This is a genomic window from Gordonia sp. (in: high G+C Gram-positive bacteria), assembly GCF_020438995.1.
Taxonomy (GTDB): Bacteria; Actinomycetota; Actinomycetes; order Mycobacteriales; family Mycobacteriaceae; genus Gordonia.
Genome location: NZ_JAGQTN010000283.1, coordinates 1 through 40,754, shown reverse-complemented (window position 1 = coordinate 40,754; position 40,754 = coordinate 1). Strand labels below are relative to the sequence as shown.

At 65.8% G+C, this 40,754-nt stretch carries 37 protein-coding genes; 17 read left to right on the top strand and 20 right to left on the bottom strand.

Annotated elements, in window-relative coordinates:
- Positions 1-214: 214 nt before the first annotated feature.
- Positions 215-1,138: an SMP-30/gluconolactonase/LRE family protein gene (locus KDB67_RS20330; RefSeq protein WP_291019911.1), complete on the top strand. Its 924-nt coding sequence runs from the start codon at positions 215-217 to the stop codon at positions 1,136-1,138.
- Between the two features lie 102 nt (positions 1,139-1,240).
- Here KDB67_RS20330 and KDB67_RS20325 read toward each other — a convergent pair whose 3' ends face one another.
- From KDB67_RS20325 to KDB67_RS20260, 14 genes are all read right to left on the bottom strand, one after another.
- A complete protein-coding gene (locus KDB67_RS20325; protein ID WP_291019909.1) occupies positions 1,241-2,422 on the bottom strand; it encodes an amidohydrolase family protein in 1,182 nt (393 codons plus the stop codon).
- A 35-nt stretch (positions 2,423-2,457) separates the two neighbouring features.
- Positions 2,458-3,996: an AMP-binding protein gene (locus KDB67_RS20320; protein WP_291019924.1), complete on the bottom strand. Its 1,539-nt coding sequence runs from the start codon at positions 3,994-3,996 to the stop codon at positions 2,458-2,460.
- A gap of 106 nt (positions 3,997-4,102) precedes the next feature.
- Positions 4,103-4,702 (bottom strand): TetR/AcrR family transcriptional regulator, encoded by a 600-nt coding sequence (locus tag KDB67_RS20315; RefSeq protein ID WP_291019906.1) that lies wholly within the window; start codon positions 4,700-4,702, stop codon positions 4,103-4,105.
- A 70-nt stretch (positions 4,703-4,772) separates the two neighbouring features.
- The gene (locus tag KDB67_RS20310) at positions 4,773-5,477 is read right to left on the bottom strand and encodes a hypothetical protein (protein ID WP_291019903.1); all 705 of its coding nucleotides are present in this window, start codon (positions 5,475-5,477) and stop codon (positions 4,773-4,775) included.
- A gap of 25 nt (positions 5,478-5,502) precedes the next feature.
- On the bottom strand, positions 5,503-6,840 hold the full coding sequence (locus KDB67_RS20305) for an MlaD family protein (RefSeq protein ID WP_291019900.1): 1,338 nt from the start codon (positions 6,838-6,840) through the stop codon (positions 5,503-5,505).
- Complete coding sequence (locus tag KDB67_RS20300) at positions 6,837-8,054, bottom strand: MlaD family protein (protein ID WP_291019898.1); 1,218 nt, start codon at positions 8,052-8,054, stop codon at positions 6,837-6,839. Before KDB67_RS20300 ends, KDB67_RS20305 begins: the two co-directional genes overlap by 4 nt.
- Positions 8,051-9,136: an MCE family protein gene (locus tag KDB67_RS20295; RefSeq protein ID WP_291019896.1), complete on the bottom strand. Its 1,086-nt coding sequence runs from the start codon at positions 9,134-9,136 to the stop codon at positions 8,051-8,053. Before KDB67_RS20295 ends, KDB67_RS20300 begins: the two co-directional genes overlap by 4 nt.
- Complete coding sequence (locus KDB67_RS20290; protein WP_291019893.1) at positions 9,133-10,173, bottom strand: MCE family protein; 1,041 nt, start codon at positions 10,171-10,173, stop codon at positions 9,133-9,135. The genes KDB67_RS20295 and KDB67_RS20290 overlap by 4 nt, the downstream gene beginning before the upstream one ends.
- Positions 10,174-10,177: 4 nt before the next feature.
- Positions 10,178-11,209: an MlaD family protein gene (locus tag KDB67_RS20285; RefSeq protein ID WP_291019891.1), complete on the bottom strand. Its 1,032-nt coding sequence runs from the start codon at positions 11,207-11,209 to the stop codon at positions 10,178-10,180.
- A complete protein-coding gene (locus KDB67_RS20280; RefSeq protein WP_291019889.1) occupies positions 11,206-12,564 on the bottom strand; it encodes an MCE family protein in 1,359 nt (452 codons plus the stop codon). Before KDB67_RS20280 ends, KDB67_RS20285 begins: the two co-directional genes overlap by 4 nt.
- A gap of 3 nt (positions 12,565-12,567) precedes the next feature.
- On the bottom strand, positions 12,568-13,428 hold the full coding sequence (locus KDB67_RS20275; RefSeq protein WP_291019886.1) for an ABC transporter permease: 861 nt from the start codon (positions 13,426-13,428) through the stop codon (positions 12,568-12,570).
- A gap of 19 nt (positions 13,429-13,447) precedes the next feature.
- On the bottom strand, positions 13,448-14,314 hold the full coding sequence (locus tag KDB67_RS20270; RefSeq protein WP_291019883.1) for an ABC transporter permease: 867 nt from the start codon (positions 14,312-14,314) through the stop codon (positions 13,448-13,450).
- A gap of 21 nt (positions 14,315-14,335) precedes the next feature.
- Entirely contained in the window at positions 14,336-15,091 is a 756-nt protein-coding gene (locus KDB67_RS20265) for an SDR family NAD(P)-dependent oxidoreductase (protein WP_291019880.1), read from the bottom strand.
- On the bottom strand, positions 15,088-16,398 hold the full coding sequence (locus KDB67_RS20260) for a cytochrome P450 (RefSeq protein ID WP_291019877.1): 1,311 nt from the start codon (positions 16,396-16,398) through the stop codon (positions 15,088-15,090). Before KDB67_RS20260 ends, KDB67_RS20265 begins: the two co-directional genes overlap by 4 nt.
- 242 nt (positions 16,399-16,640) lie before the next feature.
- On the opposite strand from KDB67_RS20260, the gene KDB67_RS20255 reads away from it, so the two are divergent.
- The 5 genes from KDB67_RS20255 to KDB67_RS20235 all read left to right on the top strand — a co-directional run bounded on the left by KDB67_RS20255 (position 16,641) and on the right by KDB67_RS20235 (position 20,068).
- The gene (locus KDB67_RS20255; protein ID WP_291019874.1) at positions 16,641-17,279 is read left to right on the top strand and encodes a TetR/AcrR family transcriptional regulator; all 639 of its coding nucleotides are present in this window, start codon (positions 16,641-16,643) and stop codon (positions 17,277-17,279) included.
- 125 nt (positions 17,280-17,404) lie between these two features.
- Positions 17,405-17,824: an OB-fold domain-containing protein gene (locus KDB67_RS20250; RefSeq protein WP_291019871.1), complete on the top strand. Its 420-nt coding sequence runs from the start codon at positions 17,405-17,407 to the stop codon at positions 17,822-17,824.
- On the top strand, positions 17,821-18,996 hold the full coding sequence (locus tag KDB67_RS20245; protein ID WP_291019868.1) for a thiolase family protein: 1,176 nt from the start codon (positions 17,821-17,823) through the stop codon (positions 18,994-18,996). Before KDB67_RS20250 ends, KDB67_RS20245 begins: the two co-directional genes overlap by 4 nt.
- A 50-nt stretch (positions 18,997-19,046) precedes the next feature.
- Complete coding sequence (locus KDB67_RS20240) at positions 19,047-19,901, top strand: LLM class F420-dependent oxidoreductase (RefSeq protein WP_291019865.1); 855 nt, start codon at positions 19,047-19,049, stop codon at positions 19,899-19,901.
- Positions 19,902-19,921: 20 nt separating this feature from the next.
- Positions 19,922-20,068: a hypothetical protein gene (locus KDB67_RS20235; protein WP_291019862.1), complete on the top strand. Its 147-nt coding sequence runs from the start codon at positions 19,922-19,924 to the stop codon at positions 20,066-20,068.
- Between the two features lie 50 nt (positions 20,069-20,118).
- Here KDB67_RS20235 and KDB67_RS20230 read toward each other — a convergent pair whose 3' ends face one another.
- From KDB67_RS20230 to KDB67_RS20215, 4 genes are all read right to left on the bottom strand, one after another.
- Positions 20,119-21,243 (bottom strand): DUF3089 domain-containing protein, encoded by a 1,125-nt coding sequence (locus KDB67_RS20230; RefSeq protein WP_291019914.1) that lies wholly within the window; start codon positions 21,241-21,243, stop codon positions 20,119-20,121.
- Between the two features lie 349 nt (positions 21,244-21,592).
- A complete protein-coding gene (locus tag KDB67_RS20225) occupies positions 21,593-21,850 on the bottom strand; it encodes a hypothetical protein (RefSeq protein ID WP_291019859.1) in 258 nt (85 codons plus the stop codon).
- A 326-nt stretch (positions 21,851-22,176) separates the two neighbouring features.
- Positions 22,177-22,425: a hypothetical protein gene (locus KDB67_RS20220; RefSeq protein ID WP_291019857.1), complete on the bottom strand. Its 249-nt coding sequence runs from the start codon at positions 22,423-22,425 to the stop codon at positions 22,177-22,179.
- Positions 22,426-22,783: 358 nt separating this feature from the next.
- On the bottom strand, positions 22,784-24,292 hold the full coding sequence (locus KDB67_RS20215; protein ID WP_291019855.1) for a glutamate--cysteine ligase: 1,509 nt from the start codon (positions 24,290-24,292) through the stop codon (positions 22,784-22,786).
- Between the two features lie 74 nt (positions 24,293-24,366).
- Here KDB67_RS20215 and KDB67_RS20210 point away from each other — a divergent pair, with 74 nt between their 5' ends.
- From KDB67_RS20210 to purM, 3 genes are all read left to right on the top strand, one after another.
- Entirely contained in the window at positions 24,367-24,753 is a 387-nt protein-coding gene (locus KDB67_RS20210) for a sterol carrier family protein (protein ID WP_291019853.1), read from the top strand.
- A gap of 321 nt (positions 24,754-25,074) precedes the next feature.
- On the top strand, positions 25,075-26,640 hold the full coding sequence (gene purF, locus KDB67_RS20205) for an amidophosphoribosyltransferase (protein ID WP_291019851.1): 1,566 nt from the start codon (positions 25,075-25,077) through the stop codon (positions 26,638-26,640).
- Between the two features lie 141 nt (positions 26,641-26,781).
- The gene (gene purM, locus KDB67_RS20200; protein ID WP_291019849.1) at positions 26,782-27,936 is read left to right on the top strand and encodes a phosphoribosylformylglycinamidine cyclo-ligase; all 1,155 of its coding nucleotides are present in this window, start codon (positions 26,782-26,784) and stop codon (positions 27,934-27,936) included.
- Positions 27,937-28,040: 104 nt separating this feature from the next.
- On the opposite strand, the gene KDB67_RS20195 is transcribed toward purM, so the two are convergent.
- Together KDB67_RS20195 and KDB67_RS20190 are read right to left on the bottom strand one after the other, a co-directional pair.
- Positions 28,041-28,217 carry a DUF3073 domain-containing protein gene (locus KDB67_RS20195; RefSeq protein ID WP_291019847.1) on the bottom strand — a complete coding sequence of 59 codons (177 nt, stop codon included), beginning with the start codon at positions 28,215-28,217 and terminating at the stop codon, positions 28,041-28,043.
- A 165-nt stretch (positions 28,218-28,382) separates the two neighbouring features.
- The gene (locus KDB67_RS20190; protein WP_291019844.1) at positions 28,383-29,558 is read right to left on the bottom strand and encodes a folate-binding protein; all 1,176 of its coding nucleotides are present in this window, start codon (positions 29,556-29,558) and stop codon (positions 28,383-28,385) included.
- Between the two features lie 110 nt (positions 29,559-29,668).
- Between KDB67_RS20190 and KDB67_RS20185 the strand changes: the two genes are divergently transcribed.
- The 8 genes from KDB67_RS20185 to KDB67_RS20150 all read left to right on the top strand — a co-directional run bounded on the left by KDB67_RS20185 (position 29,669) and on the right by KDB67_RS20150 (position 40,570).
- On the top strand, positions 29,669-30,529 hold the full coding sequence (locus KDB67_RS20185; RefSeq protein ID WP_291019842.1) for an aminodeoxychorismate lyase: 861 nt from the start codon (positions 29,669-29,671) through the stop codon (positions 30,527-30,529).
- A gap of 187 nt (positions 30,530-30,716) precedes the next feature.
- Positions 30,717-32,264: a cytochrome ubiquinol oxidase subunit I gene (locus tag KDB67_RS20180; RefSeq protein ID WP_291019839.1), complete on the top strand. Its 1,548-nt coding sequence runs from the start codon at positions 30,717-30,719 to the stop codon at positions 32,262-32,264.
- A 12-nt stretch (positions 32,265-32,276) separates the two neighbouring features.
- Positions 32,277-33,374 carry a cytochrome d ubiquinol oxidase subunit II gene (cydB, locus tag KDB67_RS20175; RefSeq protein ID WP_291019837.1) on the top strand — a complete coding sequence of 366 codons (1,098 nt, stop codon included), beginning with the start codon at positions 32,277-32,279 and terminating at the stop codon, positions 33,372-33,374.
- Positions 33,371-35,101 carry a thiol reductant ABC exporter subunit CydD gene (gene cydD, locus KDB67_RS20170; RefSeq protein WP_291019834.1) on the top strand — a complete coding sequence of 577 codons (1,731 nt, stop codon included), beginning with the start codon at positions 33,371-33,373 and terminating at the stop codon, positions 35,099-35,101. The genes cydB and cydD overlap by 4 nt, the downstream gene beginning before the upstream one ends.
- A complete protein-coding gene (gene cydC, locus KDB67_RS20165; protein ID WP_291019832.1) occupies positions 35,091-36,788 on the top strand; it encodes a thiol reductant ABC exporter subunit CydC in 1,698 nt (565 codons plus the stop codon). Before cydD ends, cydC begins: the two co-directional genes overlap by 11 nt.
- A 176-nt stretch (positions 36,789-36,964) precedes the next feature.
- Complete coding sequence (locus KDB67_RS20160; protein ID WP_291019829.1) at positions 36,965-37,936, top strand: extracellular solute-binding protein; 972 nt, start codon at positions 36,965-36,967, stop codon at positions 37,934-37,936.
- Between the two features lie 49 nt (positions 37,937-37,985).
- Positions 37,986-39,452 carry an iron ABC transporter permease gene (locus KDB67_RS20155; RefSeq protein ID WP_291019826.1) on the top strand — a complete coding sequence of 489 codons (1,467 nt, stop codon included), beginning with the start codon at positions 37,986-37,988 and terminating at the stop codon, positions 39,450-39,452.
- On the top strand, positions 39,452-40,570 hold the full coding sequence (locus KDB67_RS20150; protein ID WP_291019823.1) for an ABC transporter ATP-binding protein: 1,119 nt from the start codon (positions 39,452-39,454) through the stop codon (positions 40,568-40,570). The genes KDB67_RS20155 and KDB67_RS20150 overlap by 1 nt, the downstream gene beginning before the upstream one ends.
- Positions 40,571-40,754: the final 184 nt, after the last annotated feature.

The following is a 40,754-nucleotide window of genomic DNA, read 5'->3' as shown; positions in this document are numbered from 1 at the left end:
TTCAGCCTCAGGGATCAAGATGTTTGGTCGCTCCTTCGTTGCTTCGGGCTCGGGGATCATGATGTTTGGTCGCTCCTTCGTTGCTTCGGGCTCAGGGATCAAGAGGTGGATGCGAAAAGCAGGGGTGGCGTCACGATCTCGGCCACTACGTGGGTAGTGTTCGCGGAGTTGTTCGATGTGGCGTAGGTCGCATCGTGCGGGAGGGGAGTTCGGTATGAGGCTGGGATCGCGCTGCCGGTCGACGGTGGGCATTGCCGCGATGGTGGCGACCGCCGCTCTGACGGCCGGGGAAGCGGGGGCGGCACCGGCACCGTGTGCGCAGTGGACCGCCGAGACCGTCGCCTCGGGGTACGGGGTGCTGGAGAATCTTGCGTTCGACGGGCGCGGTAACGTGCTGCTGTCCGAATCCAGCCTCACCGGTGCGTCGGGCGCCATCAAGCGGCTCGGTGCGGGCGGCCACAGGTCGGTGGCCGTGGCCAACGTGTCAAGCCCCGGTGGCATCGTCGTCGACGGTGGCACAGCGTATTTCAACGTCGGCAACGCCATGGCGTCGGGCCTGGGGAGCCGGACCGACGGCACCATCGAGGCGCTGAACCTGACCACCGGCGCACGGCGGACCGTGGCACGCGGACTGACCATGCCCAACGGCCTGGCCCGGCTGCCCGGCGGTGACTTCGTGGTCAGCCGCGACATCGGCTCTGCCGCCGTCACCACCCTGACACGGGTGTCGGCGACGGGGCGCACCACCGGCGTGACGTCGTCGCTCACCTCCACCAACGGCCTCGCCTACGACACCACGCGGCAGCGCCTGGTGGTGTCCACCACGTTCAACCCGGCGACGGTGATCGCGGCCGTCGATGCGCGGGGACGGGTCACCCGTCGGGTCACCGTGCCCGGATACGGCCCGCTGAACTCGGCCGACGACCTGACCGTCGGACCGGACGGCGTGGCCTACGTGACACTCAACGCCGCCGGCAGGATCGTGCGGGTGGACCTGGACTCGGGCCGGTCCTGCACCATCGCTTCGGGGCTGATCACGCCGTCGTCGGTACGTTTCGGTGCCGGGCCGGGCTGGGACAGCCGATCGCTGTACGTGACGAGCTTCCTGGGTACGCTCACCCGGCTGACACCACGATAAAATGATGCCACGCTGAAATGACAGCAGGCTGAAATGACAGCAGGCTGAAATGACAATGTCCGCAACCACTTTCATGGTTGCGGACATTGTTATCAGATGCGGTCAGACGCCGAGCAGTCGGGCGAGGTTGCCGCCCATGATCTTTGCCTGATCCTCCTCGGGCAGGTGTCCGAGCATATCGGCGAAGTGGGTGGGCTGGGCCAGACCCTCGGGGTGCGGATAGTCCGAGCCGAACAGCACGCGGTCGACGCCGATCAGGTCGATGAGGTCGGTGACGCCCTCCTCGTAGAACGGGCTCACCGAGATGCAGCGGCGGATCGCTTCGAGCGGATCGTTCATGCCGAAACCCTCGGGGGCCTTCTTGTAGGTGTCGGCGAGCATATCCATCAGCGGCTTGAGCCAGCTCGCACCGCTCTCGATGACGGCGATCTTGAGATCAGGGTGCCGGAAGAGCGCGCCGTGGCACACCCACGAGGACACGGTGTCCTGCACCGGACGCCACTCGTTGACCATGCGGAAGGCGTTGGTCTGGAACGGCAGCATCTCACCGTCCGAACCCTCCCACTCCGAATCGAAGCGGGCGTAGCCGCTGTCGGAGGAGTGCTGGGAGACGAGGATGTCGAGTTCGGTGACCCGCTTCCAGAACGGATCGAACTCCGGCAGCGCGAACGACCGTGGCCCGCGGAAACCGGGCACCGGCGCCGGGCGCACCAGGATCGACTTGGCGCCGCGCTCCACACACCATTCGAGCTCCTCGAGGGCCTTGTCCAGAATCGGCAGGCTGATCACCGGGACGGTGAAGATGCGGTCCTCGTAGTTGAATCCCCAAGTCTCGTAAAGCCACTCGTTGAGGGCGTGGATGACGACATGGATCGTCTCCGGATCGTCACGCATGCGCTCCTCGACGAGGCTCGCCAGCGTGGGGAACATCAGCGACCGGTCGACGCCGAGCTCGTCCATCAGTTCCAGGCGCGCCTTCGGTTCGCGGAATGCCGGGATGGACTTCATCGACTCGCCGAAGATCTCGCGCTTGGACTTGCCTTCGGGGTTGCCGTTCTTGAAGTAGTCCTCCATCGATCCGGGCCGGGCGACGACGTCGAAGGTGGGGTTGGGGATGTAGTCGCTGATCTGGCCGCGGACGGCGATCTTGGTCCGGCCGTTGACCTGGACGTACTGGATCGCCTTCTTGTACCGGTCGGGGAGGAACTTGGTCAGCGCCTCCGGTGTCTCGTACAGGTGGTTGTCCGCATCGAACAGCGGATACGGCAGCTCCTTGACGGGCATGAAACTCTCCTTTGCTCTCTATGAGAATCATATTCTCACAAATGGGATGCCGCAATATCCTTACGGACGATGAACTTCTGAACCTTGCCGCTCGCGGTACGCGGCAACTCATCGACCCGGCGCAGTTCCTCGGGCCACTTCTGCTTGGCCAGCCCGGCTGCGGCGAAGTGCGCCTGCACCTCGTCGATGGTGGGCATGTCGCAGCCCGGGCGCAGGCGCAGCACCGCGGCGACGTGCTCGCCCAGGCGTGCGTCGGGGGCGGACACCGCCACTGCCTCGGCCACAGAAGGCATGGTCAGCAGGGTCTCCTCCACCTCCAGGGCGCTGATGTTCTCGCCGCCGCGGATGATGATGTCGGATTTGCGGTCGGTGATGGTGAGGTAGCCGTCGTCGTCGAGAATCCCGATGTCGCCGGTGTGGTACCAGCCGTCGGCGTCGAAGGCGCGTGCGGTGAGTTCGGGGTCGGTGTAGCCGGCGCACAGATCCGGTCCGCGGCTGAGGATCTCACCGTCCTCGCCGAACCTGATCTCCACGCCGGCGAGTGGGCGGCCGTCGGTGTAGGCGCGTTTGTCGAGTTGTTCGCTGGGGTGGCAACCGGTGATCGACGGATGCTCGGTGCTGCCGTACGACCGGAACACGGTGATGCCCAGGTCGGTGAGCCTGCGAGTGATGGCCGCGGGCACCGACGATCCGCCCAGGCCCGCGTACTTCATGTGCGGCAGGTGCTCGGGGGTGAAGTCGGGGTGATCGAGCAGGCTGGTGACATAGTAGGTGGCGCCGCCGCCGATGGTCAGATCGTCGCTGAACATCAGCGCCAGGGCCTGACCGGGATCCCAGGTGTCGGCGAGATTGATCGCAGTGGCGTCCATGACCGGGATCAGGAACGCGTTGATCATCCCGATGAAATGCCCCACCGGCGCCGCGGTCAGTTGCAGACCGCGGTCCTCCGGATACATCGCCGCCAGCTGCCGGGTTTCGTGACCGAGTGAATAGTGGCTGTGCAGAACACCTTTGGGATTGCTGGTGGTCCCGGAGGTGAAGGCGATGAGCGTGACCGAGGCGGGGTCGACCTCGGCGACGCCGGGCAGCGGATCGTCGTCGAGAAGGTCGGTGAAAGTGCGGTCGATGATGCCGGTGATGGGGACGTCCGCGGCGATCGCCGGATCGTAGGTGAGGCTGCCGAACGAGGACGGGAAGATGAACACCTTCGGCTCGACCTCGCCGAGGATGAACGAGACCTCCTTGAGTCCGTAGAAGTGGACGATGGGGACCACGGTGGCGCCCAGGAACGCCGACGCCCAGAACGTGGCTGCGGCCTCCATCCAGTTGGGCAGTTGGAAGGCGATCACGTCGCCGGGGCGCACACCGCGCTTTGCCAGGCCGGACGCGAGTTGCCGGGCCATGCTCTCCACGTCGGCGAACGTGCCGCGCCACGGCCGCAGGCGCGAGTGGACGTTGAACTCGGTGTCGGGGGCGGCCGTCAGGCCTGTGTTCAGGAGGTCGCCGATGGATTGGTCGGTCCACCACCCGTCGGCCAGGTACTTCTCGGTGAGGTCTGCGGGAATCGGTCGCATCGTGGACATCTCCTCAGGGCTGCTGAGTCCGTAGTTAGAGGCGTTCTCATGTATGAGAATGCCAATCTCTCAGGCAGAGAGCAACCACCCGGGGGAACAGAGTGTCTCAGCGTGGGGGTTGGAGGCTGCGCAGGGTGCGGGAGACGTAGTCGTCGAGCATGGCATTGCGGCTCGGTCCCTCACCGATGGTGAGGAGCAGCGCGTACAGCCCTATCAGGAAGAAGTAGGCGGAGTTCATCGAGTCGAGAGCCGCGTCGGCGGCACCGTCGCGGATGGCACCGTCGAACAGTGCCACCAGCGTGAGGAACACCGGATGTTCGAGTCCCTCCTCGGAGATGGGCCGGGTTGTGGAGAAGTGCGCGGCCAGGAAGTCCCGGAACAGGGGTCGTCCCAGCGTGGTCTCGAGTTCGGCCAGCAGATCGACGGCCTTGTGCAGGGCCGCACCCAGGTCGGGTGACGTGGCGAGGAAGTCGTCGAGCCGGTCGGCCATGAGCCGTTCCTCGCGGGCCTCGAGTTCGAGCAGCACGTGTTCCTTGGTGGGGAAGTGGAAGAAGAACGTGGAATGCGCGACACCGGCCTCGGCGACGATCGTCGCGATATCGGCGGCGGCCATCCCGGCGCGCCCGAATTCGGCGGTCGCCGCAGCCAGCAGCCGTTCGCGTGTCTGCTGTCGCTTGGCCTCCCTCGTCAGCCGCGCCTGCGCCACAACCCACCTCTGCTCGCCGGGTACCCCATATCCGATCATTCAATCCCAGGGACCGGTCTGTGCGCAGACGTTAGGGGAGTTCGACCTTCTCCGCCAGCCAGCGGCCGTCGTGTTTGGTCATCGTGACGCGGATGCGGCTGCGGTCGATGCGGGGTGCGGTGTTGGAGACGTTCTGGACGGTCTGGTCGACGAACATCAGCACCACCACCTTGTCGGTGGACGCCGACACCACGCCGGAGGCCAGGACTGTGCCCTTGGCCTGGGCCTTGTTGTCGACGAGGAGTTGCCGGAGCTGGTCGCTGGACTTGGCGTACATCTGGCGGAACTCGCCTGTCGAGCCGTCGAGCACCGCCGCGAAGTCCTGGTCGAGGGAATCGGCGCTGACGCTGGTGAGCGTGGTGGTGAACTCGCGGGCCGCCGACGTCGCGGCGTCGGCGGCCTTGGCGGTGTTGTCGGCCGAACGCCACTGAGAGCCGAACCACGCGGTTCCCGCGATACCGGCGAGGGCGAGTAGTGCCAGGATGATCACACCGCCGCGGCGTGAGCGGGGGCTGCCGAGCGCGGTACGCAGACCGGCCAGGCGCGCGGCCTTGTCGTCGGGCTTCTTGCCTGTGGCCGCTGTCTCGCCGGTGGTCTCCGTCTCGCCGGTGGTCTCCGTCTTGTCGGTGGTCTCCGTCTTGTCGGTGATGGTTTCCGCGGTGTCGGTGGCGGTGGCAGTCTCATCGACCTGGTTTTCGGACTTCTCGTCCGTGAGGTCGGACAGCGTGCTTGTCATGGTCTTCTCCTGTGTCCGGCTCGGGCTAGCGCGGTTGGTCAATGGTGGGCTGGGGTTTGGGCAGCGGCCAGGGCTGGTTGGGCAGCTCCGGGCCCGCGTAGGGGAGCGGGATGCTCAGCGGCCCGGTGGGAGTGGGCGTGGCGCGGGCACGCGGATCGGCGCCGTCGGGCATGGCGTTGGTGTCGTCGCCCGGTGGTCGGGGCGCATTGCGGGCGCCACGGATCAAGACCGTCGGATCATTGTTGGGGCAGAACGTGTACAGGTACGGCTCGGGATGGCTGGGCTCCGACGAGGCGAACCGAGGCAGTTGCAGATAGTCGCACGCCGCCCGCGGATACACGTTGAGCGCACCCCAGATTCCGCCGTCGTGCATCGTGTACGTGAGCGCCTTGAGGACCGATCCGCGGCCGCTGGCCGGGAAGAAGAAGTCGTTGAGTGCGGGCAACCGCTGATAGACGAGCTGTGTGACGGTGGCGAGATTCCCCAGCAACTGCACCATCGTCGGCGAGTTGTCGGCGATGATCGAGTCGATCGCCGACAGTAGTGGCGGCGTCTGTTTCAGCAATGTCTTGTAGCCGTCTGCCTTCCGGGACACGCCGGTGAACAGGGTGTCGAGGTCGCGGGAGGTCTCCCGGATCGCCGGACCGCCCTCGCCGAGGGTGGTGAGTACCACCCTGCTGGTCTTGATCAGCGAGGTGGTCTGCGGCAGCACCGAATCCAGTGTCGAGATCAGGAAGGTGCCGCCATCGATGATGTCGCGCAGCTTTTCCGGTCCGGCCGTGCTGACGCCGAGCTCGTCGCGGATGGTCTTGAGCTGGTCGGTGTCGATCTGGGCGAGCATGCCGTCGAGATCCTCGAGCAGAGTCGCCAGCGGGGTGGGTGTGCTGTCCGGCTCAAGTGTGCTGATCTCGGAACCGTCGGTCAGATATGGGCCGTTCGAACTCGTCGGCCGGAAATCGACGTATTGTTCGCCGGCGAACGACAATCCGGCAACCCGAACGGGGGAGTCGCGGGGAATGCGGGCGTCGGCGTCGAGTGAGAGCACTGCCACCACCCCGTCGCCGGTGAGATCGACAGACGAGACGGATCCGACTTTCACGCCGCGCACCGTCACCTCGCGATCGGGAAGCAGTCCACCGGAATCGGCGAAACGGATACGGACGGAGATCGTGTCGTCGGCGTTCATACCGAACACCGCCACCGCGTGGTAAGCGACGCCGAGCAGCAGGACCAGACCCAGGCCGATGGCCGAGAGCCAGAGGCGGTGTTTGACGGCGGCGCGCACGGTGGTGGTGATGCCGCGGGCGGGCAGGTCGACGGCGCGGGCGAGTGGGCCCGGCCGGGAGTCGGTGCGAGTGGTCATCGGGGCGCCGTCCTGCTCGGCTCGGTCGTCTTCGGCCGGGCGGTTCCCGGCGGGTTGCTATGTGTCGTCTTCTTCTGATACTCCTTCTGGGACTTGGGAGTACGAGGATCGAGTACGTCGTCACCGGGTCCGAACTTCATCTTCAATCGCAGCAGCGAATACATGATGGTGCCCGCGAAGTTGTCGATGTCGATGGTGCTGGGCAACCGGCTGCCGGGGTCGGCCGGGTGCCGGAAGTCGTCGAGCGCGCCGATCGAGAGGTCCTCGAGGTCGGCGTCGACGTGTGCGCCGGTGGAGTTGATGATCTTGAGCACCGGCGGCAGCAGTTTGTTCATCTTGGCCAGCGATGCCCGCGGATCGGTTGCGGCCCTGTTGAGTTCGTACGAAATGCGGTTGATGCTGGCCGCGAGATGCTGGGTCTTTCCGGTCGCGACCGAAGGGAACGTCGACAGCGTGGTGCTGATGGCGCCCACCTTATCGACGAGGGCCAGGATGTCGTCGGTATTCGCGGCGATCACGTCGACCGCCGGTCCCGCTGCGGCGAGAGAATCGGTGAGGGTCGATTGCCTATCCGACAGCGTCTGCACCAGCCGGTCGGTCTGCTCGAGCGCGACGCGGATGTCGCCGGACTTCTTGGACAGCTTGTTGATCAACGAGGTCGATTGTGCGACAAGGTCGGCCAGTGCCTCACCCTTGTCGCCGACCGCGTGACCGAGGCCGTTGAGCAGCTTGGTGAGGTCGCGCAGCACACCCCCGTTCACGAGCATCGCCGACGACGCGAGCACCTGCTCGATGGTGGCGGCGGCCGACGTGTCGGCGAGGGGGATCTTGTCACCGTTCTGAATGTTTGCGGCACCAGGGTTTTCGGGTGGAGTGACGGCCACGAACACCTCGCCGAGTGGGGTGGCGGTGCGCAACTCGACGCCCGTGCCCACCGGCAGGCTCACATCGTCGCGGATGCGCAGGGTGACAACCGCCGTGTAATCGCGGACCGTCATCGCCGACACCTCGCCGACATCGGCGCCGGCCAGGCGTACCTTGGCACGTTCGGGCAGGTTCAAGGCGTTGGTGAATTCAGCTGTGACACTGTAGAAATTACCTCCGCCATCACCGCGTTGGGGCAATGGCAGATCCTCCAGCCCCACACCGCAGCCGGACAGCAGCAGCGCCGCCGTCGTGGTCATGGCGAGGCGCCGGGCCGATCGGGCGGTCATTTCGCGAGCCCTTCGAGCATCGAACTCAACCCGAAGTCGGGGCCGAAATCCTTGGGAGTGCCGGTGGCGCAACCCCGGTCCTTCATCTGCAGCACATTGCAGATCTCTTTCATCAGGGTTCCGTGGGTGAATACGTGATCGAGAACGCCGTGCACGCGGGCCGCGCCGCGTGGGATGTCGATGACGTTCCACACGTTGTCCATCAGCAGCGGGGTCACATTGAGGAACTCCTGCAATTGCCGTCGGTAGTCCACCAGGGTCTTGGTGACCGCCTGTGCCCCGGTGACGGTCTGGGCCATGTCGTCGCGCCGGGTGGTGAGGATGTCGGTGGCCTCACCGAGGATCGCGTTGATCTGAGCGCCGGTGGTTCCCCAGCCGATGCGCTGGTCGGCGAACAGATCGCTGATCTGCTGCACCGACGACCCGAAGCTGCGGATCAGCGCGTCGTTGTCCGCGGCGGCCTGCGACAGCGCCGACAGATTGTTCACCGTCTTCGTGATGGCCTCACCGGTGGCATCACCGCCGTCGTCACCGATCGCGAGCGCCTTCGACAGGGTGGTGAGCGCGGCGCGGATGTCGGGGCCGTTGCCGTCGGTGATCGCCGCCGCCGTCGACAGCAGGTCCGCCACCGGCCCGCCGCCCTCGCCGTCACCCTGCAGGCTCACCGCCAGCTTCTGGCTCATGGCCAGCGTGCGGTCGAGCTCGACGGGCACCCGGGTCTTGTCGATGATCTGGTGCGCTTGCAGGCGGGGGCCGCCGTCGTAGACGGGGGTGAGTTCGACGTGGCGGTCGGTGAGCACCGATGTGGACACGGTGACGGCGGTGACGTCGGCGGGCACCGGGGTGTCGGCGTCGATCTCCATGCCGACCTCGACGTAGCTGCCGCGCGATTTGATGGAGGTCACCTTGCCGACCGTCATGCCCAGCACCGCAACCGCATTGCCCTCGTACAGGCCCGACGTGCTATCGAAGTTGGCGACGACGTCGATGGTGTGGTCACGGTCGCGCCACACCTTCACCGCCCCGGCGACGAGCACCGCGACGACTGCCACGGCCAGAAGGATCTTGATCAGCGATTTCACTGGCAGTCCTTGAAATAGGGCGGCAGATTGCGTACCTGCGCCTGCTTGGACACCGCGCACATCCACGAGTCGATGAACGGGCCTGCCACGGAGGAGAAGTCGACCTCGTTGCCCGTTCCGGTGGTGTTGGTGAAGTTGCGCAACGGAACCGGCAGGATCTCCATGGTGTTGCGGAGCAGGGCGTCGTTGCGTTGCAGCGTGGTCAGCAGCCCGTTGAGGTTGGTGATGAGGGCTTGCACGCCGGAGTTGTCGTCGACGACGATCGTGCGAAGTTGGCCCACCACCTCGGTGGTGGCATCCAGCAATCGGGTGATGGTGTGCTGTCGTTGCAGCAGGGCGCGCAGCAGCTTGTCACCGGAGGTGACCAGTTCACCGAGATTCTTCTGCTGGTTCTGGACCACGGTGGTGAGTTGCTCTGTGCCGGTGAGCAGGTCACCGATCTGCGAACGTCGGTCGGCCAGGATCGTCGACAGGTTCTGCACGTTGGTCAGCACCTGCGGGATCAGCGCCGGGGTGTCGTCGAGCTGATGCGCCAGGGTGGTCATCGACTTGGCGATGTCGTCGGCATCGACCTGTTCGAAGGTGACGGTGGCATCCTGTAGGACCTCTTGCAGCGTGTACGGAACCTCGGTGTGCGAGAGCCTGATCGTCGCGTCGGGCAGTGTTCCCTTGCCGGCCGGGCGCAGATCGATGTACCGGGATCCGAGCAGGGTGGTGAGCTTGATCGCCGCTCTGCTTGACGGCCCGAGGTCGACGGTGTCGTCGACCTGCATGTCGACGCGCACCAGCTTCCCGGCGAGTGCGGTCTTGGTGACCGTGCCCACCTGCACGCCGGCGACATTGACGGCGTCGCCGGAGGAGATGCCGGCGGCCTGGGCGAATTCGGCGTGGATGGTGCGCTTGCCGATGCCACCGGAACTGATCTGCAGAGCGATGAAGATGATCAGCGCCAGGATCAGCAGCGCGGTGGTGCCCACCAGGGCCTTGTTGCGTTCGGCCAGCGGGGTGCGCAGCCATGTGCTCAGTCGTTGCGGCATGACCTCACCTGCAGATCGGCGATTGTGTGATGCTTCCGCCGGAGGCGGTTGCGACGATGGTGGGAATGACCGTGCTCAGCGCCGGCACGAAGGTGGCGTTGATATTGCACAGGTACGTTTCGATGTACGCGCCGCCCTGCGTCACGCGCGCCAGCCCCTTGAGCAGCGGCGGCAGATTGAACCCGAGGAAACCGAACGCCTCCTTGTTGGTGAGAAAATGCCCGAGGAAGCCGGGATCACGGTCGAGCATCGTGGTGAACTCCGGCAATGCCTGCGAGGTGAGCACAGCCGCCCGATCGATCACCTTGGTGGTGACGTCGATGTTCTTGAGGAACTGGTCCTGCTGGGCGGACAATCCGGTGATCAGGTCGCGCGAGCTGCGGACCACCGTGTCGATCTCACCGCGTTGCTTCGCGAACACCCCGACGATATCCGACAGATTGGTGATGACACGCCCGAGCAGATCATCGTCGCCGGTCAGTGACTTGGCCAATTGCGATGTCTGCGCGATCAATTGGGCGATCGATCCGGTGTCTCCCTGCAACGATCGGATCAGTGCGGTGGTCAGGTTGTCGACCTGCTGCGGATCGAGCACGCTGAACAGCGGCTCGAAACCATTGAGCAATGCCGAGATGTCGAACGACGGTTCGGTCCGATCGAGCGGGATCTCTTTGTGCGCCAGCGGTTCGGGGTTGGTTTTGTCGTCCCGCGACAATCCGAGATAGCGCTGCCCGACGATGTTCTGATAATTGACCGATGCGCGGGTTCGGGAGTCGACGGTGTGCCTTTTCTCCACCCGGAACCGGACCTTGGCGACCGCCCCGTCGAGAGACACCTTGTCGACGCGGCCGACGCGGATGCCTGCCATGCGCACGTCGTCGCCCGCCTTGAGTCCGGTGACATCGGTGAATCGTGCCGTGTAAGTGGCGGTGTCGCCGTCGACGCCACGCCGCAACGTCACCACGACGGTGGAGGTGAGGGCGATCGAGACGATCAGGAACAGGATCATCCCGATCAGCGGTTTGCGCACGCTCATCGCGGTGTGGTCCCTTCGCTCACGGGAGTGACCGGGCTGACGGTGACGTCGGCGCCGCGGGTAACCGGGCCGAGCAGCAGGGTGGAGGTGACGGGATTGCCACCCACGAGCGCGCCGAGCTGCTGCTGTTCGGCTGGGCTGCCGACGGATCCGACGTTGCCGCCCATGCTCGCGACCGGCTTGTATCCCCCAGTTCTATCGCCCCCAGCCCTATAGCCTTGGGTCACATGTGACTTCTTGCCCGTGTACTTGGGGGCGGTGACGACGGTAGGTGCGGTTTTGCAACTGTCGCCCTCCATGGTCCCGTATCGGGGGCAGTCGGCTCGGGTGTACAGCCTGTGCGGGGTGATCTGTAGCCGGAACTTGCCGCGCGCGTTCTGTTGTCCTTCGGGCCAGAACTCGGTGAACCATTTGTCGGAGATCTCTGCGATCGCCACCACCGTTCCGGTGAACGAATACCCGCCGCGCCCAACCACATCCGCGATCGGCGCGGCCTCGGAGGTGATCTTCTTGAGGATCGTCGCGTTGTTGCGCATCGCCACATCGATGCGGCCGGCGGTGGTTATGCCGCCCGACAGCAGCGTCTGCAACTGATTTGATTGTGCTGCGACCGTCTGCATCGGTACCACCGACGAGTGCAGGGCGTCGAGCAGATCGGGGGCCGCCTTGCGCAGTGCGGTCACCGATTCGGTGAGACCGTCGAGCAGCGACGGACCGTTCGGCGTCATCACGGCGTTGATCTCGGAGGTGATGCGGCGCAGCTGGGTACCGGCGCGCACGATGTCGGTGCCGCGCCGGTCGGTGGCGGTGGTGATGGCGGCGAGCAGGCCGACGGTGGTGTCGCCGGGCTCGCGCGCCGATGCCGCCACGATGTCACGGATCTTCGACAGCGCCGTCTGGAACTGCACGGTGTCGTTGTCGCGGTTCTCGGTGATGACGTCGCCGCCGCGCAGCGTCCGGGTCGTGGTGCCCGAGGCGTCGTCGAGAAGCTGTACCGACGACACCGCGAACAGGTTGCTGGGCACCACCCGTGCGGTGACGGTGCTCGGAATACCTTTTGCCCGTGCGGGTTCGAGCGCGATCTTCACCACGGTGCGTTTGCCGCGCAGGCCGGGGGTGACGCCGCGGACCGAGCCCACGATCACGCCGCGGTACTTGACGTCGGAACTTTTCGGGAGGCCGTCGCCGACGTCGGACAGCTCAGCGGTCACCGGGACCGAATCGGTCAGTGATCCACGGGCTTTCAGGACGGTGGCCGCGAGGATCGTCGCGACGAGCGCAACGGCGACAAGCGCGCTGATCGCCAGCGTGCGGGTGCTGGTTCCCCGCGGTCCCTGCTCATATGCGTCGATCATGGCCTACCCACTCAACCGTGCCGCGGAGTCGATGCCCCAGAACAGGATGGTGGCAACCAGATTGGCGACGATCATCGCCGAAATGGCCGCGCGCATCGCACGACCGGCCGCGGTACCGACCCCCTGCGGTCCACCGCTGGCATAGAAGCCGTAGTAGCACTGGATCACTGAGGTGATGATGACGAAGATGACCGCCTTGGCCAGTGAATACAGTACGTCGACGGGACTGAGGACCAGCTGGAAGTAATGCTGGTAGGTGCCGTTGGACAGCCCGCCGGAGACGAACACCACTGCCTGCACCGCAAGATAATTCAGCGCCAAGCACACCAGATACAGCGGTACGACTGCGACGATCGCGGCAAAGAGCCTGGTGGACACCAGATACGGAATAGGCCGGATCGCAATGCTTTCCAGCGCATCGATCTCCTCGGCGATCCGCATCGCGCCGAGTTGTGCGGTGAATCGGCAACCGGCCTGCGAGGCGAACGCGAGCGAGGCCATCAGCGGTGCCAGCTCGCGGGTGGCGGCGGTGGAGGCCACCATGCCGGTGGCCGGTTCCATGCCGAGCATCTGCAGCGCGTTGTAGCCTTCGATGCCGACGATCGCACCACCGGCGGCGCCGAGCACGAGGATGACGCCGGCGGTGCCGCCGCCCACGACGATGGACCCATTGCCCCAGGTCACATCGGACAGGACGCGCTGGGTTTCTTTGCTGTAGTTCTTCACGGCGAGTGGTATCGCGCCGATAGCACGGACGCAGAAGAATGCGATGTGGCCGAGTTTGAGCCACCAGCCGGTGACGGCCCTCGACGCGACGACGATCTGCCGGGTGCCGGGCGGATAATAGCGGGACGGTGAGGTCATTGTCGTGAGTCCGGTCCTTCTAGAATCCGGTCCGGGGAAACAGCATCACGTACAGCTGGGTGAAACCCACATTCACCAGCATCAGCAGGATGATCGACGCGACCACCGTCGCATTCACTGAATTGGCCACGCCCGCGGGTCCGCCGCTGGTGTTCAAACCCTTGTGGCAGGCCACAATTGCGACGATCGCACCGAACACCGCGGCCTTGATCATGGTGAGTACGAAGTCGGAGACGGTGGCGAATGAGGCGAATGTGGTGACGAACGTGCCGGGAGTTCCGTTCTGCACGAACACATTGAAGATGTAGCCGGAGAAGAATCCGACGAAACAGATGACGCCGGTGAGACATACGCTGACGAGCACCGCGGCGACCATACGCGGCACCACCAGGCGCTGGATCACCGACAGCCCCATCACCTCCATCGCGTCGAGTTCCTCGCGGATCTTGCGGGAGCCGAGGTCGGCGCATACGGCCGACCCGGCCGCCGCGGCCATCAGCAGCGCCGCCACCATCGGCGCACCCTGCCGGATCACGGCCAGTCCGCTGGCCGCTCCCGCGAGCGAGGTGGCGCCCACCTGTGCGGCGAGCAACGCGAACTGGATCGACAGGGTCATCCCGATCGGAATGGCCACGAACACCGTCGGCAGCGCCGAAGCCGACGTCATGAACGCCGACTGGCGCACGAACTCCTTCCATGGAAACCGCAGATGGATGATATCGGTGACCAGGAAGACCACTGCCTCCCAGCCCAACATCACCTGTCCGCCAACGGTTTCCATCGATGCGATCGGGTGGCGGTGGGCGTACCCGCGTACCCAGTTGCCGATCTCGGCGCCCGCTGTAGGCGCCATCGATTCAGCCGTGGCCTGCTCGGCCGTGGTCATTGCCATTCCCCCCTAGGCCGGTCAGATGTACCAGCCGCCGTTGACGCCGATCACCTGGCCGGTGATGAAGCCGGCCTGCTCCGAGCACAGGAATACCGCGGCGGCGGCGATGTCCTCGGGCAGTCCGGTGCGTCGGACCGGGGTCATCATAGCCAGATCGTCGAGCTTGGGCAGCAGCCCGGCCTGTACGGCGGTGTCGGCCATCGGCGTGGCGATGATCGACGGCGGAATGGTGTTGGCGGTGATGCCCTGGGGCGAGAAGTCGAAAGCCAGGGCCTTGGTGAGCGCGATGACACCACCCTTGGAGGCGATGTAGTGCGCGCGATCGGGACCGCCGGACTGGGCGCTCGACGACGAGATGGTGACGATGCGTCCCCAGCCGCCCGCCTGCATATCGGGGATGATCGACTGGGTGGCGTTGAAGGTGCCGGTGAGGTTGATCCCGATCACCCGGTTCCATTCGTCGCCGGAGATGTCTGCGTAGGGAGTTTGCGCGTCGACGCCGGCGCTGGTCACGAGAATCTCGATAGGGCCGAACTTTTCACGCACCTGGCCGACGGCCTTGTCCACCGAGGTGCGGTCGGCGACGTCGACGGTCAGGCCGATCGCCTCGCCGCCCGCATCGCGAATGGAGGCGGCGACGGCTTCGGCGTTGGCGGTGTTGAGGTCCAGGACCGCGACCCGGTGGCCCGCGGTGCTGAGCTGCTCCGCGACGGCAGCGCCGATCCCGGATCCGCCGCCGGTGACAACCGCTACCCGGCTCTTGTTGTCGCTCATGCTTGCTCGCTTTCGATGGGGGTGAACTCCAGGTGCAGCTCGGTGAGTCCACGCAGGATGTAGGTGGGTTCGAAGTCGTAGCGCCGGTTGCTCTCGGGGCCGTGGTGTTCGGTGGAGATGCGGATATCGGCCATCCGGTCGAGGAATTTCTCGATGGTGACGCGGCCCTCGGCGCGGGCCAGCGGGGCGCCGGGACAGGAGTGGATACCGCGGCCGAACGCCAACTGCTCCCGCACGTTCTCACGCGCAATATCGAACTCGTTGGGTTCGGTGAAGGTCTCGGGATCACGGTTGACGGCACCGGGGCAGATCATCACCGTCGACCCGGCCGGCACGTCGGTGTCGCCGAGAGTGGTGTCACGCACCGCCACGCGGAAATCGCTCTTGACCGGACTTTCCAGCCGCAGCGTCTCCTCGATGAAGGTGGGGATCAGGCTGCGGTCGTCGCGCAACTGCTGCTGCAGGTCCGGGCGTTCGCCGATGACCCGCAGCGCGGCTGTGATCAGTTTGGTGGTGGTTTCCTGTCCCGCGGCGAACAAGAATGTCGCGGTGCGCACCACCTCGACCAGCTCGGGAACAGTGCCGTCGCGGTAGGTGGCTTTCGCGAGCAGCGTCAGCACATCGTTGCGGGGGTTCTCGCGGCGGTCGGCGAGGTAGGCGGTGAACTTGGTGTCGAGCCACTCCAACGGGTTCTCGGCCATCACCTCTTTGTCGAGGGCGCCGGGGCGGGCACCCTTGCGCGGTGCGCCGAGCACGGTGCGGAATTCCTCGTGGTCCTCCTCGGGTACACCGAGCAGGTCGGCGATCGTCAGCAGTGCGAAGGATTTGCCGTAGTGGCCCATCAACTCGCATGAGCCGGTGTCGATGAACTCGTCGAGGAACTGGTCGGCGAGGCGGGACATGAACTGTTCGTTCTCGCTGATTCGTTTGGGGGTGAGCAGCCGGCTGAGCAGACTCCGGGCGCGGGCGTGGTCGGGTGGATCCATGGTGACCATGTGCTCGTGCAGGGGCAGCTCGGTGCGGTGGGCGGCGATCTGGGCGCTGATGTCGCTGCCCTCGGGGGTGAACGGAAGGCCGGGGAACGGTCCGGACACCGAGATGCAGGAGGAGAAGTTGTCGGGATCCTTGAAAACCTTCACTGCTTCGGCATGGCCGGTGACAGCGTATACGCCTCGGTGTGACTCCCGGGTCACCGGGCACTTGGCGCGTAGCTCATCGAAGTATGGGTAGGGATCGGGGACCAACTCCTGCGCCGTGAAGAAGTCCAGATCCAGGATGCCGCTGTCGTGGTCTTTGAGCTCGCTCACGGTGTCTCCTTTGTCGGAAGTATGTGCTGCCCGGTGGAGTGGTCCGCTTCGATGGGATACGGCGTTCATCGGGCTGTGTGATTTGTTCTGCGGGGGCTGAACCGCGAAGTAGATGTGCTGAGCACTCGCTCAGCAATGTGACTAGGATTACCAGTATGGCGCAGTGAGGTCAAGGTCATGTTCGGGTGGCGGCCACTGCGGGTGGTGTCGACGCACGTCGTGGCGGGACTGGAGATGCTGATGTGAGTGATGGACGCAGGATTGGAACGCGCGATGCGGCGAGCCGAACGGCGCTGCTCGACGCGGCCGAACGACTGATGGTCGAAAAGGGCTACGGTGCAGTGACATCCAGAAAGGTTGCTGATGAGGCCGGGCTGAAGCCGCAGTTGGTGCACTACTACTTCCGGACCATGGACGAACTCTTCCTGGAGATGTTCCGGCGCCGCGCCGCAGAGGGAGTGGAGCAGCAGCGTGCCCTGTTGAACTGCCCGCAACCGCTGTGGGCGCTATGGCAGTTCAGTACCGATCCGCAAATCGCGGCGTTCACCACGGAACTGCTGGCGCTGGCCAATCATCGCAAGGAACTGCGCGCCGAGATCGCGAAGTACTCCGCGGAGCTGCGGATCGAGGCTCAGCGCACGATCGAGAAGGCGCTCACCCGAGCGGAGAGCCGGTTCGGCGAGATTCCTCCCGCTGCGCTTATCGTCGTGCTGACCAGCGTCTCCCGCGTGGTGATGATGGAGGAGTCGCTCGGCTTCTCCGATGGTCACCGGGAGACCTACGAACTGGTCGAGTCGGTGTTGACCGAGCTGGAAGGCTCTCCGCGGCAATACTATTCGCCGCCTGTGCCGCCGTTTCCGACGTTCGGGGGCGATGACTGATCCCGGGCCGATCTTAGGGCGGGCTCGTGGCCGGTTGGGCGGTGGCCGTGTGAGAATCATGTTTCCATCATACGAGAACATGAGATACATTGGCTGAGAATTAGAGAATCATCTGGAGGGATGACATGCCCAAGGCTCTGGCGCCGGAGATCTCCACCTGGCCCGATGCGGACCCGCAGCTCATCGGCAGCCGCTGCGGAGCGTGCGAGTTCGTGACCTTTCCCGCGCAGGATCGCTGCCCCAACTGCAGCACCGCGCCGATGACGGAGGAGTTGCTGCCGCGGACCGGGACGATCGTCGCTTGGACCGTGCAGGCGTTTCCGCCCGGCGCGCCGTACGTCGGTCCGGTCGGCAAGGACTTCCAGCCGTTCGGTGTCGGTCTCGTCGAACTCGACGATGTGGTTCGAGTCGAGGGCCGGCTCACCGAGAGTGATCCGTCGAAGATCGAGTTCGGCCAGCGGGTGGAGCTGACGATGATTCCATTCGCCACGGACGACGCCGGCGACGACATCTATACCTTCGCATTCAGGAGTGTTTCGGCATGACCAACAGTGGCGATTCCCCTCGCTCCGCTCGACCGGACGTGGCCATCATCGGGGTGGGCCTGCACCCTTTCGGCCGATTCGACAAGACCGCGATGGAAATGGGCGCTGAGGCAATACAACTGGCGCTCACCGACGCGGGTCTGGAATGGAAGGACATTCAGTTCGGGTTCGGCGGCAGCTATGAGATCTCCAACCCCGACGCGGTCACCCGGTTGGTGGGTCTGACCGGTATCACCTTCACCAATGTGTTCAACGCGTGCGCCACCTCGGCCAGCGCTATCGCGCAGACCGCCGACACCATCCGCCTGGGCACCTACGACATCGGCATCGCCGTCGGCATGGACAAGCATCCCCGTGGTGCGTTCACCGATAATCCCGCGAAACTGGCTCTGCCGCAGTGGTATGCGGAGAACGGGCAGTTCCTCACCACCAAGTTCTTCGGGATGAAGGCCAACCGCTACATCCACGACCACGGCATCTCGCAGCGCACCCTGGCGCGGGTGGCGGCCAAGAACTTCCGCAACGGTGAGAAGAACCCGAACGCCTTCCGCCGCACACCGATCGGCGAGGACGACATCCTGGCCTCGCAACTGGTCAACTATCCGCTCACCCAGTATATGTTCTGTTCACCCGACGAGGGGGCGGCCGCGGTGATCATGTGCCGCGGCGACATCGCGCACAAGTTCACCGACAAGCCGGTATTCCTGCGCGCCAGTGAGATCCGTACTCGGCGGGCCGGTGCGTACGAGGTGCACGCCACGTCGGCACCGCTCATCGAGGATCTCTCACCCACGGTGTACGCCGCCCGCGCCGCGTACGAGCGGGCCGGCATCGGACCCGAGGACGTCGACATCGCCCAGCTCCAGGACACTGACGCCGGCGCCGAGGTCATCCACATGGCCGAGACCGGGCTGTGCAAAGACGGTGAGCAGGAACAACTTCTGGCCGAAGGAGCCACCGAGATCGACGGCTCCATCCCCGTCAACACCGATGGTGGCCTCATCGCCAACGGTGAACCGATCGGTGCGTCGGGTCTGCGGCAGATGCACGAGCTGGTCAAACAGTTGCGCGGCGAATGCGGCGACCGGCAGGTGCCCGGCAACCCGCGCGTGGGCCTGGCCCAGGTGTACGGCGCGCCCGGAACTGCGTCGGCGACGATCGTCTCGCTGTGACAATGCGGTACATCTAATACTATCCGGAAACGATCGGTTCCGATGGTGACGTGTCGGCGGCGGGTCCGCTCAAAGACGTTGCGGTCGCGGCCGAACGAAGTGGATTCGACGGCTTTGCCTTGAGCGAGCATCCTGTTCCGGGTGCTCGCTGGCTCGACGCCGGTGGGCATCAGACCTTCGATCCTTTTGTGGCACTGGGATTTGTCGCCGCTGCCACCGAACGCATCAGGTTGCTCACGTATCTGGCGGTTGCTCCGTACCGAAATCCGTCGCTGCTGGCGAAATCGGCTGCGACACTGGACAAATTGTCCGGAGGTCGGCTGATCCCCGGGATCGGGACCGGCTACCAGAAGAGCGAATTTCACGCTCTCGGTGTCGATTTCGATGAGCGGAACGTGTTGTTCGATGAGGCGCTGGACGTATTGCCGCAGCATTGGAGCGGAAAGCCGTTCAGCTACCAGGGTAGCCACTTCAGCGCCCGGGACGTGATGGCCCGGCCGGTACCCGTGCAGGACCCCATTCCGATCTGGATCGGTGGCAACTCCAAGCTCAGCCGGCGGCGTGTCGCCAACCGGGCGCAGGGCTGGATGCCGATGTCCGGTGGCGGTGAACTCAGCTCCACCGCCCGCACTCCGGAACTGGGAACGTATTCCGCACTTGCAGAGACGATCTCGGAAATCCGGGAGAGTGCCGTCGCGGCCGGGCGGCTTGACCCGATCGACGTCGTCTACTCCTACAGCGGAGCGGGCATCGAGGATCCGACGACCGACGTCGACCGGCATTGGGAGGCTTTCGCGGCCTTGGAGAAGGCAGGAGTGACCTGGATTCTGGTGAGCAGCTTCACCGACGGGCTACCTGCCACCACTGAGTTCCTCGAGAGCTTCGGCACCACGTACCTGTCATGACGCCCGATTGTGGTTCTGGCGTGTGGTTCGCCGAACGTGCCGCGCTGGTCGGGACCGTTGCGGTGATCACAGGTGGTGCGGGTGGTCTGGGCAGTTCGATCGCCGTGGACCTGGCCGCGAACGGGGTCCGGGTGGCCGTCATCGATCTCGACGAGCGGGCGCAGTAAAGATTGATCGAGTTTGCCGCTGATCTCGGAAAACGGGATCGCCGGCAAAGTCAGGCGCCGTAGCTCTCGATCTGTTTGTGGGCGATGGAGACCAGGAGGTCCAGGCCCGCGTTCATGTCGAGGAGGTGGGTGTCGAACAGCGGTACTTCGTTGACCTGCTGACGGCGGACTATCGTCGCGTGCAGGCGGTGGAAGCCATTGACGTTGGTGCACTTGGCGATCACGCGGCCCTGGGTGGTGGTCCAGGTCGATGCCGACGTGGGCAGCGGCTCGGGGAAGGTGGTGTACTGCATCAGGATCGAGATGATGCCGAATGCGAACGGTGCGCTCGGCATGGTCACTCCGACCGGCGTGTGGTCGCCGGCGATCGTCGACGGATCGGTGCAGGCTACCTGTAGGCGGGGACCGAACGGCAGGCCCATGGGGCCGCTGAGCTGGTCGAGCGCGCTGTTGCCGAACAGCGACGGCAGACCGATCAGGTCGGTGGAATAGGCCACGACACAACCGGATTGGGCTTGCCGGGTGCATACGGGGATGTTCGTGAAGTCGCCGCCGGTGGTCTTGCCGGGTGCGGTCATCACATTGCCGCCGACCAGGATGGCGCCGACCAGCTTCTTGCGCAGCGCCGGATCCGGATCGATCTGTTCACGGATCAGCTTGCGCAACATCATCGTTCCCTGCGAGTGGCCGATGAAGATGACGCCGCGGCCGTGATTGTCGTTGCGCAGGTACTCCTTCCACGCACGCAGCACGTCGCTGTAGCCGGGCTTGGCCAGATCGCGATTGCCCACCCATGCCGCCATCGCCGCGGGCGTCAGGCCGAACAACGTCATCTGCCGGTATACCGGTGCGAACACGCGGCATTGGGTGTTGAACCGGGCGGCCTGGAAGCTTGCGATCGACTTCACCTCAGGTGCCGCGACGCGGTCGGCCACCAGCGACAACTGGTCGGTGACGGTCGGATACACGTAGAAGCAGTCGACCTTGCGGTCGGCGTCGGTGACTTTCGTCGCCGGCGTCGTCTTTCCGGTGCCGAGGTCGGTGGTGTCATTGGGCAGATCGCATGGATCGTTCGCCTTGCTCGGATGGCACAGCCAGTTGGTGTAGCCGGACGGCGCCGCCTGTGCGCTCGGCGCGAGCAGCGCCGGTATCGCGACCAGCAGGAACGTCGCCATCACGGCGATAGACCCGGACCACCGATTGGTCGACTGCACGAGCATCTCCTCCACCCTGGGTAGTGATGTGAGTCACTACCTGAGAAATCCTCAGTACTGTAACAAGCAGCGTCGGCGGTGGGGGTTGATTCGGTGTCGGAACGTTCTGGGGTGGTTCTGTCAGGGGTGTACGTCGCCGGACCCTTCGAGACGCTCGCTCGTGCCTCGCGTCGCCCTCAGGGATCAAGAAGGTGGGCTGCGCATGCTCGATTGGCCGCGCTACCTCGTACGCCAACGCCGGCAACGTCGGCGCGATCAAGAAGGTGGGCTGCGCATGCTCGATTGGCCGGCTCGCGAACGCAGTCGACTGCTATGTCGAGACGAGTTGCATGAGCTTGTCGAATCCGTCGACCTGCTTGTAGACGACCTCACCGTTGTGTCGGGCTGTGAGCATATCGAAGAACCTTGTGGCACAATCTATTTTGGCCTTCTCGATACCTTTGATGCCCAATGTCGACATGGTGCCCGTGGTCTCGGCGACGAAGTAGATGTGCTTGACCGTACCTTCATGAAAGGCGATGGCCCAGTCCGGGTTGTAGTCGCCCACAGGGGTGGGGATGAGTGACACCGACTCCTTTTGGATTATTTGAGATAGCTTTTGCAGTTCGTAAGTTAACGAACTGCCTGGTCAGATCGGTTCGGCCTGCCGGCAGGTGCCCGTGGCATTGCTTGATTTGAGATAGTTTCAACGTCCATCGCGCAGCCCGAGTCGAGCCGACACTGTGGATTGTCCCGTCCTTGCGTAGCCTTGCCAGCATGTTCCGGACCTTGTTGTCTCGCTGCTCCTCGCTGAACGAGTCGGGAAGCTCATCACGGAGAAATGCGTCGATCTCGCGGAGTGGGGCGCTCTCGAACTCGCGGAGGTAGTCGATGATCAGTTGCGCATAGAACTCGTCATCGAGGACCCGGGTCCGCATGTAGTTCATAGAACTCGCCGACGCTGATGAACTCGACCCGGTCTACGTACTCGATGACGATGATCCGTGAGTGCTTCCGATAGTCCTGGTGCGCGATGCAGTTGTACAGGGCTTCGTGCAGGCCCGATTCGTTGTACTTCTCGATCTCGCGGTAGATCAGCTCATTCGGTGGGTTGAAGCGGATCTGCACGTTCCGGATCCGCTTGACCAGTTCGGTCGCTGTCACAAGGAAGGGAGGACTGAAGTGCTGGAACGCCGATTCTTCGCCGACAAGTTTCCAGGTCAACTCGGCCATGTGGGGGCTGAGCAGTACCGCTGACTCGCGACGGCCGAGCAAGATGACCGCAGCGCGAGTGATCTGCCCCTGATGAGTGAGCCGCGCCTTGGCAAGGAAGGTGGCATCGTCCCACGTAGCGATTTCATCGGCGAGTCGCGGATAGCGTTCGGTGAACCCTTCGCGGGCACGGGTGATGGCATCCGGGTCGAGATCATCGAGTGTGGCGTTCGAGACGCTCGCTCGTTCCTCGCGTTGCCCTCAGGGATCAAGAGGGGGCTGGATTCCCAGTGTTTCGTCGTCTTCGCGGTCAGAGTGGCCAGGAGTGGACGGGTTCGCCTTCGTGCATGAGGGTGAGGTAGTCGCGGAGCATTCCGTGCAGGGCTTCGGTGCGGGTCTCGCCCGCCTTCTCGCGGGCGGCGACCGCGTTGCGCTGCCACACCGAACCGGTTTGCCTTCGCAGGCAACGGCCTTCGATCACCGACAGGTAGCGGGTGCGGGCCTTGGAGCCCACGCCGTAGGTGCGCAGGCCGTCGTCGGCGATGGGTAGGAGCCTGCGCAGGACGAGTTCGTCGGGACGTACCCAGCCGAGTTCCGGCCAGTACAGTTGGGCGTCGATGCCGTCGCGGGCGCCGGTGTGCAGATTCTCGTCGGCGGCGTCGAACGACATCTGCGACCACAGGGGGCGATCGGCGTCGACGAGGCCACGCACCAGGCCGTAATAGAAGGCGGCGTTGGCCATCGTGTCGACGACGGTCGGTCCCGCGGGCAGTACCCGATTCTCCACGCGCAGATGGGCTTTGCCGTCGACGACGTCGTACACCGGACGATTCCAGCGGTAGACGGTGCCGTTGTGCAGACGCAATTCGTCGAGGACGGGAATGCGGCCGGCGTCGAGTTCGGCGAGCGGATCGACGTCCGTCGACACCGGTAGCAGGGCGGGGAAATAGCGGGTGTTCTCCTCGAACAGATCGAAAATGGTGTTGATCCAGCGTTCGCCGAACCACACCCGTGGGCGTACGCCCTGATTCTTGAGTTCGAGCGGCCGGGTATCGGTGGCCTGCTCGAACACCGGGATCCGGCTCTCATGCCATAGGGCCTTTCCGGCGAGGAACGGTGCGTTGCTCGCCAGCGCCACCTGGACACCCGAAATCGCTTGTGCCGCATTCCAGTGCGCGGCGAAATCCTCCGGGGCCACCCGTAGATGCAGCTGCAGCGACGTACACGCCGCCTCGGGGAGAATCGAATCGGAAGTGATGTGCAGTCGCTCCCGATTCCCGGATTCGGACAACGGAACACCGGTGATGTCGATTTCCATGTCCTCACCGCGCGCGGCGAAGATCTGCTGATTGAGCAGATCGTACCGGGGATTGGCCGAAATCCAATGGTGGGCAAAATGTTCGGTGCGCAGTGTGGGCAGCATTCCGATCATCGCCAGATGATTACCGGTGGCCGACGCGCGTTCCTCCGCACGGTTCAGCGACGTCCGCAGCGCCTGCTCCAGCGAAATGGTGTCCTGCTTGACGAAGGGCAGTGGGGCCACATTGATCTCGATGTTGAACTGGCCCAGTTCGGTCTGGAAATCGGGATCGGCGATCGCGTCGAGCACCGTCGCATTCGCCTTGGCCGGATTCATGTCGGCGTCGACCAGGTTCAGCTCCACCTCCATCCCGAGCAGCGGCTCCGGGGCGCGGCCCTGATCGGTGAACAGGCCCTCGGCCAGCATCCGGGCGATCGCGTCGGTACCCCTGCCGACCTGCGTACGGAAACGCACCCTGTCGTCGCCGGTGAACGTGCGTGCGGACACATCGGTACCCATCTGCCAATACTGCCCGATATGCCGGTGCCGATACCCCCGAACGGACGTGATTGCCGGGCGGGCAAGCTGTAGTCATGGCAGCACGAAAGACGGTCGATCTCGTCGCGGCGCGGGCGGCGGTCGTCGCGGTGGCCGACTGGGCGCGGAGCGGGGAGGCTCCCGAACCTTCGCGGGCCGAGCTGGCGGCCGCGGTGCGGATGTCGGCGCGCACTCTTGCCCAGATCGCGCCCGGGTCGTCGGTGGAGGTTCGGGTGCCGCCGTTCGTGGCTGTGCAATGCATCGAAGGGCCGCGGCACACGCGGGGGACACCGCCCAACGTCGTCGAGTGCGATGCGCGGACGTGGTTGCGCATGATTATCGGGGAGCTGGGGTTCGACGACGCTGTGCGTGGCGGGGCGGTTGAGGCGTCGGGGTCGCGGGCGGGGGAGGTGGGGTCGTGGATGCCGCTGTTTTCGGTGTAGTCCTGGGGTGGTGGCGTGAGGTGTTCGGCTCGCCGGACCCTTCGTGACCCTCGCTCCTTCGTCGCTTCGGCCTCAGGGATCAAGGTGGTGGGTTGTTCTTTCGTCGTTTCGGCCTCAGGGATCAAGATCGTTGTGATGTGGTCGTGGGGTGGGGTTGGGTGTGGTGGCGGTTACAGGTGGGAAGAAGCAGCAGGTCCGGGGCGTTTGCAGAGGCGGAAACCGGGAGATGGTGACATTGAGCGGCGCGTCGAGGATTGGCGTGTCGGTGCTACCGGACCGTAAACTTGTGACCGTCTGACCCGCCGGCCTCTGGGGAGTGCGATGACCGACCTGTCGATCGACAGTAAGAACCTGATGGCCGCTGCACCTGGCTGTAGTGGGCATATCAGCGGCGAACCCGAGAACGAGCCGCGCGAGGAGTGCGGCGTTTTTGGTGTTTGGGCCCCCGGCGAGGATGTCGCCAAGCTCACCTACTACGGGCTTTATGCGCTGCAGCATCGCGGGCAGGAGGCCGCCGGTATCGCCGTCGGCGACGGCTCGCAGGTCCTCGTGTTCAAGGACCTGGGCCTGGTCAGCCAGGTGTTCGACGAACAGACGCTCGGCGCGATGGTCGGGCACGTGGCCGTCGGCCACTGCCGGTACTCCACCACCGGGTCGACGACCTGGGAGAACTCGCAGCCCATCTTCCGTACCACCGCCGCCGGCACGGGCGTGGCGCTCGGGCACAACGGCAACCTCGTCAACACCGCCCAACTGGCCGGACTTGCGCGTGAACTCGGTGTCTCCGGCGGACCGGCCACCTCGGACTCCGACGTCGTCGGCGCGCTGCTCGCGCACGGCGCCGCCGACAGCACCCTCGAACAGGCGGCGATGGACCTGCTGCCCAAACTCAAGGGCGCGTTCTGCCTGACGTTCATGGACGAGCACACCCTGTACGCCGCCCGCGACCCGCACGGGGTGCGGCCGCTGTCGCTCGGCCGGCTCGACCGCGGCTGGGTGGTCGCCTCCGAAACCGCCGCGTTCGACATCGTCGGCGCCTCCTTCGTCCGTGACATCGAACCCGGTGAGCTGCTGGCCATCGACGCAGACGGGGTGCGCACCAAACGATTCGCCGAACCGACGCCCCGCGGCTGCGTGTTCGAGTACGTTTACCTCGCCCGACCCGACAGCGTCATCCACGGCCGGTCCGTGAATTCGGCCCGCGTCGATATCGGGCGGCTGCTGGCCCGGGAGAACCCGGCGACCGGCGACCTGGTGATCCCGGTCCCCGAATCGGGCACCCCCGCGGCCATCGGCTTCGCCCAGGAATCGGGCATTCCGTACGGGCAGGGACTGATGAAGAACGCCTACGTGGGCCGCACCTTCATCCAGCCGTCGCAGACCATCCGGCAACTCGGTATCCGGCTCAAACTGAACCCGCTACGTGAGGTGATCCGCGGCAAACGGCTCGTCGTCGTCGACGACTCGATCGTGCGCGGCAACACCCAGCGGGCACTCATCCGGATGCTGCGGGAGGCCGGCGCCGCCGAGATCCACGTGCGCATCGCGTCCAGCCCCGTGCGCTGGCCCTGCTTTTACGGCATCGACTTCGCCTCGCCGGCCGAACTCATCGCCAACGGCATGGAATCGGAGGCCGGCATGGTCGAGGGTGTACGGCAGGCCATCGGCGCCGACTCGCTCGGCTACATCAGCATCGAGGGCATGGTCGCGGCCACCGAACAACCCCGCGCCAACCTGTGCGCGGCCTGCTTCGACGGCGACTACCCGATCGAACTGCCGCGGGAGACGTCGATGGGCAAAGCCGTTCTCGAACAGATGCTGGCCAACGCCGCCGGTGACCCGCTGACCCAGGCCAACGACAATGTCAGCGCCATCATGCGGCCATAACCCGGACCTCGGGTAGCCTATGAGGCGTTGCCGAGCCCGGTCGCATTCGCCTGCCATGCGTCTCGATCGAGGTTCGGCTCTGACATGCCCGGGTCCTGTCCGGATCACGGGCGCCGCGAATGTAACAAGGGGTGCGACCCGATGACCGACCATGTCGCCACTGGGGGATCGAATACCGGGGGATCGAATACCGGGGGATCAAACGCCGGGGGATCGAATACCGGGGGGCTGAGTCAGAACGCCGGCGCCTCCTACGCTGCGGCGGGCGTCGACATCGACGCCGGCGAACGCGCCGTCGAGTTGTTCGCCCCGCACGCCAAGCGGGCTTCGCGTCCCGAGGTACTCGGTGGTCTCGGCGGATTCTCCGGACTGTTCAAGCTCAAGGGCTACCGCGAACCGGTGCTGTCGGCGGCCAGCGACGGGGTGGGCACCAAACTCGCCGTCGCCCAGGCGATGGGGGTGCACGACACCGTCGGCCGCGACCTGGTCGCCATGTGTGTCGACGATCTCGTCGTCTGCGGTGCCGAACCGTTGTTCCTGCAGGACTACATCGCCGTCGGCAAGGTGGTTCCCGAGACCGTCGCCGAGATCGTGAAGGGCATCGCCGACGGCTGCGTCGACGCCGGCTGCGCGCTGCTCGGCGGGGAGACGGCCGAACACCCCGGCCTCATGCACGAGACGCACTACGACCTGTCGGCGACGGCCGTCGGCGTCGTGGAGGCCGACGCGATCCTCTCACCCCACCTGGTACGGCCCGGTGACGTGGTGATCGCGATGGGCTCGTCCGGGCTGCACTCCAACGGATACTCGCTGGCCCGCAAGGTGCTGCTCGACTGGGGTCACATGGACCTGCACGGACATGTCGAGGAATTCGGGCGCACCCTCGGCGAGGAACTGCTCGAACCGACCCGCATCTACGCCCGCGATTGCCTTGCGCTGACCGCCGAAACCGACGTGCGTACGTTCGCGCACGTCACCGGCGGGGGGCTCGCCGAAAACCTGGCTCGCGTCATCCCGGGCGGGCTGGTCGCCGAACTGGACCGCCGCAGCTGGAGTCCCGCGCCGATCTTCACGATGATCGCCCAGCGGGGCCGGGTCGAGCAGGCCGAGATGGAACGCACCTTCAACATGGGTGTCGGGATGGTGGCCGTTGTCGCTCCCGAGGACACCGACCGGGCGCAGGCCGTGCTCACCGCACGGCACGTCGCCAACTGGGTGCTCGGGTCGATCAAGACCGATCAGAGCCGTGGTCACGGCGGGCACGTCGAGTTGGTGGGGGAGCATCCGCGGTTCTGACGCCAAGTCACGCAGCACCCAGCTCCGGCGCCGAGACGCCGGGGTGGGTGCTGCGTGATTGTGTTTCTACCCGTGTGGGAGACGCGCCGATTGCGCGTCGAGCCTCAGGCTCGGCGCCACTCGTCTTCGTCAAGCCACTCATCCAAAGGATCCGGCCTTCTCGCCGAATCGCCCGAACCCGAGAGCTCGCGCTGCAAGCTGTCGAAGTCGGTATGGGGAGTTGAGTACTTCAGCTGACGAGCAACTTTCGTCTGCTTTGCTTTCGCCCGGCCGCGGCCCATTTGGGACCCCCTCGCACAATGACGGGGCGGCCAACGGTGTGGCGGCCCCGTTCTGTAGGTAGTGAATCTGTCGTGAGGCCCAGTCTAGCGCGCCCGCCCGGACAATGTTGATTCCGGATCGTAAGAGCGCGCCGAACGTGTCGCCCGGGGTGATCGAGTCACTGATCAGGCGCCGCCGCGCAGACGCTCGACGGCCGCGCGGCCGGCCTGCACTTCGGTGTCCGGGGCGATCGAATCGGGGTCGATGCTCGCCGCGGCACCACCGGCCGAGAGTTCGACGTCGGCGGCGATATTGCGTTTGACTAGGGCCAGCGCGATCGGACCGTACTCGAAGTGGTGGACCACCGTGCCGACACGGCCGACGGTGCGTGCACCCGCGGTCACCGGGTCGCCGGTGGCGGGACGTTCGTCGGCGCTGCCGTCGAGATGCAGCAGCACCAGCCTGCGGGGCGGTTTGCCGAGGTTGTGGACGCGGGCGACCGTCTCCTGGCCGCGGTAGCAGCCTTTGTCCAGGTGTACCGCGCCGAGTTGTTCGGGGCCGCCGATCCAGCCGGCCTCGTGCGGGATGGTGCGGTCGTCGGTGTCGGCGTCGATCTCCGGGCGCAACGCGACGACGCGCAGCGCGTCGTACGCCCAACTGCCGGCCATCTTCGCGCCGGTATCGGTGATCCGTTCCCACCAGTACGGGAGCAGGGTTTCCGGGACCAGGAGGTCGATGACGGGCAGCGGGGTGTCGGTGCCGCCGGGGAGGGCTCCGAGTGGGGGCATGCGGCGCCAGAAACCGAGCGGCTCGTCGTCATGATGGGCCTCAGGGAGGTCGTCGGCGGCGTAGACGGATGCGTCGGGATCGATGCGCAGCATCTCGGCGACCGGGCCGTTCAGGGCGCCGGGGCCGATGAGGGTGAGTACGCGCAGGTCGGGGCGGGCGACCGGTTCGGCCTTGGCCCAGAACACCATCTTCTTCAGGAACGTCAGCAGCGCCTGGCCGTGTGTTCCGGAGGTGTCGAGCCAGGTGACCTCGTCGATGTCGGTGAGGACGAAGTGTTCTTCGACACGGCCGTTGGCGTCGAGGGACAGGTTCTCGGCGCTGCGGCGATCCGGAAGATTTGCGATGTGCTGACTGGAGATGGTGTGCAGCCAGGTCAGCCGTTCGTCGCCGGACAGTTCGATGACCGATCGATCGGAGCGGTCGACGACGATCACGCCGGTGGTCGCCGCGCGTTGCTCGCCGAGTGGGTCGCCGTAGTGCCAGGCGGTGGCGGGAATGCCCTCCGGCGGAGCCGTGGGTGCGGGGACCGCCCCGATACCGCTGTACCTGCTCAGAATCGGTGAGGGGCTCACCCGATCGATCCTACCCACGACGCCCATGCCCGGTCCTATCTCCGGCACCCGTGTCTGTGACACCCGTATCGTCGGGGCCGGTGGAATGGTGATCGTGGGATTCTGAGTAGGTGACTGACCGGGTGCTGGTGTCCTTCGATGGCGTCGTTCGCGACCCCGACCTGCCGTTGCTGCACGCCGACGACCTCGGTGCGGTGCGCGGGGAGGGGGTGTTCGAGACGATGCTGCTGCGGGGTGCTCGTGTGCGAAAGGTCGGACTGCATCTGGATCGGCTCGCTGACGGCGCACGTCTGCTGGGTTTGCCTCCCGTCGATCGGGCGGCCGCGGCCCGGGCCCTGGACATCGCCACCGGCGAATGGGTCCGGCTCCGCGGTGAGGACGAGGCGATGGTGCGACTGGCGTACTCGCGGGGCCGGGAGTCGGCTTCAGGCGATGGCCCGACCGGATATGTGACCGTCGCGGCGGTCCCGGAGCGGATCGTCGCGACGCGTATCTCGGGGGTGCGGGTGATGACGCTCGATCGTGGCTACACCACCGACTTCGGCGGGCGCGCGCCCTGGCAGTTGCTCGGCGCCAAATCCTTGAGCTATGCCACCAACATGGCCGCGGTGCGGTACGCGAACCAGCGTGGCTTCGGGGACGTCGTCTACGTGTCCGCCGACGGCTACGTGCTGGAGGGTGCGCGGGCGTCGGTGATCGCGATGACCGGCCGCAGCCTCGTCACACCGCCGGCGCAGGTGGGGATTCTCCCGGGCACGACGCAGCGGGCGATCTATGCCGAAGCACTGCGATCCGGATGGGCGGCGACGACGGGGATGCTGACCGTCGGCGATCTGTGCGCTGCGGACGCGGTGTGGCTGGTCAGCAGTGTGACATTGGCCGCGCGCGTGACCGCGATCGACAGTACGGTGATGACAACCGCTGACGGGGGCGATTTTCCGGACCTGGTCGACCGGGCCGTCGACTGCTGACGGCTACCACGTCGGTGGCGGTCATCACAGGGTATTTCAACTCAATTGGGCCTTAGGTCGCTGTCCGGGAAATCAGGCGCGGCGTAGCGTCGGCACTATGCTTACTACCGGTCGTAGTAGTGAGTCAGCCCTGTAGTGAGTCAGCCCTTGCGCGCCCCGCGGGTGCGCCGACGTCAAGTAGAGGCCCATGAACGCACTGGACGTGTCTCGATGGCAATTCGGGATCACCACCGTCTATCACTTCGTTCTCGTCCCGCTGACCATCGGCCTTGCGCCGATGATCGCCATCATGCAGACGGTTTGGTACAAGACCGGTAACGAACAGTGGCTGCGGGCCACCAAGTTCTTCGGCAAGCTCTTCCTCATTAACTTCGCGCTCGGCGTCGCCACCGGCATCGTCCAGGAATTCCAGTTCGGCATGAACTGGAGCGAATACAGCCGGTTCGTCGCCGACGTGTTCGGCGCACCGCTGGCCCTCGAAGGTCTCGTCGCGTTCTTCCTCGAATCCACCTTCATCGGACTGTGGATCTTCGGGTGGGAGCGGCTGCCCCGCAAAGTGCATCTCGCGTGCATCTGGCTCGCCGCGATCGGTGTCAACGCCTCGGCGTACTTCATCATCGCCGCGAACTCGTGGATGCAGCATCCCGTCGGTGTGGCCTGGGACGACGAACGCGGCCGCCCCGCGATGAACGACTTCTTCGCCGTCCTCACCAACAACACGACGCTCGCGGCGTTCCCGCACGTCATCGCGGGTGCCTGGCTCACAGCCGCGACATTCGTCGCCGGCATCGGCTGCTGGTGGATGGCGCGCAACTCCTGGCGCGCCCGCAAGCTCCGCGCTGGACAGGAAGTGCCCGACTCGGTCTCGCCGAGTCACGTCGGCGCCACTGCGGACCAACTCGACGACGACGCCAAGAAGCTCTGGCGGCCCGTCACCCGGTTCGCGCTGTGGATGACGATGGTCGCCGGCGTGGCCGTGATCATCAGCGGTGACTTCCAAGCGCAGATCATGTTCAAACAGCAGCCGATGAAGATGGCCGCCGCCGAATCGCTCTGCGTCACCGAGAACGGCGCGAGCTTCTCGGTGCTGTCGATCGGACGGCAGAACAACTGCGCCAACATCCACCACGTCATCCAGATCCCCCGGATGCTCTCGTTCCTGGCCGACCACACCTTCGACAGCGAGGTCAAGGGCGTCGAAGAACTGCAGGCGCAGTATCAGAAGGCGTTCAACGCGCCCGGCCAGAACTTCGCGCCCAACCTGTTCGTCACCTATTGGGGTTTCCGTGCCATGATCACCTGGGCGGCGGGATCGGCGCTGCTCGCGCTTGCCGCGCTGTGGCTGACCCGAGACGGCCGGGTCATCGGATCACGCAAGTTCGGGCTGTTCGCGCTCTGGATGATCCCGACGCCTTTCCTGGCCAACGCGTCGGGCTGGATCTTCACCGAAATGGGCCGGCAGCCGTGGGTCGTCGCCCCCAACTGGGAGGACGATCTCGATCCGCTGCGCATCTCGATGCTGGTGCACGACGGTGTGTCCAACCACGTCGCGGCGACGGTCTGGACCTCGCTCATCGTGTTCACCCTGCTGTACGGGGCGCTCGGCGTCGTGTGGTTCATGCTGCAACGCCGTTACGTCATCGAAGGCCCGGCCACCTACGACGCCAGGCCACCCGGTCACAGCGACGGCGACGCCGATTCCGATGAACCCAAGCAACTCTCGTTCGCGTACTAGGGAGCGGAAAAGATGAGTCTCGAAAACTTCTGGTTCCTGGTCATCACGATCCTGTTCATCGGCTACTTCGTCCTCGAAGGATTCGATTTCGGTGTCGGGATGCTGATGCCGATCCTCGGTCGCACCCACACCGGCGGCGACGCGCAGGTCGCGCCCGACGCTCCCGAAGCCGACCCCGACACCCGGCGCCGCGTGCTCCTGAACACCATCGGACCGGTGTGGGACGGTAACGAGGTGTGGCTGCTCACCGCGGGTGGCGCGCTGTTCGCCGCGTTCGGCGGGTGGTACGCCACCATGTTCACCGCGTTCTATCTGCCGCTGCTGATCATCCTGGTGGGCCTGATCGTGCGGGTGTGCGCCATCGAATGGCGCGGCAAGATCAACGACCCGCGCTGGCGCATGTGGTGCGACGTGGGCATCGGCCTCGGTTCGTGGATCCCGGCCCTGCTGTGGGGTGTGGCGTTCGCCAACGTGGTGCGCGGGCTGCCCATCGACGCCGACGCCCAGTACACGGGCGGTTTCTTCAACCTGCTCAATCCGTACGCGCTGCTCGGCGGCGCGACGACGCTGCTGGCGTTCCTCACCCACGGCGCGGTGTTCCTCGGCATGAAGACCACCGGGGTACTGCAGCGTGACGCCATGGACCTGGCGGCGAAACTGGCGATCCCGACGGCTGTCGTCGCCGCGGTGTTCCTGCTGTGGACCCAGTTCTCGTACGGGTCGGGCTGGACGTGGATCGCCGTGATCGCTGCCGCGCTGGCCGCCGTCGGAATGGTCGTGGCCACCTCGCTGCGCCGGGAAGGACTGGCGTTCGCGGCCACCAGCGTCGCCATCATCGGAACCGTCGCCACCCTGTTCGGCTCACTGTTCCCCGACGTGCTGCCGTCGACCACCGACGAGGCCTACAACCTCACCGTTGCCAACACGTCATCGAGTCACTACACGCTCACCATCATGACCTGGGCGGCCGCGTTCATCACGCCCGTGGTGATCGGGTATCAGGCGTGGAGCTACTGGGTGTTCCGGCAGCGGATCTCCACCGCACAGATCCCCGCGCACACCGGCTTGCCGTCGCTCAAGGTCAACGCGGGGGTTGACTCCCGGAGGTGAGCACAACCGACACCGGGCGCGTCAAGAGTCCGCCCGTCGACCCGAGACTGCTGACGTACTCGCCGGCGAGCCGCGTCTACATCGTGGTCACCGCGCTGCTGGGTTTCGGGACCGTCGTCGCGATCATCGTCTCGGCGGCGATGACCGCGTCAATCCTGTCCGAACTCGTCGTCGATCCGTCGCGGCGGTCGCTGTCGGTGCAGGCCACCCATCTTGTGGTGCTGGCATGTGCGCTGGTGGCGAGGGTGGTGATGACGTTCGGGCACGACCGGTACGCGCATCGGGCGTCGGCGCGGGTGATCGCGCAGTTGCGGGCGCGGGCGCTCGATTCGCTGACCGATCCGTCGCGGACGCCGCCGCGCGAGTTGCTCGGGCGGCGTGACGACGCGTCGACGGTGCTGTTGCGGGGGTTGGATGCGCTTGCTCCGTACCTGTCGGGGTATGTGCCCGCGCTGATCCTGACGATGACCGTCACCCCGACCGTCATCGTCGTCATCGGGCTCACCGACTGGCCGTCGGCGCTGATCATCGTGATCACCTTGCCATTGATCCCGCTGTTCATGATCCTTGTCGGACTGATGACGCGGGACCGTACCGAACGGAAGCTGGCGACGATGTCGCGGCTCACGGCACAGACACTCGATCTGATCGCCGGGTTGCCGACGTTGCGGGCACTCGGGCGCGCACAGGGTCAGGCTGGGCGGGTCGCCGAACTCGGCGCGGCGCACCGGCGGTCGACGATGTCGGCGCTGCGGGTGGCGTTCCTGTCCGGGGCGATTCTCGAGCTGCTGGCCACCCTGTGTGTCGCGCTGGTGGCTGTGGGGATCGGGGTGCGGCTCGTGCACGGGGACATGAGTCTGTATGCGGGGGTGCTGGCGCTGGTGCTCGCGCCCGAGGCGTATCTGCCGTTGCGGCAGGTGGGGTCGAAGTTCCACGACTCCGCTGATGGGCTGGCCGCGGCGAAGGCAGCGTTCGCGCTGATCGAAGGGGGTGGTGAGGAGGGGGTTGCGTCAGGTGTGGATTCTCGCCGGACCCAACGCGTCCCTGGCTCCTTGGTCGCTTCGGCCTCAGGGATCAAGATGGGGGATTCGTTTGAGGTTGGGTTGGGCGGGGTGGGGGTGTTGGGGCGTGACGGGTGGGCGCCGCGCGGGTTGTCGATGACTATCCGGCCGGGGCGGTTGACGATGATCACCGGGCCGAACGGGTCGGGGAAGTCGACGGCGCTCGAGGTGATCATGGGGTTGATCGAACCGGACGAGGGTCGGGTGCTGCGGGGTAAGGACGAACTCGACGAGTTCCGGCGGCGGGTCGCGTGGCTGCCGCAGCAGCCGGTTGTCGTGCCGGGGAGCGTCGCCGAGAACCTGACATTGTTCGCCGATGCCTCGCGAGCAGATCTTGACGCAGCAGCGTCGATCACCGGATTCGATGAGGTTCTCGCCGGGCTGTCCGACGGCTACGACACGATGCTGGGTGCGGGTGGCGTCGGGCTTTCTGCCGGGCAGCGGCAGCGGCTTGCCCTCACGCGTGTATTGGTGTCGACAGGTTCACTGCTGTTGCTCGATGAACCGACCGCCCATCTCGACCCCACTTCGGCCGAGCGAGTACTGATCCGGTTGCGGGAGCGGGCTGTCGGTGGGGATGCTGTCGTCGTGGTGGCGCACGGCGCTGAGGTGCTGCGCCACGCCGACGAGATCGTCGAGATGCCGGAGGCCGTCGATGCGAACTAGTTTCGACGCCGACCCACTGGTGCGGGCGCTGCGGTTTCTCGGCTTGAGTCGTCGGCCGCTGGTGTGGTCGTTGCTGTTGGGTGTCGGCGGGGCGCTGTCGGCGCTCGGCCTGGCGGCGCTGTCGGCATGGCTGATCACCCGGGCCTGGCAGCAGCCGCCGATCCTGTTCCTGTCGGTGGCGATCACCGCCGTTCGCGCACTGGGTATTTCGCGGGGAGTGTTCCGCTATCTGGAACGGCTCGCCACCCACGATCTGGCATTGCAGGCGATGGCGAATGCCCGGGAGCGGGTGTATCGCGCTCTGGCACAGGGCGATCCGGGCTATTCGGTGGGACTCAAACGCGGTGCGCTGCTGTCCCGGACGGGCGACGACATCGACGAGATCGGCAATGCGCTGATCCGCGGAGTGATCCCCATCGTGGTCGGTGCGATCACCGCAGTCGCGGCTGTGGTCGTCATGGCACTCGTATCATTATGGGCAGCAATGGTTTTACTGGTGGCACTCGTGGTGAGTGGTGCGGTCGCGCCGTGGCTTGCCGCACGCGGGTCGGCGAGAACCATCGCCGATTCCGCGAGAGCGACGGCAGAGTCGGCCGAGGCCACTATCACCGCGCTGTGGCACGCCCCCGAATTGGTGATCGCCGGTCGTCGTGACGCAGCGCTCGCCGCCGCGGCCCGGGCCGACGACGATGCGATCCGGGCCGCCGACCGCGGACTCGCCTGGCAGGCAGGGGCCGCCGCAGCCACGCCGCTGGCGATCGGGGTGTCGCTGCTGGCGGCCTGCCTTATCGGGATCGACCTCGCATCCGGGGTGCCGGGGTCGCTGGCCGGGGTGTCGTCGACGTCGGGACAGCTGACACCGATGGTATTCGGTGTGCTGATTCTGCTGCCGCTGTCGGCGTTCGAGTCGACGGCACCGCTCACCGAGGCGGGCATACAGCTCGAACGCAGCCGACAGAGCGCGGCGCGGATGCTGGCGCTCGTCGACGGGGCATCCCGGTCAGGTTCGGGCTCAACGGATTCCGATGCGGCGGTGCACCGTGGTCCGGCCATGCTGCGCTGCACCGGACTCGACTGGGGATGGCCGGGCGGACCCGCGCTCGGACCGGTCGGCGGACTGACCCGCGACCTGGCGCCGGGCTCGCGGCTGGTGATCGCCGGACCGAGCGGCTCGGGAAAGTCGACGTTGCTGATGACCCTGGCGGGACTGCTGGCGCCGAAGTCGGGTTCCGTTCAGGCCGTGGATGATTCGTTGCAGGACATCGAACTGTGTTCGGCTGTCCGCTATTTCGCGGAGGAAGGGCACATCTTCGCCACCAGCGTCAGGGAGAACCTGCTGGTCTCCCGCGGTGACGCGACGACCGGCGAACTCGATGACGCGCTGGCCGCGGTGGGACTTGCGGACTGGGTCCGGCGATTGCCCGACGGACTGGACACGGCGTTGTCCGGCGGAGGTGAATCGGTGAGCGGCGGACAACGCAGGCGTCTATTGCTCGCGCGTGCATTGATCAATCCGGCGCCGGTGATAGTGCTCGACGAACCGGTCGAACACCTCGACCGGGGCGACGCGGACTCGTTGCTTGCGGCAATAGTCGATCCCGCCGGGATCTTCGGGCCCCGGCGGACGGTGATCGTCGTGACCCACTATCTCCCTGGCGGGATCGATGCCGACCTGACTATCGGCTGACTCGATCACGTCCCCGGGGAGCTTAGGGAAGGCTGAAGAATGCCTTTACGTTCCACCGAATGCCGGTATTGTCTGATTTCACCGGATCGCCGGAAAGTGCGGTTCGTCCCCACGGGAAGGCAGAACGGCACATGAAAGCTATGACTCGGGTCTGGGCAATACCAGTGGCGGTGATCATGTCCGCGGGAATCCTCGCAGGCTGCGGCGACGACTCCGGTGATGAGCCGGCGCAGCTGACGCTGTACTCGGGCCGATCGGAGTCACTGGTGGGTCCGCTCATCGAGAAGATCGGCACCGAGATCGCGGTGACGCCCGCCTATGACAAGAAGGCCGCCCAGATCCTGGAGGAAGGGGACAAATCGCCCGCTGATCTGTTCTTCGCCCAGGACGCGGGCGAACTGGGAGCACTGGCCGACGCCGGACTGCTCGAACCGCTGCCCGACGACATCGCGGAATCGGTGCCGCAGCAGTACCGGACCGCGTCGAAATCGTGGGCGGCCACATCGGGACGGTCCAGGGTACTGGTCTACAACCCGGACGTGCTCGCCGCAGCTGATCTGCCGCCGGGCATCGACGGTCTGACCGACCCCAAGTTCCGCGGTAAGGTCGGATTCGCGCCCACCAACGCATCGTTCAAGTCATTCGTCACCGGACTTCGGGTGGTTCGCGGCGAGGACGGAGCCCGCGACTGGCTCACCAAGTTCCTCGCGAACGACCCCAAGAAGTTCGACGGCAACGGTGCCATTCTCGAAGCGGTCAACGACGGCTCGCTCGGCGCCGGGCTGCTCAACCACTACTACTGGGTGCAGGCGGTGGCCGAGGAAGGCATCGGCAAGGTGCCGTCGCGGCTGCACTTCTTCGGTGACGGAGACCCGGGTGCGCTCGTCAACGTTGCCGGTGTCGCGGTACTCAAGAGTTCGGACGACAAGGAAGAGGCATTCGACTTCGTGCGGCAACTCCTCACCCCGGAAACGCAGAAGTTCTTCACCACCGAGGTCGGCGAATATGCTGTGGCCGATAATATTCCACTGCCCGTCGCGGACCTGCCGCCGCTGATCAGCGACCTTAAACCGCCGAAGATCGACCTCGACGACCTCGCTGACGTCGCGGGTACCGAGAAGCTGCTCACCGAGGTGGGAGCTGTTTAGGCGGGAACGAATCCTGCTGGGGGTCATCAGCATCGCCGTGACGGTGCTGGTGGCCCTCCCCGCTGTGTACCTGGTGATCCGGGCGTCGGGGGCGGGCTGGGACACCGTCGAGGCGTCGCTGCTGCGCGCGCGGACCGCCGATCTGGCGGTCAATACAGTCCAATTGGCCGTGGCGGTCACGGCGGCGTCTGTGATTCTCGGGGTCGCCATGGCGGTGTGCGTGTGCCGGGGTATCCGCCGGGGCCGGACCCTGGCTGTCGCGCTGCTCGCCGCACCCCTGGCGGTTCCGTCGTATGTGTCCGGGTTTGCCTGGGGCCGAATGTTTTCCGGATTCGAAGGGTTTCCGGCCGCAGTGCTTGTGCTCATCATGGCCTGTTATCCGCTGGTTATGCTCCCCGCGATCGCGGTGCTGTCGGCGGCGGGCAGATCGGCCGAGGACGTCGCCCGCACCCTCGGCTACGGACCCCTGCGCACCTTTCTGTGGGCGACCGCGCCCCGGCTGCGGACCGCCGTCGCCGGGGGCGCTCTGCTGGTGGCGCTGTATACGGTGAGCGATTTCGGTGGTCCGGCCATCGTCCGCTACGAGGTGTTCACCGTCGGGATCTACAACGCCTACAACGGATCCGTCGACCGTTCCCTGGCCGCCGTCTACGGGTGTGTGCTGGTGGTGATCGCGTTGGTGCTCGCGCTCAGCGAACGCCTCGCTCGCGGCGACCACGACGAGATCGGGGCGCCGGAGCGCCGGCCGGCATCGTCGGAGTCGCCGGTCGCGTGGCTGTGTGTGACGGCCACGGTCACCGTCGGACTGTTCGCGCCGATCTGGTCGTTGATCTCCGCCATCAGGACCTCGCAACGGGTGCCGATGTCGTCGGTGGCCGACGTCAAAGACCTACTCGTCTGGGTGTGGCCATTGGCGCGCAACACCTTTGAGATCGCCATGATTGCTGCTGCGGTGATCGTGGTGGTGTCGGTGCCGGTCGCCCTGTTCATCCGGCGTCCACGCACCCCGCTGTCGGGGGCGGTGGAGGTGACACTCAATCTGGGTTTTGCGTTGCCCGGGATCGCCGTCGCCCTGGCGTTGGTGTTCTTCGGGATCCGGGTGCTGCCGGAGCTGTATCTGACCACCACGATGCTGACGGCGGCGTATCTGATTCTGTTCCTGCCGGTGTGTCTGGGGCCGCTGCGCGGTGCGTTCGATGCGATCGCACCCGGGCAGGAGGACTCGGCGCGCACGCTCGGCGCCGGCTACCTGGCGACCATCGCCCGGGTGTCGCTGCCCACGGTGACGCCGGCGCTGGTGGCCGGGGCGGCGCTGGCGTGTCTGTCGGTGGCCAAGGAACTGCCAGCCACCCTCATGCTGGCACCCATCGGCACCCGCACCCTGGCCACCGACCTGTGGAGCCTCAACAACGATCTGCGGTACGGGCAGGCCGCGGTACTCGGGCTGGCGCTGATCGTCGTCACCTCGATTCCGACGGTGCTGCTGTCCACCCGGTTCCTGCCGAGAGGGGAATGATGTCCGCGCTGCGACTGACCGGGGTGACCGTCGGCTACGGCGGCGCCACAGTGGTCCGCGATGTCTCGTTCGAGGTACCGCCGTTGTCGATCACCGCGGTGATCGGTCCGTCGGGGTGTGGCAAGACGACCCTGCTGCGGGCGATCGCCGGGCTGGAGCCGGTGCGCTCGGGCACCATCGAGATCACCGTTGCCGGCGAACGAAAGGTGTTGGCCGGCCCGGGCGTTCATGTTCCGGCGCAGCGCCGGCGGGTGGGGCTGGTCCCGCAGGACGGCGCGTTGTACGCGCACCTGAGGGTGGCGGAGAACATCGGTTTCGGTTTGCGGCACAACGTCTTCCGGAAAGTGGGTGACACTGCCAGAGTGGCCGGGCTGCTGGAACTGACCGGACTCACCGAACTGGCCGACCGAAAGCCGGCGCTGCTGTCGGGCGGTCAGCGCCAGCGCGTGGCCCTGGCCCGGGCGCTGGCGCCCCGGCCGACGATCATCTGCCTCGACGAGCCGTTCTCTGCTCTCGACGCGCACCTGCGTACGACGCTGCGGTCGCAGGTGCGGCAGATGATCCTCGCCGATGGCGCCGCCGCGCTGCTCGTCACCCACGACCCGGAGGAGGCGATGGCCGTCGCCGACCAGATCGTCGTCCTCATCGACGGTGAGGTGCGGCAGGTGGGCACCCCGCGCGAGGTATACGCCGAGCCCGCGGATATGGCGGTGGCGCAACTGTTCGGCACCGTCAGCGTGCTATCCGCCTCCGCCGAAGGTGATGTGGCGCGCTGCGTACTCGGCGTGGTGCCGGTGCGCGGCACCGCGTCCGGCGACGGTGTACTGCTGATCCGGCCCGCCGACCTCACCTGCGAACCGGTGCGCGATGACCGGCCGGCCCCGGCGACGGTGCGCGGCATCGAATTCGCCGGTGATCATCTGTTGGTCACCGCGACCGTCGGCGACGACATGGTGGTGGTCGCAAAGGTGAACCCGGACAGCGGGATCGGCGTCGGCGATGGCGTGGATCTGAGGGTTCGCGACACGGTGCGATTCGTTCCGGACGCCGCCGCGGTTAATCCGTTGCGCGATGTGGGGTCCGGGCGTAGGTTCTCGGATACACGAGAAAGGAGGTGATCCGAATTGATTTCAAATCGGACAAGTGAGGTGGCCATCCGCTGAGGCGGATCCGACCACACCTTGAGGTGTTCCGGCCCTGGTTCGCCGAGGCGAATCCCAGATGGTCACCCGGCCTCCGTACCCCGACCGTCCGTCGGCCAGGCTTCCTCGTGAAGCGGTACGGGGGCCGTTTGTTCTCCGT

Coding starts and splice junctions, on each gene's coding strand:
- KDB67_RS20330 (WP_291019911.1), top strand. CDS start 215: ATGAGGCTGGGATCGCGCTGCCGGTCGACGGTGGGCATTGCCGCGATG.
- KDB67_RS20325 (WP_291019909.1), bottom strand. CDS start 2,422: ATGCCCGTCAAGGAGCTGCCGTATCCGCTGTTCGATGCGGACAACCAC.
- KDB67_RS20320 (WP_291019924.1), bottom strand. CDS start 3,996: ATGCGACCGATTCCCGCAGACCTCACCGAGAAGTACCTGGCCGACGGG.
- KDB67_RS20310 (WP_291019903.1), bottom strand. CDS start 5,477: ATGACAAGCACGCTGTCCGACCTCACGGACGAGAAGTCCGAAAACCAG.
- KDB67_RS20305 (WP_291019900.1), bottom strand. CDS start 6,840: ATGACCACTCGCACCGACTCCCGGCCGGGCCCACTCGCCCGCGCCGTC.
- KDB67_RS20300 (WP_291019898.1), bottom strand. CDS start 8,054: ATGACCGCCCGATCGGCCCGGCGCCTCGCCATGACCACGACGGCGGCG.
- KDB67_RS20290 (WP_291019893.1), bottom strand. CDS start 10,173: ATGCCGCAACGACTGAGCACATGGCTGCGCACCCCGCTGGCCGAACGC.
- KDB67_RS20285 (WP_291019891.1), bottom strand. CDS start 11,209: ATGAGCGTGCGCAAACCGCTGATCGGGATGATCCTGTTCCTGATCGTC.
- KDB67_RS20280 (WP_291019889.1), bottom strand. CDS start 12,564: ATGATCGACGCATATGAGCAGGGACCGCGGGGAACCAGCACCCGCACG.
- KDB67_RS20275 (WP_291019886.1), bottom strand. CDS start 13,428: ATGACCTCACCGTCCCGCTATTATCCGCCCGGCACCCGGCAGATCGTC.
- KDB67_RS20270 (WP_291019883.1), bottom strand. CDS start 14,314: ATGACCACGGCCGAGCAGGCCACGGCTGAATCGATGGCGCCTACAGCG.
- KDB67_RS20265 (WP_291019880.1), bottom strand. CDS start 15,091: ATGAGCGACAACAAGAGCCGGGTAGCGGTTGTCACCGGCGGCGGATCC.
- KDB67_RS20250 (WP_291019871.1), top strand. CDS start 17,405: ATGCCCAAGGCTCTGGCGCCGGAGATCTCCACCTGGCCCGATGCGGAC.
- KDB67_RS20245 (WP_291019868.1), top strand. CDS start 17,821: ATGACCAACAGTGGCGATTCCCCTCGCTCCGCTCGACCGGACGTGGCC.
- KDB67_RS20230 (WP_291019914.1), bottom strand. CDS start 21,243: ATGGCGACGTTCCTGCTGGTCGCGATACCGGCGCTGCTCGCGCCGAGC.
- KDB67_RS20215 (WP_291019855.1), bottom strand. CDS start 24,292: ATGGGTACCGATGTGTCCGCACGCACGTTCACCGGCGACGACAGGGTG.
- KDB67_RS20210 (WP_291019853.1), top strand. CDS start 24,367: ATGGCAGCACGAAAGACGGTCGATCTCGTCGCGGCGCGGGCGGCGGTC.
- purF (WP_291019851.1), top strand. CDS start 25,075: ATGACCGACCTGTCGATCGACAGTAAGAACCTGATGGCCGCTGCACCT.
- purM (WP_291019849.1), top strand. CDS start 26,782: ATGACCGACCATGTCGCCACTGGGGGATCGAATACCGGGGGATCGAAT.
- KDB67_RS20195 (WP_291019847.1), bottom strand. CDS start 28,217: ATGGGCCGCGGCCGGGCGAAAGCAAAGCAGACGAAAGTTGCTCGTCAG.
- KDB67_RS20180 (WP_291019839.1), top strand. CDS start 30,717: ATGAACGCACTGGACGTGTCTCGATGGCAATTCGGGATCACCACCGTC.
- cydB (WP_291019837.1), top strand. CDS start 32,277: ATGAGTCTCGAAAACTTCTGGTTCCTGGTCATCACGATCCTGTTCATC.
- cydC (WP_291019832.1), top strand. CDS start 35,091: ATGCGAACTAGTTTCGACGCCGACCCACTGGTGCGGGCGCTGCGGTTT.
- KDB67_RS20160 (WP_291019829.1), top strand. CDS start 36,965: ATGTCCGCGGGAATCCTCGCAGGCTGCGGCGACGACTCCGGTGATGAG.
- KDB67_RS20150 (WP_291019823.1), top strand. CDS start 39,452: ATGTCCGCGCTGCGACTGACCGGGGTGACCGTCGGCTACGGCGGCGCC.